We start from the raw sequence: 57671 nt of genomic DNA, 5'->3' as shown, positions 1-57671 counted from the left end.
CTTCACCCCCAACCCCCTCAACACCCCCAACGACCCCCGCACCTACCACACCGGCGACCTCGTCACCTGGCGCCCCGACGGCACCCTCGAATTCATCGGCCGCATCGACAACCAGATCAAACTCCGCGGCTACCGCATCGAACTCGGCGAAATCGAAAACGCCCTCCACACCCACCCCCACATCCACACCACCACCATCACCCTCCGCGAAGACACCCCCGGCAACAAACAACTCACCGCATACATCGTCACGAACGAGCCGGTCGACAACGACGCCCTGCGCGCACACCTCCGGCAGCAGCTCCCGGACTACATGGTCCCGGCGACCTACGTGACGCTTGATCAGCTGCCGCTCACCCCCAACGGCAAGGTCGACACCAAGGCCCTCCCCGCCCCGGGCCCCGAGCGCCCCGACCTCGCCAACGCCTACACGGCCCCCCGCACCGACACCGAGCACACCCTGGCGGTCATCTGGGCGGACATCCTCGGCATCGAGACCGTCGGTGTCCACGACAACTTCTTCGCGCTCGGCGGGCAGTCGATCAGCGCGGTGCGGATGGTGTCGCGGATCCGGGAGGCCGGGCTGCCCATCGCCCTCCAGCAGATCATGCGGCACCCGACGGTGGCCGGTCTGGCCGCCGTGCTGGACGCACCGGAGGTGCGGGCCGAGACCGAGGCCGGCGGCCTGATCGTCCTGCTCTCGTCCGAGGACGACCCCGCTCTGCCCCGGCTGTTCTGCGTACATCCCGGAGGCGGCAGTACCCATCCGTACCGGGCGCTCGCACAGCGCCTGGCCGGGGCGTTCACCGTGTACGGGGTCCAGGCGCCGGGGCTGAACGCGGGCGAGTCGCCGCTCGTCGGCTTCGAGGCCATCGCGGACCGGTACTGGCGGGAGATCCGCCGGGTGCAGCCGGAAGGCCCGTGCACGATCCTCGGCTGGTCGACCGGCGCGGTGATCGCGCACGCGATGGGGGTGCGTGACCCGCGGGCGGTGGCCGCCCTGCTGCTGCTGGAGCCGGCGGTCACCGGCGACGACCAGCAGGACCGGTTCCAGCGGCACGCCGAGGTGTACCGCCGGGTGAACGACCTGTGGCAGCTGGGTCAGGACCAGACCGGATCCCAACGTGCAGCCACAGAGCGGGAGATGAAGCGCCTGGCTCCGGAGATGAACATCGAGGAGTCGGCGATCACGCTCGACGAATGGCTGCCCTACGCGGTCCTGGAGGCCGAGGTGCGCTCGCTCGCCGCCTACCGGCCCGAAGGCTCGGCGGCTCCCGCGACGCTGTTCGTCAGCGACACCGTGCGCCATGGCAGCGGCGACGAGGTGCCGCAGGCCCGGTACGTCGCCCACTGGAAGGGGCTCTATCCACTGGGCCTGGACATCCGCCCGATGCCGGGTCGCCACATGGAGATGGTCAAAGGTGAGGAGCAGTTGTCCGTGGTGGCCTCGGCGGTACGGGAGGCCGTGACGCACGGCGCCGGCCGCCAGGCCGGGGTGCTGTTGCCGGCCTGACAGGTACCAGCACGGCAAGGAGCCGCCCTCCGCTCACGCGGAGGGCGGCTCTTTGCTGCCAGGGCCCAAAGGCCGGTAGGGGATGCGCCCGCGGTCCCGCTACTCCGGCCAGACGCGCACCGTCCTCGGCACCAGCCGGAGGTACACGAAGGGTTCGTCCTCGCGGCGCCGGTCCCATCCGAGTGCGGAGGTGCATGCCTCTGCCGCGTCCCCGGGTACGTCCTGGCCGGCGAAGCACTCGGCATCTACCCGTACGGGTGCCGACCCCATTCGGCGGGAGTGGGAGCACGTATCGGGCCGAGGCCCTACGCCCCGCGTTCGACAGCGTCGGCCGCGGGCCGCACGGCCCACCTCCCGCCCGTACACGCCGGAACGCCCCGGTCCCGGGTTCCCTCCGCGTGCAGCGGAGGGAACCCGGGACCGGGGCGAAGACGTCGATGCGCGGCGGTCAGTTCACCAGCGGGTCAACTCGGGGAAGAAGCTGGGGACTTCGGTGGCGCGGCCGGTGTCCAGGGCGGTCCGGTAGATGTGGCAGCCGACCGCCAGGTCCAGGACCCCGAGGCCGAACGGCGAGAAGACGGTGGGGCGGTCGCGGTCGAGGGTGACCGTGCCGCGCAGGACGTCGGCGAGGGTGCCGTCGATGAAGTCGCGGGTGCCGTACTCCGTCTCGGTGAGGTGGGGTGAGGTCTGGGCTTTGAGGCAGTGGTCGATGTCGTCCACGATGTTGTGGCACTTGACCATGACCGTGGGGTGGATGTCGCGCAGGGACAGGTTCAGGATGAGCTGGTCCGGCAGCAGGGTCTGACCGTCCGCCAGCCAGGGTGCCGGCGCGGTGGTGGCGAGGACCACCAGGTCGGCGGTGGCGAGGGCCGCGTCGACCTCGGACACGGCTCTGGCCTGCCACCCGTGGGTGTCGGCCGCGTAGGTGGCGAACTTCTCGGCGTACGTGTCCACATGGTCGTGGACGAGGCACTCGCGGACGTTGAGCCCACGGGCGGCCAGGAAGTCGGAGACCGTACGGCCGATGATGCCGGCGCCGACGAAGAGCACCGTGCGGGGCGCCTCGTCGGGGGCAAGCGTCTCCACGGCGAGCGCGGCGGAGGCGGCTGTTCGGGCGGCGCTGATGCGGGACGCTTCCAGGCAGGCGAACGGGTAGCCGGTCTCCGCGTCGTTGAGGAGCAGGACCGCGGAGGCGCGGGGAAGGTTCTGCCGCACGTTCTCCGGGTAGCTGGCGATCCACTTCAGGCCGGACACGGGTGCCTCGCCGCCGAGGTGGGCGGGGAGGGCGATGATGCGGGCGCCGGGGTTGTCGGGGAAGCGCAGGAAGTAGCTGTCGGGGTTCACGGTGGCGCCGCGGCTGTGCTGGAGGTAGGTGTCCCGCACGATCTCCAGGATCTCCGACGGCGCGGAGGCGATGACGTCCTGGGCGACGGTGCCGTCGATCACATGAAAAGTCGACATCGGTGGGTTGCCTTTCGCGGGGCGGGAGGAGTGCGGGACGGTGATCAGGCGAGGACACCGAGGTGTTGGCCCACCCAGGCGTCGTTGTAGACCGTGCCGAGGTAGCGTTCGCCCAGGTCGGGTGAGATCGCGGCGATGCGGGAGCCGGCGGGGAACGCGTCGGCGTACTGGCGGATCGCGGCCAGGACGGATCCGGTGGAACCGCCGACCAGGAGCCCGTGGGTGCGGGCGAGCAGCCGGCACTCGTGGACCGCGTCCTCCTCCGCAACGAGCACGACCTCGTCGGCGAGGCCGGGTTCGAGCAGTTCCGGGACGCGGCTGGCGCCGAGGCCAGGGATGCGGCGCGGTCCGGGCGGGGTCCCGAAGATGATGGAGCCGAGGGCGTCGACGGCGACGATCCGGGTGTCCGGCGAGTACTCGCGCAGATAGCGGGAGCAGCCGACGAACGTGCCGGTGGAGCCCGCGCCGACGAACAGGTAGTCGATGTGCTGGAGCTCCTTGAGCAGAGTGCGCGCGGTCTGCTCGTAGTGGGCGCGGGGGTTGGCCGGGTTGGCGTACTGGTTGAGCCACACCATGGAGGGGTCGGCCTCGACGCGCCGCCGGATGTGGGCGATGCGGGACTGGAGGAAGCCGCCGTTGGCGTCGACGGTGTCCACGACGACGACCTCGGCGCCGAGGGCGCGCATGTGGTCGATGCTGGTGGCGTTGGTGTTGAGGTCGACCACACAGGTGAAGGGGTATCCCTTGGTGGCGCAGATGGAGCTGAGGGCGATGCCGAGGTTTCCGGAGGACGACTCGATGACGCGGGCACCGGGGGTGAGGACCTCGCGGTGCTCGGCGTCCTCGACCAGGCTGAGGGCCGTCTTGAGCTTGACCGAGCCGGCCGGGTTGAGACCCTCGATCTTGAGGAAGACGTCGGCGCCGGGTACCACGCGGGCCAGACGGACGAAGAGGTCGTCGGTGACCAGCTCGTAGGTGTGCTCGTAGATCATGACTCGGGCCTCCACAGGTCCTCGGGCCCGGTCTCCTCGGCCGCGTATCTGCCGAGCGAGCTGACGGCCATGCGCATCTCCAGGGCCATGGCGTCCACGAGGCGTTCGAGTCCGTGGTCCGGATCCTCGTCGGCGGCGACCAGGGCGGCGCGGCCGAGGCCGACGGCGCGGACGCCGAGAGCGAGCAGTTTGACGGCGCGGATGCCGTCCCAGACGCGTCCGCTGGCGAGCAGGGTGTGGTCGGCGGGGTCCACCCGGCGCAGGCACTCGGCGAGCGGGAGTCCGACGTGGCCGAGGAAGCCGGTGGGGGCCCAGCCGGTTCCGCCCTCGGCTCCGTCGACGGTGACGGCGTGGGCGCCCGCCTCCCAGGCGATGGCGGCGGCACGGCCGACGTCCCGGCCGGGGAAGAGCTTCACCCAGCAGCGGGCGCGCGGGTAGTTGTTGCGCATGAGCTGGATCTGCCGACGGAAGATCTCGTCGGTGAAGGTGCCGGGGCTGGAGCAGCGCAGGACCGCTCCCCCGTCGGGGTCGAGGCGCTCGACGGCGTACTGCCCGTCGAGGTCGGCGGCGACCGCCTCGCTGATCATGGTGAGGCCACCGAGGCCGGGCTTGGCGCCCTGGCCGACCTTCATCTCGAAGCCGAGGCGGCCGGTGGTGAGGAGTCCGGAGACGGCGGGGTCGCTGTAGACCTGGTTCCACACCTCGGAGTCGGCGTCCTCGGTGCTCTGCTGGACGCAGACGCCGCCGACGCCGTCGGGGAGTTCCTCGCAGTAGGCGAGGATGCGTTCCAGCAGGCCCTTGCGGTGGTCGTCGCCGCTGCTGCGGAAGCCGTTCATCGGGGCGACGTTCTCGCCGATGACCATGGGGATGCCGAGGCGTCCGGCCTGGCGGCTGAGGGCGAGACTGGTGCCGGCGACGCGGGTGGAGCCGAGGGCCGACACGTACACGGGCACGGGGGCGTCGAAGCCGCCGAGGGCGGTGGTGAGGGAGACGTCGGAGTAGAGGGGTTCGCGGCCGAGGTCGATGAGTTTGGCGAGGCGGCCGGGCATGAAGACGGGCGGGGCCAGGCGCAGTGCGTCGATCTCGTCGCCCGGCTCGCGGATTCCGCCGAAGACTGCGGTGCCGTAGCTGTCGGCCGGCGGGAAGACGGCGGCGGCTCCGTCACGGGCACGGGCGCGGATGGCGTCCTCGGGCAGACCTGGTGCGGTCAGGTACGTCACGGGGACACGACCCCCGCGAGCTTCGGGAAGGCCGTGGCCTGCCAGACGGAGTCGAGGCCGGCGACCCAGCGGGTGAGGCGTTCCAGGCCGATGCCGAAGCCGGCGCTGCGGGGGATGCCGTGGCGGGCGACGTCGAGGTACCAGGCGTACTTGGAGGGGTTCTCGCCGGTCTCCCGCATCCGGGTGACCAGGGTGGCGTACTCGTTCTCGCGCTCGCTGCCGCTGCACAGTTCACCGCAGGACTCGGGAGCGATCAGGTCGAAGTTGAGCAGGGTGCCGGGCTCGGCGGGGCTCTCCTTGTCGTAGAAGCCGCGGGAGCCCTTGGGGTAGCCGACGATGAAGAACGGGGCGTCGGCCTGGCGGGAGATCCGCTCCTCCGCCTCCCACTCGATCTCCGTGCCGGCGGCCTGCGGGTAGCCGTCGCTGCGCAGGCGCTCGACGACCTCGCCGTGCGGGACGCGGGCGAACGGCTCGGCGACGAAACGGCGCAGGGTGTCGGGGTCCCGGCCGAGGACGGCGAGTTCGGCGCCGCATTCGTCGGCGACGGTGGTGACGGCGTGGCGGACGAGCCCTTCGGCGATGTCCATGGCGTCGTCGCGGGTGGCACCGGCGTACTCGACGTCGATCTGCCGGAACTCGGAGAGGTGGCGGTGGGTCGAGCTGGTTTCCACCGGCTCCAGACGGACGTTGGGCGCAACAAGGAAGATGCGGTCGTAGGCCAGCAGGGACGCCTGCTTGTAGAGGATGGCGCTGGTCATCAGCTTGTAGCGGTGGCCGTAGTAGTCGACGTCCACCTGCTTGGCGCCGCGCGAGCCGGGGTCGGTGACCGGGCCGATGATCGGGTGGGCCATTTCCACCGCGTCGTCGGCACGGAGGTAGGCCCGGGCGCCCGCGACCAGGGCCTGCTGAACGCGCAGGGCCGCCCTGGTGCGCGGGTCGCGCAGGTGTTCCAGCGGCGAGGGCAGGGCGGGAGCGGCGGCGAACGCCAGGGGGTGATCGATCTGGAGTGTCATGTCGGTCCTTGTCCGGTCGACGTACGGTTCACCGGCCCGAGAGGGGCTTCGGAAGGGGAGGATGACGAGCGGTCAGCTCGCTCGGGCGAGCGAGTCGGCGGCCCCGTCGTAGCGGGCCTTGACGTGCTGGAGCGCGCGCATCAGCCCCGACGAGGTCAGGCGTCGGGAGCGGTGCACAGTGGCGGTGGGGCCGAGCGGCAGCGATCCGGGGTCGGACCACTCCAGCCGGCCCTGCTCGCTGATGACGCTGCGGGTGCGGCCCGCGTTGTCGGGGTGCAGGCAGAAGGGGACGTCGAGGTAGCCGCGGGCGAAGGCCCGGATGAGGGCCTGCCCGAGATCGTCGTGCAGGCCGAGGACGGCCTCCACGAGGGCGCGGGCCTCCTCCTCGATGCCGGTGGACGGCGGCGGAGCGGTGCGCCGCGCGGAGTGTGCGGCGCTTGTCGCCGTCTCCAGCGCCGTGACGTTCTCGGCGATCGACGGAATGCGGGCGGCCTCGGCGGCCGTCTTGACGATGAGGCGCGCGGCTCCGGTCCGCACCGCGAGCCGGGCGGCGTCCGCGACGAGGGCCAGCGCGCCGGGTCTGGTCTCCGGATACACGCCCATGTAGGCGTAGACGACCACGTGCCAGGAGGTGTCCGGGAGGTGTTCGGCGGCCAGGGCGCGCAGAGCGTGGACGGCTTCCTCGTCCTGCCTCGCGCTGGTCTGCTGGGCGTAGCTCAGGGAGATGCTGCGCAGGCCGTGCTGCCGGAAGAACATCCCTTCCAGTACGGAGAGGGCGATGAGCAGCGACGGTGGGCAGAGCTGGCCCAGCATGCAGCCGCCGAAGCTCTCCAGGTGCGGTTCGACACCGGACGCCCGGAGCGCGGCAAGCGTGCGACACGCGTCCCGCCATGCCTGCACGGAGGTGGCGAGCGGGGTGCGGCCATAGGGCAGGCAGTAGGAGACGGGGCCGCCCTCGGTGGCGTCGAGTCCGGCGTCGATCAGTGCCTCGACGATGCGGCCGGGCCGCGCGGAGCCGTGCCGGACCTGGACGGGGAAGTCCTCGCCGCGGACGCCGTCGAGCAGCCCGGTGGTGGTGGCGACGGGCATGCTCACGAGCGGGTAGCCGTTGAGCGGGTGGCCCTGGGCAGCGGCGCGGGCGGCGGCCGCGTAGTCACCGACGCGGGTGAAGCTGTCGAGGGTGAGGGTGCCGACGGTGGTGGCGGCGGCTTCACGTGTCGCAAGCAGGCCGGCGCGCATCCTGACAGGGTCCGCGAACCCCATTCGGGGCTGGACGACGAGCGTGCCGGAGCGTGCGGCGGCGTCCATGAAGCGGTGGAAGGCGCCACCGGGTGCGGGGCCGGCGAGCGGCCTCGCACCGACGGGGGCGGGATCAGCGGGCGGCATTGGCGTAGACCCTTCCGTGCGCGCGCTGCGACAGGGAGTCGAGCAGGGCGAGCAGCCGCGGTACGGCCTTCGGCCCGGTCAGGACGGCGTCGAAGCCGGCCTCGGTGAGCGCGGGATGGGCATCGGGGACGACGGACCCCTGGGTGTCGAGCTTGCCGCCGATGACGAGCGGCACTCGGGCCAGGGCGGGCTCGGCGCGTACCGCGCGGGCCAGGGCCGGGGCCTCCTCGGCGCCGTGGCCGTTGACGGTGCTCACGACGATGAGGCCGGGGGGCCGCGCTGCGGACTCGGTGACCAGGGTGTCGACCGGGACGCAGGCACCGAGGTTGGTGACCTCCCATCCCTGTTCCTCCAGGATGAGTTGGAGGAACAGCAGGTTCCAGGTGTGCGAGTCCGAGGGGATGGTGCTCAGGACCGCGTGGGGCGGGCTCTCCGAAGGCTGGTGACGCACGTACACGACCGGCTTTCCTCTCGACACCATAGGGGGCCGCGATCGTTGCGATCGGGCCGGTCATCCGGGCATGCCCCGACCTGATCGATCCCTCGAAGTCCCTGCCGCCTCAAGGGCGTTCGGCGGCACTTCGGTGAGTCGGCTCCAGACGTCCGAGCTGTCGGCGGGTGACGTCGTCCATCGTGGCCAGCGGTGTTCCTGCGCGGCACTGGGCACTTGTGGCCAGCCGCCGGGGCGTCACTTGTGCCCACTGGGGGCGCCCGTGCCCGCCTCCTAACGTGCTCACCGCGGACGTCTCTCCGGCGCCGGTGGCCGCGGTGCCGCCTCTGAAGGGCCGGCCGCTTGTACCGCACGAATCGCTTGTACCGCTTGTACCGCTGACAACGTGCTGACGATGGGGAGTGAACGGTGGCTGATCACCAGGTGGAAGAGTGGCGTCACGCGCTGGCAGGCCTGGAGCCGCTGGAGCTGCCGGCGGACCGGCGTCCGGCGAACGACGGGACCGGAGCCTCGGAGCGGGTCCTCTTCGACGTGCCCGCCGTGACCGCGCAGGCGCTGTCCACGTTGGCGCACGAGCGGGGGACGGAGCTTTCGGCGGTCCTTCTGACGGTGTTCCAGGCACTGCTCGCACGGCACACCGGCCGGGGCGATGTCCCCGTGGTGGTGCGGGGCGAGGACGGACAGGCGCGGGCGGTACGGGGTCCCGACGGCGACCCGCTGTTCGAGGACGCGCTGGCCGGAGTCGCGCGGGCCGTGGGAGCGCGCCGTGGACTGCCGTACGCGGAGCTCGCCGAGGCGGCCGACGGTGCGCTGGACAGTGCTCCGTGGTTCGCGTGGCGCACGGCGGGCGACGCGCCGGCCGTGCTCGCTCCGGAGGCGCAGGTCACCCTGGAGCTCGCCGCCGACGGCGACGTGCTGCGGGGTGTTCTGGGCTACCGTACGGACCTGTTCGATCGGGCCACGGCAGTGCGTCTGGCAGAGCACTGCGGCGTCCTCGCCCGGTCCGCCGCCGAGGCACCGGGGACGCGGCTGGCCGCGCTGGAGATGCTGACGGCGGCGGAGCGGACGCGGATCCTCACCGAATGGAACGGGCCCCGGTCCGCGTTCCCGGACACGTCGACCGTTCACCGCCTTGTCGAGGAGCGGGCCACCCGGCAGCCGGACGCGGTCGCTCTGGAGCACGGCGGAAAGCTGCTGACCTACCGTGCGCTGGACGAGCGGGCGAACCGGCTCGCGCGCCACCTTCGCGAGCGGGGCGTCGGACCGGGCGCACTGGTCGCGGTGTGCCTGGACCACGGCCCGGACCTGGTGTGCGCTCTACTCGGGGTGCTCAAGTCCGGTGCCGCATACGTGCCGTTGGACCCGTCGTATCCGGCCGAGCGGCTGCGCTACATGGTCGGCGACAGTGCGGCGCCCGTAGTGATCACTCAGTCCGAACACGCCTGCCTGTTCGCGCCGGGATCCGAACTGCTGCTCACCGACCGCAGTTGGCCGGACGGCGACGGCTCGGCCCCGGCGGTCGAGGCGAGCCCCGACGACCTGGCCTATGTCATCTACACCTCGGGCTCCACGGGCCGTCCCAAGGGCGTCCGTGTGGCGCACCGGGGTGTCGTCAACTACCTGCACTGGTGCGACCGCAACTACCCGGCCGCGCCCGGCGCCGAGATCGGCTCGCTGCTGTGCTCGTCGGCGGCGTTCGACCTGACGGTCACCGCGTTGTTCCTGCCACTGGTGCAGGGGCTTCGCCTGGTCATACCGAACCCCGGTCCTGGGCAGACGGTGTTCGACGCGGCCGTGGATCTCGTGGCGGCCGGTGCGCGGGTCAGTTTCCTCAAGGCGACCCCCTCGCATCTGGAGCTGCTGACTGCCCGGCTGGAGCGGGACGGTCTGCGGCACGCCGTCGCGACGGTGGTGGCGGGGGGCGAGGACCTCACGCCGACGCTGACGCACCGGGTGCTGGCGAGCGGCGCGGACGACACGGCCGTCGTCAACGAGTACGGGCCGACCGAGGCGACCGTGGGCAACGTGGTGAGCCGGACGGTTTCGGTGGACCCGGCGGCGGACCACGTGCCGATGGGCCGCGCGATCGACAACACCGAGGTGTTCGTGGTCGGCGCACACGGCGAGATCCAGCCGGTCGGCGTGCCGGGTGAGTTGCTGATCGGCGGCGTGAACGTGGCCCTCGGCTACCTGGGGCGGCCCGAACTGACGGCGGAGCGATTCGTACCCCACCCGTTCTCGACGGATCCGGACGCTCGGGTGTACCGCACCGGGGACGTGGTGAAGTGGCTGCCGGACGGGCAGCTGGTCTACCTCGGCCGGATCGACGACCAGGTCAAGCTTCGCGGCCACCGGGTGGAACTGGGCGAGATCGAGAACGCCCTGCTGGCCCGGCCGGGGGTGGCGGCGGCGACCGTCGTGGTCCGCGAGGACGTCCCGGGCGACAAGCGCCTGGTGGCGTACCTGGTGCCGGCGGGCGAGGCCGGTCCGGCGGCGCCCGATCTGCGCCGGGCCCTGTCGCGGGATCTGCCCGAGCACATGGTGCCTGCCCGGTACGTGACGCTGGAGCGGCTTCCTCTGACACCGAACGGCAAGGTGGACCGCAAGGCGCTGCCGACGCCCGAGAGCCACCGTCCGGATCTGGCCGTGGCGTACCGGGCGCCCAGCACACCGACGCAGGTGGCGGTCGCCGGCATCTGGGCCGCGTTGCTGGGCGTGGATCCGGTCGGCGTCGACGACAACTTCTTCGAGCTGGGCGGGCACTCGCTGCTGGCCGCCCAGGTCGCGTCCCGGCTGCGCCGGGACCTGGGCGTACACGTGTCCCACCGCACCCTGTTCGAGGCGCCGACCCCGGCGACGCTGGCGGCCGCCCTCGACGCGCTCGATCCCGGCACGGTGACGGCGGTGCCGCGCCCGGACCGGCCCGCGGGGCCGCTGCCGCTGTCGTTCGCCCAGCAACGGCTCTGGTTCCTGGACCAGTTGGAGCCCGGACGAGCCGAGTACGTCGTCCCGGCCGGACTGCGGGTCACGGGGCCCTTCGCACCGGACGCGTTCGGAGCCGCGCTGACGGCGCTGGTGGCCCGGCACGAGATCCTGCGGACCCGATTCGTGGCGGACGGTACGGGCCGTCCGGTCCAGATCGTCGAGGCGCCGCGGGAGGTGGCCGTGGAGGTGCACGACGCGAGGGACCTCGGTGACGACGCGGCGCTCGGCATCCTGCGCGAGGCAGCGGGGCTGCCGTTCGACCTGGCGGCGGGACCGCTGTTGCGGGCGCTGGCGGTGCGTGTCGCAGAGGAGGAGTGGCTCCTGCTGGTCGCGCTGCACCACATCCTCTCCGACGGCTGGTCGGAAGGCATCCTGGCGCGGGAACTGCGGGAGTTGTACGGGGCGGCGGTCACGGGCCGTGACGCCGGTCTCGTCCCGCTGGAACTCCAGTACGCGGACTTCGCGGCCTGGCAGCGCGCGACCTTGGAAGGCTCCGAGCTGGACGGACAAGCGGAGTACTGGCGCGAGCGACTCGCCGGCCTCCAGCCGCTGGAGCTGCCGACCGACCGGCGCCGCCCGGCCGAGCGGTCGGGTCGCGGTGACGCGGTCGCCTTCAGCGTCCCCGCCGACGTGGTCGACGGCGCCCGGCGGATGGCAGCGGGGCAGGGCGCCAGCCTGTTCATGTCGCTGCTCGCGGTGTTCCAGCTGCTCATGGCGAAGTACAGCGGGCAGGAGGACATCGCGGTCGGCAGTCCGATCGCCGGCCGCAACCGGTCGGAGACCGAGGATCTGATCGGCTTCTTCGTCAACACCCTCGTGATGCGCACCGACCTGTCCGGCGATCCGAGCTTCGGTGACCTGCTCGACCGGGTCAGGGACACCGCGCTCGGCGCGTACGACCACCAGGATCTTCCCTTCGAGCGCCTGGTGGAGGAACTGGCGCCGGAGCGGGACCTGTCCCGCACCCCGCTGTTCCAGACCATGTTCGTGCTCCAGAACACACCGGACGGGAACGCGTGGGGTCTGCCGGGTCTCGAGGTCGAGCCGTTCGCGGTGCGGACGGAGGAGGCCAAGTTCGACCTGACACTGTTCCTCACCGAGCGGCCTGACGGTTCGCTCGACGGGAATCTCGTCTTCGCCGCGGATCTGTTCGAACACGCGACGGCGACCCGACTGGCCGGTCACTTCACCACGCTGCTCGAAGCGGTGGTCTCGGACCGGGGTCGGCGGCTGTCGGAGCTGGAGGTGCTGACCGGCGCCGAGCGCGTACGTGTGCTGACCGAGTGGTCCGGCGCGGCGTCCCTCTCCCCGGACGCCGCCACGACGGCGCACCGACTCGTCGAGGAGCGCGTCGCACAACTGCCCGGTACGACAGCGGTGCTGTCGGAGACCGGGGAGCTGACGTACCGGGAGCTGAACGAGCGGGCCAACCGGCTCGCCCGGCACCTGCGCTCGCTCGGCGCCGGGGCCGGCCGGGTGGTCGCCGTGTGCCTGGAGCGCGGGCCCGACCAGATCGCCGCCCTGCTCGCGGCACTGAAGTCGGGGGCCGCGTACCTGCCGCTGGACCCGGATCTTCCGGCCGACCGGCTCGCCTTCATGATCGAGGACTCCGGGGCGGCGCACGTGGTGACCGACGCCGCGCACACGGCCCTGCTGCCCCGCACGCCCCACCGCTTCCTCACCGACCGGGACTGGCCACTGGTCCAGGATCTGGCGGCGCACGACCCGGAGCCCGCCGCCACCCCGCACGACCTGGCCTATCTCATCTACACCAGCGGCTCGACCGGCCGCCCCAAGGGCGTCCAGATCGAGCACCGAAGCCTGGTCAACCTGATCCACTGGACGGTGGAGAGCTTCGGCGCGGCGCCGGGTCGAAGGGTCTCGCACCTAGCCGGTCTCGGCTTCGACGCAGCGGCGTGGGAGCTGTGGCCCGCGCTGGCGGCCGGTGCCACCGTGTGCGTCCCCGACGACACGGTGCGACGCACACCGGAGCTGCTCCAGCGCTGGCTGGCCGGGCGGCGGGTGCACGGCACGTTCCTCTCCACTCCCATGCTGGAGGCGCTGGCCGCGCTGGACTGGTCGGAGCCGACCTCATTGGCCTACGTCCTCACCGGCGGTGACGCGCTGCGCCTGCCGGCCGGGCTGCGGCTGCCGTTCCTCGTCGTCAACAACTACGGGCCGACCGAGTCGACGGTGGTCACGACATCCGCCGAGGTGGAGCCGGGGGTGCCGGTCCCGCCGATCGGCCGGCCGGTACGTAACACCGTCGTCCACGTCGTCGACCGGCACGACCGGCCCGTACCGATCGGCGTCCCGGGCGAACTCCTGGTCGGCGGTGCCGGATTGGCGCGTGGCTACCAGGGACTGCCGGAGCAGACCGCGGAGCGGTTCGTCACCGTGGACATCGACGGCACGCCCCGGCGGGTCTACCGCACCGGCGACCGGGTGCGGTGGCTGCCCGACGGGCGACTGGAGTTCCTGGGGCGGCTCGACGACCAGGTGAAACTGCGCGGTCACCGCATCGAGCCGGGCGAGATCGAGTCGGTGCTGCTGGCGGGGCACGACGTCGCGACCGCGACCGTCGTCCTGCGTGAGGACATCCCGGGTGACAAGCGCCTGGTGGCGTACGTCGTACCGGACGGGCAGACGCCGACCGCCGAGGGACTGCGTGCCCGGCTGCGCCGTGAGCTGCCCGACTACATGGTGCCGTCCGCGTTCATCGTGCTGGCCCGGCTGCCGCTCACCCCGAACGGCAAGGTGGACCGGCGTGCCCTGCCCGCGCCGGAGCCCCGCTCCGCCGAGGGCGGTGTCGCGCCGCGCACACCGGCCGAACGCACGGTGGCGGAGGCCTGGTCGCTGGTGCTGGGGACGGACGTCACCGGTGTCGACGACAACTTCTTCGAGCTGGGCGGTCACTCGCTGCTGGCCACCCAGGTCACCTCGCGGCTGCGGGCCGCACTCGGCGTGGAGGTGCCGGTACGGGCCTTGTTCGCGGCGCCCACGGTCGCCGCGCTGGCGGCCCTCGTGGCCGAGCTCGGCACGGACGGCACGGAGCGGATCACACCCGCCGCGCGGACCGGCGGTCCGCTGCCCCTGAGCTCCGCCCAGCAGAGGCTGTGGTTCCTGGATCAGTTGGAGCCGGGACGCGCTGAATACGTCGTGCCGTTCGCGCTGCACGTCCGTGGCGTACTCGATGTGCCGGCCCTGGACGCCGCGCTCACCTCGATGGTGGCGCGGCACGAGGTCCTGCGGACCCGGTTCGTCCCCGAGGACGGTGAGCCGGGGCAGGTCATCGATCCCGCGGCACCGGTGGGAGCGACCGTCCACGACCTGCGCCACGTCGTCGATCCGGAGGAACGGCTCGCGGCGGCACGGCGGTTCGCGGAGGCCGAGGCGGGTCGCCCGTTCGATCTGGCGACGGGTCCGCTGCTGCGGGCGCATCTGGTGCGGCTCGCGGACAACGAGGCGTTCCTCCTGCTGTCGGTGCACCACATCGCAGCCGACGGATGGTCGGAGGGAATCCTGGCGCGGGAGCTGCGTGAGGGGTACGGGGCGGCGGTGGCCGGGGTGGAGCCGACCGGTCTGCCCGAACTGCCGCTGCAGTACGCGGACTTCTCCGTGTGGCAACGAGAGCGGCTGGCCGGTGACGTGCTGAGGGACCAACTGGCGTACTGGCGGGACCGGCTCACCGGGGTGGAGCCGCTGGAACTGCCGAGCGACCACCGACGCCCTGCGGGACCGCCCGAAGGCGGCTCCACCGTGGCGTTCGAGGTGCCGGCCGAGGTCGCCGCGCGACTGCGCGCGGTGGCGACGGCGAACGGCGCGAGCCTGTACATGGTGCTCCTGGCGGTGTTCCAGGTGCTGCTGGCGAAGTACAGCATGCAGGACGACATCACGGTCGGCAGCCCCATCGCCGGCCGCAACCGCGCCGAGACCGAGGATCTGATCGGTTTCTTCGTCAACACCCTCGTGATGCGCACCGACCTGTCCGGCGACCCCGCCTTCACCGAGCTGATCGACCGGGTCAAGGACACCGCGCTCGGCGCGTACGACCACCAGGATCTTCCTTTCGAGCGCCTGGTGGAGGAACTGGCACCCGACCGCGACCCGTCACGCAACCCGCTGTTCCAGACCATGTTCGCGCTGCAGAACACACCGGACGGCCACACCTGGAGCCTGCCGGGTCTTGAGGTGGAGCCGTTCGCCATGACACTGCCCGACGCCAAGTTCGACCTGAGTCTGATCATGTCCGAGGGCCCGGCCGGCGGTCTGCGCGGGACCTTGGAGTACCGCACCGACCTCTTCCGGCAGGACACCGTCGACCGGCTGGCCGGCCACTTGGGCACACTGCTGGACACAGTCGCCGGCGCTCCCGGATCCCGGCTGTCGCAGCTGTGCATGCTCACCCCGGCCGAGCGGCGGACGACACTCGTCGAGTGGAACGACACCGCCACCGCCTATCCGGACAGGGCCACCCTGCACGGCCTCTTCGAGGAGCGGGCGGCCCGGCAGCCGGACACCGTGGCTGTCGATTCACCGGGGGCCACTCTGACCTACGGCGAGCTGAACGCGCGCGCCAACCGGATCGCCCACCACCTGCGGACCCGGTACGGGGTGCGGCCGGACATGCCGGTGGCGGTGTGCCTGGGCCGTGGCGCCGACCTGGTGGCGGCGGAGCTAGGGGTGCTGAAGGCCGGGGCGGCGTACGTGCCCCTGGACCCGGAGTACCCGGTCGAGCGGCTGGCGTACATGGTGCGCGACACGCGGACCCCGGTCGTGCTCACCCACACCGCACAGGCCGACCGGCTCCCGGCCGGCGTTCCCCTGCTGCTGCTCGACGAGTGCGACGCCGAAGGGGGACCGCTGGCCGGCGAGCCGGTCACCGACCCGGAGCCCGCCGCCGCCGCGCACAACCTGGCCTATCTCATCTACACCAGCGGCTCGACCGGCCGCCCCAAGGGCGTCCAGGTCGAACACCACAGCCTGGTCAACCTGGTCCACTGGACAGCCGGCGCATACGGTCTCGAGCCGGGGCAGCGGATCGCGCTGCTCGCCGGGGTCGGATTCGACGCGGCGGCGTGGGAGCTGTGGCTCGGCCTCACCCGGGGTGCGACCTGCTGCGTCACCAGCGAGCGGGTCCGGCTCACTCCGTATCTGCTGCGGGACTGGCTGTGCGAACAGCGTATCCACGCCACGTTTCTGTCGACACCGATGCTGGAGTCGCTGGCGGCGCTCGACTGGGACCCGGACACCACCCTCGACTACGTACTGACCGGCGGCGACCGGCTGCGGATGCCGCCGCTCGCCCGGTTGCCGTTCCGCGTGGTCAACAACTACGGCCCCACGGAGACCACGGTCATCGCCACCTCCACCGTGTGCGTCCCCGGGGACACCGTTCCGCCGATCGGCCGGCCGATCGGCAACGCCCGGTGCTTCGTGGTGGATCAGCACGGCGCTCCGCAGCCTGTCGGCGTTCCGGGTGAACTCCTGGTCGGTGGCGTCCAGGTGGCGCGCGGCTACCTGGGGCGTCCCGATCTGACCGAGGAACGGTTCGTTCCGTTCGAGGCCGAGGAGGTGGGCGACCGGGTGTACCGCACCGGCGACCTGGTCCGGTGGCAGCCGGACGGACAGCTGGAGTTCCTGCGCAGGATCGACCACCAGGTCAAGATCCGCGGCAACCGCATCGAACTGGGTGAGGTCGAGGCCAACTTGATCACCCACCCCGGTGTCGGCGAGGTCGCCGTGATCGTCCGTGAGGACGTGCCCGGCGACAAGCGGCTGGTGGCCTACCTGGTGGCCGCCGGGCCGGACGCCCCGAGCATCACCGAGCTGCACGCGCATCTCGGACGCCAGCTGCCCGACTACATGATCCCGGCAGGGTTCATGCTGCTGGAGCGGCTGCCCCTGACCGCCAACGGCAAGGTGGACCGGGCTGCACTGCCGGTCCCGGACGGCAGGCGGCCGGACCTCGGGACGTCGTACACGGCGCCGCGCAACACCGTCGAGCGGCACATCACGGCCGTCTGGACGGAGCTCCTGGGCATCGAACGCGTCGGCGTCCACGACAACTTCTTCCAGCTGGGCGGCCATTCGCTGCTCGCCACCCAGGTCGCGTCAAGGCTGCGGAAGGCTCTGCGGGTCGACGTACCGGTACGGGCGGTGTTCGACCACCCGACCCCCGCCGAACTGGCCCAGAACATCGCGGACCTGATGATGGCCGCGATCAACGCACAGTTCGCACCGGCCGGATGACGGAGTACGCCCCCACCGTCGGGACGACGGTGGGGGCGTACGGTCGCGCACGGGACGCGTCAGACCATGTCCTCGACCTGGATGCCGCCCTGGGCGATGGCCAGGGCACCGAGCTGGAAGCGGCTCTGCGCACCGAAGCGATCGGTCAGCTTCTCGGAGAGCCGGCGGACCGTGCGCAGCGAGACGTCCATCCTGCGGGCGGCGGCGGCGTCGGTGAGGCCCTGCGCCCAGAGTCGCAGCACGTGCTGCTCCTGGAGGGAGAGACCGCCACGGGTGCGCGGGCGCGCCTCGGCCAGCGGAAGCGCCTCCTTCCACAGCCGGGTGAAGAGGGCGGCGAACGCCTCGGTGACCGACTCGACGCCGCACACCATGGCGCCGACGACGGACCGGGCAGTGGCGACCGGAACCACGGCGTGGGTGCGGTCGCAGAGGATCATCCACGCGGGCAGCGAAGGCAACGTACGGATGGATCCGATGCTGTCGTCCCTCCCCCGCACACGGTCCATCACCTCGGGATCGTTGCGAACGCTCTCCAGGACGATCGTGCGGGCGGCCACGCCACGCCGGCGCAGGATCTCGTCGACGGGCCGGACGGACTCGGCGACGGAGACGGCGAGCCGCTCCGTGGGACCGACGGTCAGCCACTCCTGCTCGCACCCTTCGGCGAGTTCCGTGACGCGCCGCCAGACGGCGTCCGCGCCGGCCAGCCACTCGGCGCCCGGCATGCCGTCCCGACCGCCGCGGGCGTGCTCGGACAGCAGCCGGGTCACCTCCAGCCGGCTGTCCTCCACCTGGAGTTGGTGGCGGGCGAGTTCGTCCTGCTCCCGGGCGAGCATCGCGGCCAGGCCCACCTCCGGGGCGACCGGCCGCCAGCCGGAGGCGGTGTCCCCCGGGACCACGAGCAGGAGGGCCGACAACCGCTCCAGCCGCTCTCGGACCGTCTCCTCGTCCTCCTTCAGCTGCTCCGCCAACTCGGAGACTCCGGCGCCGGGCAGGTCGACCATGGCGAGATAGACGCTCCGTGCGAGGGGGTCGATACCCAGAGAGGTCCGCATTCCTTCACTCCTGTTGTCTCGGCTGTACGGCACCTGTTGGTCACGAATCGAGTCGGACGACGTTCGACGGGCCACGGCACGGTCCCGTGCCGCTGCCTGGTCATCGACCGGACATCAGTAGACGGGAGGCCCGGGCAGTGGCGGATGCGGGCCGACCACCCAAGTTGTGGCGCATGCTCCGTACGACGCGCGGCTCCCTGTATCACGGCACCCGTCCCGAGCAGGCGGTCACGGCGTCTGCGGGCACCGGCCGCTCACGTGATGCCGCGCGAGGGCGACGGAGTGGGTGAGGAACGCCCGGAGCCACGCCTGCTGCCGTCGACTCGGGCACTGACTCCGTCCGTGCGGGCGGCCCCGCGACGGCGAGGACGTACCGCCGGAACGAGCTGTCACGGTGGGCCTCGCGCGGCACGGTGACATCTGGGACGGGCCGTGACCTGCGGAGTCGACCTCCGATGCCGGGAACACGGGCCGCATGCGCTACGGGCGGCGCGCGACGGTCCCCACCCACCGGTGGGGGCCGTCGCAGAATATGGGGGATGCTCCCCCATGCGGGGGCCGCGCGGTATCTGCGACGTTCTTCCTGTGACCGAATCAGCCGCACCCACGACGCCCCGAAGCGCGCACCTGCCGCTCGCCTGGTGGGCCCCCGCGCTCACCCTCAGCGAGCGCGTCGCCGCGCCCGGACGTCCCGCGGCGTCAGCCACGACCGCCACGTCCGGCCGCGCCCCGTGGGCCGCCGGGGACACGGCGGGCTTCGCGGCTCGGCTGGCCCACCTGGGTCTCGACGAACTCGCCGTGTGGGCGCTCGTCGCCGAGGCACCGGAACACCTGGCGGACCGCGCCGGCACTCCGCGCTGGGCCGGTTACGTCGAAGCGGCCCTGGACCGCGCCGACACCGCCGCACGGCCGGTGCCCGGCGACAACACCACCGGGCCCGAGGTGTTCACACCGGTCGTGGCACCGCTGGTGGTGCCCGCCGCGGCCGCCCTCGACCGGCAGTTGGCGCCGCTTCCCGAGGTGGAACGGACCATGCTGCGCGCCTCGTTCGAGCAGTGGCTGCTGAGCCGGATGGCCCGGCAGGCGGCTCGCACACTCGTACGCGAACTGGACGGCGTCCGGCGCGCCGGACGGCTCCCCGGGGCCACACCTCGCGATCGCTTCGCCTCCTTCCTCGCCGCCACCGGCAGCGCGGACGGCCTGCGGGCACTGTTCACCGCCTATCCGGTGCTGGCCCGGATGCTGGGCCAGACGGCACTGGACGCGGCCGACGCCGTCGCCGAACTGGGCCTGCGGCTGCACACCGACCGGGAAGAACTGGTGGCCGTCCTGCTCGACGGCCGCGACCCCGGCCCGCTCACCCGCGTCGACCTGGGCCGGGGCGACGCCCATCGCGGTGGGCGCTCGGTGGCGGTGCTGGAGTTCGCGGACGGTTCGCGGGCGGTGTACAAGCCGCGCCCCCTGGGGCAGCACGCCCTGCTGGACGATCTGGCCCGCTGGCTCACCGGGCGGGTCGACGGCCTGGAGCTGCGCACCCCGCGCACGGTGCGGCGACAGGAACACGGCTGGCTGGAGTACATCGAGCACCGCTGGTGCGGTTCGGTGTCCGAGGCGGACGCCTTCTACCGGCGCCAGGGCGCACTGCTGGCCCTGCTGTACGCGGTGGACGGCGCCGACATGCACTACGAGAACCTCATCGCCGCCTGTGACCAGCCGGTGCTGGTGGACGCCGAGACCCTGCTGCACACCGGGCTTCCGCACGCCGCCACGGCCGGAGCAGACCCGGCCGCCGACGCCCTTCAAGCCTCCGTGCACCGGACGTGCCTGCTGCCCCACCTGCTGATCGGTGAGCACGGCGCGCTGGACATCTCCGCGCTGGGCCGGGCCGAGCAGGGCACGTACCCGAGCGAAGGCCTGTGCTGGAAGGACAGCGGACTGGACACCATGCGGGTCGTGCGAGGCCCGGTGGTCAGTCCGGCCGCGCAGAACCAGCCACTCCCCGTCGGGCACCGCCTCCAGGGCGCCGACCACCGCGCCGCGCTGCTGGACGGCTTCCGCACCACCTACGCCGGGATCCGTACGCACGGCGACGAACTCACCGAGCCGGCAGGTCTGTTGACCCGGCACGCGGAGAGTCCCGCACGGCTGATCGTCCGCTCCACACGGCTGTACTCGACGCTGCTGGAGGAGTCCACGCACCCGGCGCTGCTCGGCGACGCGCTCGCCCGGGACGCCGCGTTCGCGGTGCTGTGGACCGAGTCTGCGCACGACCCGGCACGCGGCCGGCTGGTGGAGCACGAGACCGAGGACCTGTGGCGCGGGGACGTCCCCCTCTTCGTCCACCGGCCGTCCGGAACGGAAGTACGAGCGGCCGGTGGGACCTGGCTGCCGAACCTGTTGCCGTTGGCGAGCCTGAACGCGGTCCGCGCCAAGATCGCCCGGATGGACGAGGTCGACTGCCGGAACCAGGAATGGATCGTCGCAGCCGCCCTGGCGGCACGCGAGGCGGGCTCCCCGCTGGTCCGGCCACGCTCCGAGCTGGTTCCGGCTCCCCTGCCGGCAGTGGTGCCCGAGCCGTCACGGCTGCTCGCCGCGGCCTGCGGAATCGCCGACGAGATCGCCGCCCGCGCCGTGCGGTCCGGCGGTCGGGCCAACTGGCTCGGCCTGGAACGCCTGCCGGGCGGTCACTGGTCGGTCCTCCCGATGGGTGCCGGACTCGGCCAGGGGTACACCGGGGTCGCGCTCTTCCTGGCCCAGGCCGGACTGCTCGCGGGCGCGGACCGCTACACGGCGCTCGCCCACGAGGCGGTACAGCCGCTGCCGACCCTGCTGAAGATGCTGGCCGCCGACCCCGAGCTGTGTGCCACGGTGGGGCCTGGAGCGTACGACGGGATCGGCGGCATCCTGTACGGCCTGATCCGGTTGTCGGCCCTGCTCGACGCCGACCTCGCGAACTCGCTGCCCGACGCGCTCACCGCACTCGAACACTCCGTGGTGACCTGCGTGGACCGCGGGTTCGCGGACGGTGCCGCCGGGGCCCTGGCGGCGGCGGTCGCCGCCCACGAGGCGACGGGCGCCCGCCGGGCCCTGGAACTGGCCGACGCGCTGGCGGACGCCCTGGCGCCCGCGGCCGCGGAGGGCGGTGGCACCGCGGGGTTCGCCGACGGTGCCGCGGGCATCGGCTGGGCGCTGTGGCGCCACGCGGACCACCGCGCGGACGGCAAGGGACGCCGGAAGGCAGCGGCCGGGCTGCTGCGCTCGGCCGACGCCGCGTCCGAAGCTGCCGCGCACGGTCCGTCGTGGACCACCGGCCTGCCCGGCATCGCCGCCGCAGCCGTGCACCTGTCGGGGCACGAGGACGGCCTCGCCGCCCGGCTGTCCGCCCTCGGCGACGGCCCCGATCTGAGCGCCGGCCACGGCGCCTTCGGCGCCCTGGAGGCCCTGTCGGTCCTGGCCGGCCGAGGCGACGCCACGGCGTCCGCCGCCCTCACCCGCACCAGCGGCCGGCTGCTCGCGACCATCGAGGGTCAGCAGCACCGCTGCGCCACCCCTGACCAAGTGCCCTCTCCCGGAATGCTGACGGGCCTCGCCGGCATCGGCTACGGGCTGCTCCGCCTCTGCTCCCCCGACCGTGTCCCGTCCGCGCTCCTGCTGGAGCACTCCTGTCCGCCGACCCCGACCACCGCGCACGCCTGTTGAAGCCGAGCACCCACGGTCGGCCGCACCGCCGCTTCTCCCCGTCTTCTTCTCCTCTCGGTTCTCTCCCCTCGCTCACTCGGCACATTCCCCACAAAGGAGTTCCCTCCATGAACCAGCGGAACCTGCACTCCGACCACGCCGCTTACGTCCCCGCCGAGATTGACGTCCCCACGCCTGCCACCGACGAGCAGGACGCCGCGGGCGGCATCACCCTCTCGGGCCGCAACCGCGCTTGCGCCCGCGCCCGCATCCTGGCCGGGATGGTCCTCACCAGCGGAATCGTCATCACGCTGAGTTCGATCGACACCTCGGTGTCCGCGCCCCACTAGCCGCCCCGGCCGCTCGGCGGGCGGGCAAGCCCGTCGGACGGAACAGCAGGCCGGATAATCTGATTATGCTTGGAGGTCATGCGCCTCCAAGCATCTTCTCTCGTCGGCCGGGATGCCCAACTGAGCCTGCTCGGACGCGCTTTGTCCGACGCTCAGCAGGGGCGCGGCGGTGTGGTGTTCCTGGTGGGCGAAGCCGGGGTCGGCAAGTCCCGGCTGGCGGCCGAGGTTGTGGGCAGCGCGGTCGGGGCCGGGACGGGCGTGCTGCGGGGACGCAGCAGCACCACCGGCCCAGCGGTGCCGTTCCGACCGCTGACCGAGGCGCTGATGTCGCTGTTCCGCACCGGCGAATCGCTGGACGACCTGTCCTTGGGGCCGTACAGACCGGTGCTCGGACGACTGATACCCGACTGGAACACCGGCGCGGGCGACAGCAGTTCCATAGTGATCCTGGGTGAGGCCGTCCTGCGCCTGCTCATGGCAACCGACCACGGCCGGGGCCGGCTCCTGGTGCTGGAGGATCTGCACGACGCCGACCCCGAGACGCTGGGCGTCCTCGAATATCTCGTGGACAATCTGGAGTACAGCCCGGTCCTGCTGCTCGCCACCGTCCGCACGGACTTCAGCGACGCCCTGGACCTCGCTCAGTCGGCCCGCCGGCGCGGCACGGCCTCGGTCCTTGAACTGTCGCCGCTGACCCGCCCCCAGGTCCTCGAGCTGGTGGCGGGCCAGTTGGGCACCTCCCCGGAGGATGTGCCGGCCGCGGTGCTCGAGCGGTTATGGGAGGGCAGCGCGGGCAGCCCTTACCTGGTCGAGGAGTTGCTCCAGTCGATGATCGGCGCGGGCACCCTGGTGCAGGGACCGGACGGCTGGCGAACGGTCGGTGATCCGCGCGGCGACGTCTCCTCCGCTCTCGCCCGGGGAATCCTGCGCCGCATCGACCGGTTGGGCACGGAGGGTCTGACGCTGCTGTCGGCGGCGGCCGTGCTGGGCAGACGGTTCCCGCTGACCGTGCTCCAGCAGATGACGGGAGTCGACGACCGAGCACTGCTCAGCCATCTGCAAGCCGGCGTCGCCGCCTGCCTGATGGTCCCGGACGAGCCCGCCCCGGACTGGTACTCCTTTCGCCATTCACCCACCGTGGAGGCGCTCTTCACTCAGCTGACGCCAAGTCAGCGGGCGGACCTGGCACGCCAGGGCGCGGAGGCGGTGGAGAAACTGCACCCGCAGCTGCCCGGCGAGTGGTGCGCGCTCGCCGCCGGGCTCCGGTCCGAGGCCGGCGAGGACGCGGCAGCCGGAAAACTGTTCGCGGAGGCGGGGCGGCGGGCCCTGGCGGCGGGCGCGCTCGGTTCGGCGGTGACCCTGCTCAGCCGGGCCGAAACCCTGCTGGCGCGGGCCGGTGACCCGCAGGAGAGAGCGAGTGCGCTGGAGCCACTGCTGCCCGCGCTGGCCGAGTCCGGCGACTTCGACCGGGCCTTCGACCTGGTCGAGCATCTGCACGCCCTGGACAGCGCCGGGCTGGGCGCGTCACGTCTGGCGATCCTGCACACTCGACTGGCCAAGGTGGCTCACACTGCGGGACGTTGGAGCGACGGCAACCAGCAGATCGACCGGGCCCGCGAGGTGCTGGGAGCATGCCCGGACGGCGCGGCGACGGCGTCCGTCGACGTCACCGCCGCCTATCTCGCGCTGGACACCCCTGGTACCGACCGCACCCAGAAGGCGGAGAGACTCGCGCGCTCGGCGGCCGACGCGGCCGAGCGCTACGCGCTGCCCGCGGTGGCCTGCCAGGCGTGGGAGCTGCTGGCGACCGTGGCCCGTGAGCGGGACCCGCAGGAGTCCCGGACCATGCTCCAAAAAGCCCTGTCCACGGCCGAACGGCACCAGCTCCCGCTGCGGCGGATGTACGCGGCGACCCGTATCGGCGGCAACGACTGGCTGGCGGAAGGCGACACCACCGGACTGCTGTCCGCCCGGGAGGAGGCGCTGCGGTTGGGCTCGATCAACATCGTGCACACCGTGGACGGCATTCTCGTCCTGGACGGGGTGATGCGGGGCGCGCGCGAGGCGACGCGGGAGGCCGCCGTCGAGTGCCTGGCGATCGTCCGCAGGCTCAGACTCGCCCCGGCCGTCCGGTATCTCCTGATGTCACTGGCTTCGCTGGAGGCGCACTGTGGCGACAGGCGGGCGATGGAGGCCGCCCTCGACTCGTTCACGGAATGGGAGGGGGCGGGCTCGCAGGAGGAGCCGCTCACGCTGGGCATGGCCCGCGCCTTCTGCGCCCTGATGGAGGAGGACCGGGACCTGGCTCGGGAGGAGCTGGGGGCGGTGTCGGCGCTGGAGCTCCACAATCCCAGCACCTACCACCTCAGCGGCACGCACGGAGTGGGGGTGCTGCTGGACGTGCTGGCCGGTGACGCGGACCGCGCCCGGCACGAGGCGATGGCTGCCACGGCGGTCGGACAGATGCGGTGGAACCGCCAGTTCGTCACGCTCGCTGATGCCGTCCTGCTCGGTCGGGAGGGGCAGGGCGAGCGGGCGGCCGAGCGCATCGATACGGCGCTGCGCGACGCCGCCGTGTATCCGGCCGCCTTGCACCTGGGTCTGCGGCTGGTCGCGGACGCGGCGCACGAGGACGGCTGGGGCGAGCCGGTCGCCTGGCTCAGGCGGGCCGAACACCACTTCCACGAGCAGGGGGTGCCTGCCGTCACGAACGCCTGCCGGGCCGCCCTGCGGCGGATCGGTGCCCCCGTGCATCAGCACCGCAGCGGCACGGACGGCATCCCCGAACAGCTGCGGGCCCTCGGCGTCACCGTGCGCGAGTACGAGGCGTTCCGGCTCCTCGCCGACCGGCTGAGCAACAAGGACATCGCCGACCGGCTGTTCATCTCGCCCCGCACGGTCGAGAAACACATCGCCAGCCTGATGAACAAGACGGGCGCGGCCAACCGCGCGGACCTGTGCACGCGGTCGACCCAACTGCCGAAGTAGTCACGCGGGCTCCGCAGGACGGCGGTCGCGTCGCGCGGTGGGCCTCAAGAGCATGCGTCACGAGGGTGGTTGGCGTTGCTGGGGACGGAGCGCCGGCGTCGCCTGGTGCAGGGTCGCGGACATCGGTGCCGACCGACTCCACGATGCCCGCCGCCTCGTGTCCGAGAAGGAACGGGAAGTCGTCGTTGATGCCGCCTTCTCGGTAGTGCAGGTCGGTGTGGCAGACGCCGCAGGCCTGCACTTTTACCACCGCCTCGCCCGGCCCTGGATCGGGCACGACGATCGTCTCGACGCGCACCGGCCCGCCTTTGGCGCGGGCGACGACGCCGCGTACGTGCTGAGGCATGGATGGATCCTCTCGACTGTCTGTATGGGAAGTGAGGCTCGGGTTTCCGACGGACGGTGGTCAGCTCGCGGGGCGCACGCGTACGGGGAGCGCTGCGAAGGAGCGCAGGGTGTTGTTGAGATGCCGGCGCGGTTCGCCTGCGAGCTCGATGCGTTCCACCCGTCGGGCCAGGGCGGTGAGGAGTGCTTCGGCTTCCAGGCGGGCCACGTGCTGGCCTACGCATTGGTGGATGCCCATGCCGAAGCCGACGTGTCCGGATGGATCGCGGGTGAGGTCGTAGCGGTCCGGGTCGTTCCAGCGGGCCGGGTCGCGGTTCGCCGCGCCGAGGAACATGAGGATCTTGGATCCTTCGGGGATGAGGGATCCTGCGATCGCGACGTCGGTCGTGGCGGTGCGGAAGAAGGTCTGGACGGGTGACTGCCAGCGCACTGCCTCATCGAATGCCACGCGGGCCAGGTCGGGGCGTTCGCGGAGCCGCTGCCATTCGCCGGGGTGGCCGGCGAGGGCGTAGAGGGTGGCGGCCAGGCCATGCACTGTGGTGTCGACGCCGGCGGTGATAAGGGAGCGTACGACCAGCGGTGCCTGCTCGTGGGTGAGGTCGCCGCGGTCGGCAGCGGCCCAGATACGGGCGCCGAATCCGTCATCGGTGAGGGCTTGGCGGGCGCACTGGGCGTTCACCCAGGCGGACAGGTCGGCGGCCCTGGCAGCGTCTGCCTGCACGAGGGTGTTGACGGGGCCGAAGGCATTGAAAGCCATGTTGCCGTAGGGCAGGAGGTTGTCGCGGCCGTCGGGTCCCAGTCCCACCGCGTCCGGGAAGACGCGCAGCGGGAATGCTTTGGCCAGGGCTTCGAACGCGTCGAAGTCGGTTCCCTGGGTGGCCAGGACGGTGTCGACCAGGTCGTCGGCTATCGGCTGCCATGCCGCACGCAGTCGGCGCAGTGCTGGTGGGGCGAGTATCTCGCGCAGGACGCGGCGCGGTGCGTCGTGGTGCGGCGGGTCGGCCTCCAGCAGCAGGCTCGGAGGCCGCCAGGGCTTCGAATGGCGGAAGTTGGCCAGTCCCACGCCGGCGGCGGACTGGAATGTCTGCCAGTCGACGAGGGCCGCGTGCACGTCGCGGTATCGGGCGAGCGCGTAGACGTCGTAGCGGGACAGCCGCACGACGGGACCTGCTTCCCGAAGGGCGTGGTGCAGGGGTTCGGGCGTCGTGAGGTGTTCGGTGGCGAACGGGTCGGCGTCGCTCGTGGGCGGTTCGACGGCAACGGCGGGTGCTTCGGACATGGCGGCTCCAGCGAAGTGCGGCTCGGGAAGGGGCGGGTCTTGGCTCAGAGATCCAGGACCAGGCGGGCCGAACGGGAACGTGAAACGCAGGGCAGCATGCAGTCGTTGGCGGCGCGTTCGTGTTCGGCCAGCACCGAGTCCCGGTGGTCCGGGGTACCTTCCACGACCGGGGTGAGGCATGTGCCGCAGGTGCCGTGCTCACAGGAGGACAGTACGTCGGCACCTGCCTGCCGAACGGCTTGAAGGACGGTGACGTCGGGGGTGATGGTCACTGTCCGCCCGCTGCGGCACAGTTCCACCTCGAAGGGTCCGCGGTGCACCGGCTCTGTCAGGGCCTTGGCTGTGAATCGCTCGGTCCGCAGGCTGTACGGCGGCCACTGGGAAGATGCTGCCTCGACAGCGGCGAGCAAAGGACCCGGTCCGCAGCAGTACACCTTGGTTCCCGCGTCTGGTTCGCTCAGCCAGACCTCCAGGTCGAGCAGGCCGACCTCGTCCTGGGGGCTGATGTGTACGCGATCACCGTAGGAGGCTGGGAGTTCCTCGAGGAAGGCCATGGAGACCCGGCTGCGGCCTCCGTACAGCAGCTGCCAGTCGGCTCCGGTCACGTCGGCTTGATGCATCATCGGCAGCAGCGGGGTGATGCCGATGCCGCCCGCGATGAACAGGTACCGCTCGGCAGGCGCCAGGGGGAAGTGGTTGCGCGGACCTCCGACCTCCACGAGGTTCCCGGGCATGAGCTGATCATGGACGTAGGCGGAGCCGCCCCTGCCAGGGGCTTCGCGAAGGACAGCGATGCGGTAGGTGTACGGGTCCCATCGGTCGCCGCACAGGGAGTACTGGCGAGTCACTCCGCTCGGCAGGATGAGGTCGATGTGCGAGCCGGGCGTCCAGTCCGGCAGCCGTGTGCCGTCGGGATGCGCGAGGGTGAGTGACACGACGCCGTCGGCGACAGGGTCCTTGTCCTGCACCTGCAACGTCACGGTGGAGAGGTTCTGCTGCAGCGGAGCGGTGGGCAGCAGGTTGTGTACGACCACGTTGTCGCCTCCCGTCTGTGGAATGCAGGAAGCATGCGCGCGGGCACCGTCGGACCGCGACGGCATTCTCATTCAGCGAGAGACCGACTTCGCGGAGATGTCATGTGGCTGTCGCATCGCCGTCACATGCCTATGGAGTGTCCTGTGTCCCGCGTCCGGCCAGCGCGCGGGAGATGCCCCGGGCGGCGGTCCGTACGACGGGGACCACGGCCTGGGCGCCGGCCTCATTGGGCACGATGACCGACAGCGCCGCGATCACCGTGCCGTCCGCACCGCGGACGGGCGCGGCTACGCCCAGGGCCTCCGCGTGGACGTAGCCGGGGCAGTACGCATAACCCTGCTGCCGGATCTCGGCCAAGGTCGCGCGCAGTTGTGCCGGTGTGGCCGGTGTGGCCGGCGTGTACGCGGTCAGCGGGCTGTCCAGGATCCTTTGCTTGAGGTCACTGGGGCCGTGGGCGAGGAGCACCAGACCGCTGGAGGAGGCGTACAGAGGAAGCCGCCCTGCGATCCGGGTGTAGTTGATCACCGCCTGTGGTGCCGAGAGCCGTTCGAGGAAGAGCACGTCGTCGCCGTCGAGGACGCCGATCTGCACGTGGTGGCCCACGACGTCGTGGACGCCTTCCATGAACGGCATTGCGTGATCACGCAGGGAGAGAGTGGGGGAAGCACGCGTTACCAGCTCCCACAGCCGCACGCCGATACGTACTTTGCGGTCGGAGTCCCGGCTCAGGAAACCGTGCGCCACGAGCTCGGCCACGAGGCGAGAGACCGTGGCCACGTGCAGGCCGGTTCGACGGGCGATCTCGGAGACCGTCAGCGCCGGCTCGTCCTGGCTGAACGCTTCGAGAATGCGAGCTGCCCTGGACAGCACCGACTCCTGATGAGGTGTGTGCATGGCGAACCGTTCTGCTGGTCTCCCAGCCGGGGGCGGTGTCCGTCTCCGCGTCTACTCGTACGCACTGTCCATGGCAGCCAGTGCGTGAGCGATGTCCGTGGTGCCTGCGAAGAGGGCACGCACCTGCTCGAAGTGCGTCTGCTGCACCTCTGAGTTGGGCCATCGCTGATCCATGAACGGTACCGTCGTTCCGTCCTTCTGCCGCCGTGCCACCTCCGCGACGGCGGGATCGGCGGAGAAGGAGTTGCTGGGCAGAGCGGGCAGCGTTGCTCCGGACCGGTTGTACAGGTTCTGGCCCCGTTCTGATCCCAGGAAGTCCACGAACGCCAATGCCGCTTTGTGGTGGGGGGCCTTGGCGTTGAGCCCGTAGGCGGCGGAGACGGCGCCGGGAATCCGGGTTTCGTTCGGCTGATCCGTGGCCGGCAGGGCCGTCATCCGGAAGTGCATTCCTGGGGCCGCGGAACGCAGAGCGGCGAGAGTGCCGGCGACCTGGACCACTCCCACTGCTCGCCCGTCGGCCACTTGGTCGAGGGCGTCCTCGTAACTGGTTTTGAGCGGAGCAGTGCTGAAGCAGCCACGATCGCGCATCTCCAGGTACTTGGCCATGGCTTGGCGCCATCCCGACCGGGCGAAGCTCTCCTTGCCGGACTCCATCTGCGTGTCGAAGCCGGGGTCGCGGGCGTACACCGTGGTGGCGACCAGTGCGTAGTCGACGAGCTGGGTGACCCACGGGGTCTGGTTGCCCAGTGCGAAGAGCACCTTCCCGTGCCGGCGGGCGGTGTCGCACAGGGCGAGAAGGGTGCTGTAGGTGGTGGGCCGGGTTCCGTCGATGGCCTTGAGCGTTTCCGCCGAGTAGATCGCGCCGACAGCACTGAAGGTGACAGGTACCAGGTACGTACCGACGCCGCCGTCGGTGACCGGCCGCATGCTGTCCGGTATCCGGCCGGCGAAGAAGCGCAGGCTGAGTGCTTCCAGGAAGTCGTCCTCTTTCAAGGCCAGGACGGAGGCAGGGTTGCCGCTGCCGGGCCAGACGGTGAAGACGTCCGGCGCCTTGCCTGCCCGAAGCTGCTGCGGAAGCTCCTTCTGCAGGGTGTTGGTGTCGGCGTAGCTGACGTTGACGTGGATGCCGGGACGGGCTCGGTGGAAGGCCGCGACGACGGCCTGCATCGAAGCCTTGTCGGTGATGTTGGCCCTGACGGACACCTCGGTGTCCGACGTGTCACTGCCGGCTCCGATGACGGAGCAGCTGGTCAGAAGCGTCATGCTCAACGCAAGGGATGCGGCGAAGCGAAGGGGTCTCGGTCTGCGGGACACTGGCGGGCTCCATGCGGTGGTGGAGGCGGAGGTTCGACGAGCCGGACGGGAATGGCTGAGGCGCGTCACGCCGTGGCGAGGAGGCGGACGGCGTGACGTGCCGGCCGGGATTGCGGTCAGCTGATGGGAACGGCTCGCTGCGCGGTCAGGTCACGGGAACTGTGCGCTGTGGCAAAGGTGTACCTGCCGGGGACAAGTGCCCAGGCACCTGCCTTCCAGATGGTGAGGTTGTCCACGGGAACGGTGACCGTGAGCCGCTGGGAGCCCGCGGGGGCCAGGGTGAGTTTGCGGAACGCGACGAGCCGCTGCGGCTCGGCGGCGGCGGCGCTCGGCAGTGCGGCGTAGAACTGCACGAGTTCCGTGCCCTTGCGTGAGCTGGTGTTGGTGACGGTCACGCCCACCGTCACTGTCTCGGCTCTCTTGTCGTATGTGGCTTCGAGGGAGCCGTGGGCGAAGGTGGCGTACGACAGGCCGTGGCCGAAGGGGAAGCGCGGCTGCTGCCCCTTGCTGTCGTAGTAGCGGTAGCCGATGGAGATGCCCTCGTCGTAGGAGACGGCTCCGTTGCTGCCGGGGTAGGTCGCGGGTGTGGTGCCCGGCCCCTGGGTGGCGTCGGCGGGGAAGGTGACGGGCAGGCGGCCGGAAGGGTCGCTGTCTCCGAAGAGGACAGCGACCAGCGCCGTGCCCATGCCGCGACCCCCGTACCAGGCTTGGAGCACGGCCTCGACGTCGCCGAGCCAGGGCATCGTTACGGGACCGTCGGTGTTGAGGACGACGGTGGTGCGCGGGTTGACCGCTGCCACGGCGGCGATGAGCTGTTCCTGATCACCAGGCAGACCGAGTGCCAGGTGATCCATGTCCTCGCCGGCGACCCGGTTGACGAAGACGATGGCGGCGTCCGCGGCGCGCGCCGCGTCGACAGCGGCGGGGATCAGGGATTCGGGCTGCCATCCGAGGGTGAGCCCGCAGGTGCCGGGGTCGGTGGTCGCGTTGGTGTAGGTCACCTCGATGGTGACGGCCTTTCCGGCGGTCAGCGCGGTGGCGCCCTGGAGGGGGTAGTCGTAGGGGCCGAGGAAGAAGCGGCGGCTGTGCCGGGTGCCGGTGGCGACCGTGGTGCCGTTGACCTTCAAGGTGGCGGTTCCGGCGGTGAGCAGGGAGAACCGGTGCAGGCCCGTGGTCGTCGGCACCAGGGTGCCGGTCCATTTCGCCGACCACACGTCGGGCAGGTTGTCCACGGGAGCAGCGGTGAAGTCGACGGTGGCGTCGGTGCGGGTGGTGAGCGGGGTGCCGGAGGCCTCTGCCCCTGAGTAGTAGGTGGCGGACAGGCCGGGGGTCCCGGCGCCGCTGCGCAGCACGGTGGAGGGAACCGCGGTCAGGGGAAGATCTCCCTTGGTGCCCTGTGCGTGCGTGACCGTGACGCCGCTGCCGGCGCGGGCGCGGATGGCGTTCAGGGGCGTCGTCCATGTACCCGGGTCGACGTAGGTGGAGCCGCCCACGCCGGTGAGGACGTCGGTGCCGGCCGGGCCGATGACGGCCAGGGATTTCAGGGTGGCCGGGAGAGGGAGTGCTGCGGAGCGGTTGGCCAGAAGCACCAGGGAGGCGACGGCGGTCTCATGGGCGAGGTCCTGGTGGGCCTGGGTGCTGACGTCGGCCGCCGGAGTGGGTACAGGATGGTCGAAGAGACCGTTCGCGTACATCGTGACGAGGATGCGTCGGGCTGCGTCGTCGAGCCGGGTGCTCGGTATCGCACCGCCCGTGAGTGCTCCGGCGGGGATCTTGACTGCGTAGGGTCCGAGCCCGGCGAGGTCCATGCCGGCTCGCGCGGCGGCGACCTGGTCGTCACCCGCCCAGAAGTCCGGCACGGTGTAGCCCTGCAGTCCGATGGCCTTCTTCAAGTCGTCGAAGAGAGCCGAACTCTGTGTCGCGAAGGTTCCGTTGATCTTCGGGTAGGCCATCATGACCGAAGTGGTCGGGGCGGCGGTGACCACGCGGCGGAACGGTGCTTCGTGGAGTTCGTGCAGCGCACGGTCGGAGACCTTGGTGTCTGTGGAGAAGCGGTTGGTCTCCTGCGTGTAGGCGGCGAAGTGCTTGACCGTGGCTGCGACGTTCTGGCTCTGTATGCCGGTGGTGAGAGCCGCGCCCAACTGGCCGGCGAGCAACGGGTCCTCGCCCATGCCTTCGGACTGTCGGCCGGAGTGCCAGGTCCGGGTGAGATCGATGGTGGGGCCGAGGAGGTTGTTGTAACCCTTGGCACGGCCCTCCGCGCCGATCGCGCGGCCGATACGTGCCGCCAGGTTCTCGTCGAACGTCGCCGCCTGCGCGACCGGAACCGGGAATGCGGTCACGCCTTGCTCGCCGCGCAGACCGGCCGAGGCGTCCACCATGGTCAGAGCCGGTATACCCAGGTGAGCGACGGTCGCGAAGTCGCACCGGACGAGCGCTTCCTTCTCAGCCGCTGTCATACGGCCGAGCATCGCGTCCGCCTGATCCTGCGGTGCCTCGGACCGTGCGGCGGCTGCCGCTTCGGTCATCAGGGGAGCCATGCTCAGGCTCATTGCGGTGAGGGTGGCGGCAGACAGAAATGATCTTCTTTTCACGGCGGCTCTCCGAAAGGGGGGCGGATCTACGCTTATGGAAAAAGGGGCCGGCCGAGGGGTCAGGTTCACGGCCGGCCCCAACTCGGGGAGGGAAACGGATCCCTGCGGTGTTCCCGGACTCACCTGCTTGCCTACCGAGTCCCGCGGCAGCAGAAGCAGTGAGGGAATGGAGATTTCCATGCGGCGTACGCTTGTTGAACGGAAAAACTAGAGGACCCGCCCAGCAGGGTCAACCCTTTCGGCAGCCGTGCAACAAAATGCCGTTGACCAGCCAGTTTGATACTCACATTGAAAAGTGTGCGTGAAATTTCAATTGAAACCAGCAGGCAGCGTGACTGACTATAAACCGTATCGATAGGCGTCATCGACAGGCCGAATGGCAAAGCCGCAGAGGATGCCGAAAACAAACAGTCCGGCGCCGTGATCAGCGCCGGACTGTTTGGAATCGGTGAATGTTTCTCAGGCTGATTTCTCCAGGAGTTCCCAGGAGTCGAGCTCATGCTCCCCCGGCTCCACATGGACCGGCGGACACCCTGGGAGCCGCACGACGCCGGAGCAGCCGTCGGGCACGACGACATGGATGCGCATCCGGCCGTCGGCGGTTGTCTCCCACGACGACTCGGCTGCGCCGTAGGGCGTTTCGTGGCGTGTCCGTGCCCAGGTGATGCCGCCGCCGGGCCGGGGCTGGAAGACAAGCTGCCGATAGCCGGGCATGGACTCGGCCATGCCTCCGACGACGCGGTGCAGCCAGTCGGCGACGGCTCCGAGAGCGTAGTGGTTGAAGGAGGTCATACCGCCGGGATTGAGGGTGCCGTCGGGGCGAAGGCTGTCCCACCGCTCCCAGATGGTGGTTGCCCCTTGCGTGACCGGATAGAGCCAGGAAGGACATTCGGTCTGGGTCAGCAGGCGGTAGGCGACGTCCAGGTGGCCGGTGTCGGTGAGGGCGTCACAGATCACCGGAGTCCCGACGAATCCTGTGGCGATACGGGCTTCGTCGGCGAGGACCAATTCGGCCAACCGGTCGCCGGCTGCGCGTCGTTGCGGCTCGGTGAGGAGGTCGAAGGCGATACCGAGTGCGTAGGCGGTGGGGCTGTCGCTGGTCATGCGACCGACGGGCAGTACGTACCGGCGGCGGAAGGCGGCCGCCACCTCTGCGGCCAGTGCGGCGTACTGCGCGGCGTCCTGTTCCATGCCCAGTTCGGCCGCGGCCAGGGACAGGTGACGGGCGGAATACGCGAAGTAGCCCGTGGCCACCAGGTAACGGTCGGTGCAGCCGGCAGCCGGGTCATCCGGCGGGGCGGCGGGGTCGAGCCAGTCACCCAGCTGGAATCCGGTGTCCCAGAGGCGATCGGGGCCGGCGAGCCGTTCGACGAGGTCCACCCACGCCTTGGCCATGGCGTAGTTGCGGCGCAGGATCTGCAGGTCGCCGAAGCGCCGGTACAGGGTCCAGGGGGTGAGCGTGGCGACGTCTCCCCAGGCGGCACCGGGCTGGATCGGCGTCCACATCGGTTTGCCGGGGATGACGGGCACGTACCAGGGGATGGTGCCGTCGGGAAGCTGCTCGAGCCCGACATCGGTGAGCCAGGAGTCCAGCATGCCGGCGCAGTCGTAGAGGAAGCTCGCGGTCGGGGCGAAGACCTGAAGGTCGCCCGTCCAGCCGAGGCGTTCGTCGCGCTGGGGACAGTCGGTGGGGATGTCGACGAAGTTGCCGCGCATGCTCCATACGACATTTTCGTGGAGCCGGTTGATCAGCGGGTCGCTGCACTCGAACCAGCCCGTACGTCGCATGTCTGTGTGATAGACACGGGCCGTCACCGACTCCTGCGTCAACTCCCCTGGCCAGCCGCTGATTTCGGCGTAGCGGAAGCCGTGCAGGGTGAACCGGGGCTCCCACGTGTACGGACCACGTCCGGACAGAATCATGGTGTCGGTGGAGTACGCCTCGCGCAGGGGTTGGGTGGCCAGTTCTCCGTCCTGGAGCACTTCGGCGTGTCGGACGGTGATGGTGGTGTCGACGGGGCCGTCTGCGGTGAGGCGGAGCCGGCCGACGAGGTTCTGGCCGAAGTCGAGGAGGTGACGGCCGTCGGCCGTTCGCGTGATGGCGACAGGGGCCATCTCCTGGGTGCAGCGCACGGGCGGGCCTTGGGGGGCGACGAGTGTGCGCGGGTTCCGGTTGCCGAGCCGAACGGGGGTCCATTCTGTGTGCTGCTCAGGCGTGCGGGTCGCCCAATAGGGGTCGTCGAGTCGGGCGTCGAAGTGCTCGCCTTCGTAGAGGCCACTACTGGCGATGGGCCCCGTGGCCGCCGTCCAGGTGGCGTCCGTGGCGATGACCGCGGTGGTGCCGTCGTCGTAGGTCACTTCCAGCTGGGCGATGAGGGCTTGGTCGGTGCCGTAGATGTTGCGGGTGCCGCCGTCGAATCCGTACTTGCCGCGGTACCAGCCGTCGCCGAGCCAGGCACCGATGACGTTGGTGCCTGTGGCGAGGTGGGCGGTGACGTCATGGGTGCGGTAGCGCAGGCGGTGGGGGTAGACCGTCCAGCCCGGGGCGAGGATCTCGCTGCCCACGCGGAGTCCGTTGATCTCCACCTCGTACAGGCCGTGAGCGGTGACGTAGAGGCGGGCTCGGGTGATCGGGCGATCCAGGTCGAAGTCTTTGCGTACCCGGGCCGGTTGGCGTTCGGCGGCCGGATCCTCGGTCCATCCGCCGCCGACCGGTATCGCACTCCAGTCCGCCGGGTCGAGCAGCCCGGCTTCCACCACGCTGGGCTCGCTCCATGCGGAAGGAGCCGCGGCTCCGGCTGTCCAGACCCGGACTCGGACGGTCACGCTCTCGCGTGAGGCCAGCGGTTCACCGGGCCAGGGCACCAGTAGCTGGTCGCTTCCTTCGATCCGGCCGGTGCTGTGCTCACGGCCGGAACGTTCGAGCCGGACCTCGTAGGCCTGCTGGCTGCCGGTACCGGGGGGAAGCTTCCAGGTCAGCCGTGGGGTGGCCGTACCGATACCGAGGCCGTCCGGGAGGTGTTCGAAGGAGACCGGGGCGGGTTGGGGGGTCGACAAGGGGAACCTTTCTTCACGTGCGGGAGCGGTTGGGCTTCGGAGGTTCAGCCCTTGAGTGCTCCGGAAGTGAGGCCCTTCATGACCTTCTGGTTGAGGAAGAGGTAGATCAGGAGGGTGCCGAAGACGTTGAGGCAGATGGCGGCGAACAGGGGGCCGTACTGGGTGGCGCCGAAGTCGCCGGTGAAGTTGAGCAGGCCGACCTGGACGGTGCGCAGGTCCTGGCTGTTGGTGAAGGTGAGGGCGATCAGCAGGTCGTTCCAGATGAAGAAGAACTCGACCAGGCCGACGGTCAGGAGTGCGTTGCGGACCATCGGGATGCTGATGGTCCAGAAGGAGCGCAGGATCCCGGCGCCGTCGATCGTGGCGGCCTCGAAGAGTTCACGGGGGACGGACTTGTAGTAGGTGGCCATCATGAAGACGGTCAGCGGCAGGCCTGTGCCGGTGTAGGTGAGGATCAGCGGCCACAGCGTGCCGGACAGACCGGTCTGGAAGTACACCGTGAACAGGGGAAGCAGGATCATCTGCGGCGGCACCATCATGCCGGCCAGAAAGACCAGCAAGGTCAGGTTGCGGCCCTTCCACACCATGACCTGGAGCGCGAAACCGGCTGCCGCTCCCAGCAGCAGGATCAGGGCAAGCGCCGGGACGACGGCGAGCAGGCTGTTGCGGACGTACAAGCCGATGTGGCCGGTGGTCCACGCTTCGGTGTAGTTGCCCCACTCCCACGTGGTGGGCAGGCTCCAGGTCGAGTGGTTGAGGTAGTCGCTGTTGGACTTCAGTGAGGTCAGGAACATCCAGACGAGCGGGTAGATCTCGACGACCAGCAGCAGGGTGACGACGATCTTCACCCACACCTTGCTGACCCGGACGCGCCGCCGGGAACGGGACCGTCCGGAAGCAGCGGACGGTCCGCGGCTCGCCTGATGGGCGGTGGCCTTCACAGGGGTGTCGATGGCCATGGTTGTCAGCCTTCCGTGAGGTCGCGCCGTGAGACGCGGAAGACGACCAGGCTCACCAGCAGGCACACCACGGTGAGCAGCACGGCGATGGTGCTGCCGTAGCCGTAGTCGCCGTAGGTGAACGACGTCTGGAACATGTACAGGGTCAGTGGTGTGGTGTCGTTGCCCGGGCCGCCGTTGGTGAGCGCGACGATGGAGTCGAAGGCCTTCAGCGTGCCGTTGATACTGAAGATCAGAGAGGACATGAGCACGGGCAGGGACAGCGGCAGCACGATGTGGCGCACCAGTCGCAGGCCTGTCGCTCCGTCGAGGCGCGCGGACTCCAGGACTTCCTCAGGGATGTCGACGAGACCGGCGAAGAGCAGGACGGCGTAGAAGCCCATGGAGCGCCAGATGTCCATGACGACGAGGACCCAGAAGGCGCTCGAAGAGCTGCCGAAGAAGTCGATGGAGTCGATGCCCACCGCGTTCAGCAGTGAGTTGACGGGGCCGGTCTGCGGGGCGACCTGGAAGAACTTCTGGAAGAGCAGGCCGACGGCGACCGTGGGCAGTACTACGGGGAAGAACACGAGGGTTCGCACGAGCGCGGAGGCGCGCTTGAGGAAGAAGACGTAGAGCAGGGCCAGGAGGTAGCCCGCGACCACCTGGCCGGCGGTGACGACGACGGCGTACTTGAGGGTGAACCACAGGGCGTGGCGGACGGCCGGATCATCGAGAAGGCGGGAGAAGTTGGCGACGCCGTTGCCGGTGAAGCCGTCGATGGAGTTGCCCTTGGTGAAGGAGTAGCCGAGCGACCACACCATCGGGACGAGCATGATCAGGGAATAGACGACGAGTGCGGGACCGAGCAGGATCGCGATGGCCCTGCGGTCACCGAGTACGCGGTGCATGAGTGGTATCCACTTCGATGACGATGAGGAGTTGTGCCGAGCAGGCGCCGGGGCGGCGCGCGGAAGGCGCGTGCGGCGTCAGGCACGCCACCCCGGTCGGCTCACTGAGCGGACAGCGCGTCCTGGACGGTCTGCATGAACTGCTCGGGGCTCACGCTTCCGCTGACCAGGCCCGCGGCGTTGGTCTGGCTGATCGTGGTGGCCTTGGTGCCGAACAGGGCCTCGAACCACAGGACGTTCTGCTTGGAGGCACTGATGGTGTCGCGCACCTGGGTAGTGACCTCGTTGGCGTCGGTGACCGGGGTGTTGACCTTGAAACCGGAGATCGAGCCGTGGTCCTTGAGCGCCTTGCTGCCGTAGTTCTTGGCGATGCAGGAGACCCAGGCACCGGTGTTCTTGTCGAAGGACTTGGCGCCCAGGGTGATGCCGAGGCCGACGTTGGACGGGTACTGGTCGATGGAGCCCTTGCCGCCGGAGACGGCCGGGAAGGGCATGAAGCCGACGTTGTCCGCGCCGATCTTGTCCTGCTTGGCGTCCGAGATGTTCGCCAGTGCCCAGCTGCCCATGTAGAGCATGGCGGCCTTGCCGGTGAGGAACTGGTTCATGGCGGTGTCGTAGTCGATGGAGCCGACGCCCTTGCCGAAGTAGCCCTTCTTGCCGAGGGCGGCGATCTCGGTGGCGGCCTTGACGTACTGCGGGTCGGTCAGCTTCGCCTTGCCGTCGGCGACGTCCTTGAGCGCGTCCGGGCCGAGGCTGCGGTAGAGGTAGCCGCTGAGGAGACGGGTGAGCGGCCAGCCCTGCTGACCGGAGGCGGAGAAGGGCTGGATGCCCTTGGCCTGGAGCTTGGCCGCTGAAGCGACCAGCTCGTCCCAAGTGCCGGGGACCTTCAGGCCGTTGGCCTCGAAGATCTTCTTGTTGTAGAAGACTCCCTCGATGTTGTACTCGTACGGCAGTACCTCCAGCTTGCCGCCGTACAGTGCCTTGATCGTCGACACGGCGGCCGGCTCCAACTGGTCGTCGACTCCCAGCTCCTTCAGCTTGGCTTCCAGGTCGGCGATCTTCCCCGACTTGGCGAGCTTCTGGGTGAGCGCGGGGGCGTTGCCCGCGGCGAACTGCACCGGCAGGGCGCCCTGCCCGGCGAGCAGTTGCAGCTTCTGGTCGAGGCTCGCCTGGGGAACGGTCTCCACCTTCAGGGGCAGCGCGTCGTTCGCGGACTTGCACGAGCCCTCGGAGAGGCTGGTCAGGGCCGTCTTGACGGTGGTGTTCTCGGTGACGCTGAGGTAGCTGAAGTTCTTCGGCGCCGCCGCGGTACCGCTCCCGCTGCCGCCGCAGGCGGTGGCGAGCAGGGCCATTGAGGCCGCGCCGGCCGTGAACAGACCCAGACGTGTGCGCCGAGCGCGGAACGTGCGAAGGGACACGGGTGACTCCCAGGGGTTGGAGAAGAAGCGAGATGTGAGGCGGAAGACGGAAGGACGGCGCCGAGAGCGACAGGCGGCCGCGCCACGCTGGAGTTCGTAAAACGTTCTCCATGTCGAGTGGGCAACACCCTGCACCCGTCGCCCTACTCCGTCAAGACACGGAGCTGTAACACCAGGGATTTCAACCAGAGACTTGACGCTGGGCGTGTGACATCCTGTAAACCGTTACACCAACGACCACGAGAACCGGAGTGCGGGCGATGGACGGCGCTGCAGAACCCAGGCAGAACAAGCGCGTGACGATCACCGATGTCGCCCGGCACGCAGGCGTGTCCATTGCGGCCGTGTCCAAGGTGCTCAACAACGCCTACGGGGTGAGCCCTGCCATGCACGAGAAGGTGCAGGCCGCGATCACCGCACTCGACTACCGCCCGCACGCCGCCGCCCGTGGCATGCGCGGGCGGACCTACACCATCGGCGTCCTGCTGGACAACGTCCGCAACGCCTTCTTCGCCGACATCCTGGACGGCATCCGGGACGAGCTGCGCAGCTCCGACTACACCGTGCTGATCGGAGCGGCCGGGTTCGACGCGCAGGACCAGGCCCGCACCATCCGTTCCATGGTGGACCGCCAGATGGACGGCCTGGTCCTTATCGCGCCGAGCACGCCCCGCCCGGAGGTCCTCGCCACCGCTGCGTCGACGCCCACGGTCGTGATCGGCCACGACGACGCCGCGGACAGCCACGATTCGGTCGTCGACGCCGACGATGTCGGCGCCGGCCTGGTGGTGGACCACCTGGTCTCCCTCGGCCACCGCGACATCGCCCTTGTCTCGGCGCCTGGAGCCAGGACGGGCCGGTGGAAGAGAGCACCCGAGATCGTGCTCGCCTCCGGCTACATGGAGGCCATGCGACGGCACGGCCTCGCTGACCACGCCCAGGTGCACCATGCCGCGTACTCCGACGAAGGTGGTTTCAAAGCAGGCATGACCCTGTTGACCACGGAACGCGCCCCCACGGCCATCATGACCGGCGCCGACGTCGCAGCCCTGGGCATCTACCGCGCCGCCCACGAACTCGGCCTGCGCATCCCCGACGATCTCTCCCTCGTCGGCTACAACAACACGGCCCTCGCGGCCCTGGCCCCGGTCCAGCTGACCAGCGTCGACCAGGCCGGACACACCATGGGCTCGACAGCCGCGCGCCTTCTCATCGAGAGAGTCGAAGGCCGCCGTGACCGGGCGATCCGCACCACCATGACCCCGCGCCTGGTCGTGCGGAAGAGCACGGCAACGCCAGGAGGCCGGTAGACCGTGGAACGGACGATGCCCACCGTGCCCGTGGTCCGGCGCGAGCCACCGCGCCACCACACAGCAGCCGCCCGGGAAGCCAGAGCCCGGCGCAGAGTGGGCATCAAGGACGTCGCGCGGGAAGCCGGCGTCTCGCTCGGCACGGTGTCCAACGTCCTCAACCGCCCCGACATCGTCGCCGCGCCGACCCGGCAGCGGGTCCTGGACGTCATCGACGCCCTGGGATACGTACGTTCGGACGGCGCGCGCCAGTTGCGCGGCTTCGCTTCCCGGCTCGTGGCCGTCTTGGTCCTCGACCTGGCCAATCCCTTCTTCACCGCGCTGGCCGCCGGCGTGGAACAGGCCGCGCTCGAGGCCGACCTCGGGGTCATGGTGTGCACGGCCGGCCGAGGACCGGCCGACGAGGCCCGCCACCTTTCGCTGATCACCTCGCACCAGGTCCGCGGCGCCGTCCTGGCCTCGGGAGACGGCACGGGGCGCAGGGTGGCGGGCTTCCGCCGCAACGGGGTGCCGTTCGTCATCGCGGACCAGAACGCCCCTCAGCCGGGGGCCTGTTCGGTCGGCATCGACGACGTCGCGGGAGGACAGGCCGCCGTGCGCCACCTGATCCAGCAGGGACACCGGTCGATCGGCTACGTCAGCGGACCCGACTGTCTCCAGCAGGTTCGGGACCGGCGCCGGGGAGCGGCCATCGCGGTCAACCTGGCCGGACTTCCGGCGGAGTCGCTTCGGGACCTGCCGTGCCCGGCGCTCACCGTGGGCGCCGGCAGGGACGCCGGGCACAGGATCCTCGGCCTCAGAAAGCGCCCCACCGCCGTCTTCTGCGCGAACGACCTGCTTGCACTCGGCGTGATGCAGGCGCTGTACGAGGCCGGTCTGCGGGTGCCGGAAGACATCGGAGTGGTGGGATACGACGACATCGAATTCGCCGCGTCCGCCGTCGTTCCGCTCACTTCGGTACGACGCCCCGCTCTCACATTGGGCCGCGAGGCAGGCCGGCTGCTCCTCGAAGACACGGCCGAAGCCGCCACGCACGAACACACCCACGTGGTGCTGCAGCCGGAACTGGTCGTGCGCCGGTCGACCATGCGGACGCCGGCGCGGTGACCCAAGTGAGTCAGATGCTCTCGGGAACATGCTGGGGCAGCGTCTTCGGTGATCGGCGGGTCAGGGGAAGCAGCGCGGCCGAGACCAGCATCGTGAGCAGGCCGAACAGCACGACGGCCGAGGCCAGCGTGCCCAGCATGCCCTTGGCGGCCAGCAGGGCGAGCGGGCAGGCGAATTCACCCAGGAAGAAGGCCGCCGTCCACAGCCCGGTGCCACGCCCGCGGTCGGCGAAATCGAGCCGGGACAGCGCCAGCGTCAGCAGGGAGGGAAGAAGCAGCCCCGTACCGACGCAGTTGACGACGGCGCCGACGATGACAAGGGCGACGTGGTCCGTCGCCCCCATCAGCAGAAAGCCCACGGCGCACAGGAGGAAGAGGGCCGGCATTCGGCGGCGTGGCCGATCGGTGAGCCTGGTGAAGAGTACAGAGCCCAGGACGGTGGCCGCGCTGGCCAGCGCCGTGACCGCACCCACCACTCCGGTGGACCGCACGCCCAGGTCGTCCATGAGATACGCCATCTCCACGGGCACGGTGTAGAAGACCATCGCGCCGAAGACGGTCAGCAGACAGATCCCCGCCATGCGCCGCAGCGGGAAGGGGTGTTGGCCGGCTGTTGCCGGCTCAGCCGTCGGATTCGGAGTGGGCAGCACCCTGGCCATGGCCGGAGCGAGCAGCAGGCCGACGGCGTACAGCCAGAAGGGCGCCCTCCAGCCGATCGAACCGAGGGCCCCGCCAAGGACGAAGAAGAGTGTGGCGGACGCCGATGCGCACATGGTCTGCAGGGCGAGGTACCGGTCACGGGTCCGTCCGCTGTAGTAGTCGCCGATCAGCGTGGTGCAGCACGTCATGATGGCCGCTTCGGCGACGCCCACCAGGACACGGCTGAGCAGGATGCCTACGAGCGAGCCCAGCCACAGTGGGGCGGTGCCGAACAACGCGTACAGCACGGTGGCTACGACCAGCAGGCGCTTGCGGCCGAGCCGGTCGACGAGGACACCGGCGAACGGGGCGAGCACGGCCAGGGAGAGGGCCGGGACGGTGAGCACGAGCGGGACGAGAGCGGCGCTGCCCGGGACGTGCTGGAATTCGTCCTGCATGCGTGGCAGGACCGGAGCGATGAGGACAGCTCCCAGGATCGGCAGGCAGCTGCCGGCCATCAGCAGCACGGCGGGCAGCCTGCCCCAGACGGCCGGGTCCCCCGTATGTTCGTGGGCGGGCAGGGCGGCGGAAGCGGGCATGGCGGCACTCCGTGGGACGTGAGGAAGGGAGGAGCGCCGTGTAGCGGACCGGGCCGAATCGGCTGTGCAGGCGGCCCCCGCAGTCGGCTCACGGGCGCGGTGGTGTCCCACGACTATGCGTTCCGGGTCTCGGCCTGCCCACCCCTCACGTCATCCAAGTTGCCGATGCCTTCGATCCATCGTGTGGATAGTGATGTCGTTGGCTGTGTCGGGCTTCAGCGACTTCCCGCCCGGTGGCCGCTACAGCCGGCTCGCCGCTCAGCCCCGGGGGCCCAGACGGGCTCCGACGCGCGCGGCGGTCTCACGCAGCCAGATGTGTGCCGCGTCATGCGTGTGCACCGGGTGCCACCACAGTGCCTCTCTCAGCGGTACGGCTTCATAGGGTGGCTCCACCACCTTGACGGCGGCGATGGGTTCCATCAACTGGGCCATACGCGCCTGGACCAGCGCGATGCGCCGGGTGCCTGCGACCAGCAGCGGCAGCGACTGGAAGCTGTCGACGGAGACTTCGACCCGCGGTTCGATCCCCAGCATGCCGAGCTGGCGTACCGCTGGGGCGTCGTACGTTCGCTGGTACGTCACCCAGGGAAGCCGGGCAAGGTCCTTGCGGGTGAGCCGGTCGTCGACGCTCGGGTGGTCCCGCGCGACGAGAAAGACCCAGCGGTCGTCATAGAGGTCGGTGGCGGGGAAGTCGCTGATGACGCCGTGCGGCATGAACAGACCGTCGCTGGCGCTCAGCAGGGTGGCGGTGTCGTCCACCACGGTCGTCGGGGTCTGGGAGAAGCGCAGCCGAATCCCGGGAGCCTCCTCATGGATCACGCGAGCCAGCTCGGTGCCGAAGATCGCCACGGCGTAGTCGGACGCCATCAGCTTGAATTCCCGGTTCTCCTTGGCCGGGTCGAAGTAGGCCTGGCTGGCGAAGAGGCGTTCCAGCACGTCATAGGCGGTCGAGGTCCGGTCCAGAAGGACCTGCCCCAGCGCGGTCAGCTCGTAGTGGCCGCCGACGCGGGCGAGCAGGTCGTCGTCGAAGTGCCGGCGCAGCCGGGAGAGGGCAGCGCTCATCGCCGGCTGGCTGAGGCCGACACGCTGCCCGGCACGGGTGACGTTGCGCTCCTCCAGCAGGGCGCGCAGAGCGACGACGAGGTTGAGATCCAAGCGGGCCAGGTTCATGAAAGTCCCTCTACAGAGCGATGCCGACCCGGAGCAATCCATGACATGGATGCAGGTCATCCACAGAATCGATTTCCCTGATCAGTGGTGCGGGGTCCAGATTAGTCCCACCGCAATCAGGAGGACATGTCCGTGAAACCTGAATCCGCGTCCGCACTCTTCGCCGGACCTTTCGCCCTCGCGACTCTCTCGGCCCCCGACGGGCCCCGCTTCCCCGCTCTCGTCATGCCGGACGGCAACGCTCTCGACCTTCGGGCCGCACTGGGTGACGAACAGCTGACCGTGCTGAGCCTGCTGGATCGCTGGGACAAGGCCCTGCCACAGCTGCGTGCCCTGGCCGCCGACACCGGCGTCAGCCGCACGCCGATCACGGACTATCACGTCCATGCCCCGGTCGAACCGCGCCAGGTCTTCCAGTCGGGTGCGAACTACCGGCAGCACGTGATCGACCTGCACGTCGCCCACCGTGCCCCCGGCGATGACCGGTCCGAGGCCGAACGGCGAGCGGAAGCGGCCGAGATCATGGACCGGCGGGCTACCGAGGACCTGCCGTATGTGTTCATCGGCCTGCCCAGTGCGATCACGGGTCCCTACGACGACGTCGTGCTGCCCGCCTGGGCCGAGAAGCCGGACTGGGAGCTGGAACTGGCGGTCGTGATCGGCCGCCCCGCGTACCAGGTGTCCGTCGCGGAGGCATCCGCGCACATCGCGGGCTACACGATCGCCAACGATCTGACCGACCGGTCGACCGTCTTCCGCAGGGACATGCCGCAGATCGGCACCGACTGGCTGCGCAGCAAGAACGCGCCCGGCTTCACGCCGCTCGGCCCGTGGATCGTGCCCGCCGAGTCCATCGCCGACCCTGACGACCTGCGTGTGACGCTGAAGCTCAACGGCGAAACCATGCAGGACGAGTCCACCAAGGACATGATCTTCAAGGTCGCGCGGATGGTGTCGTACGCCTCGCAGACGGCGCATCTCCTCCCGGGTGATCTTGTGCTCACGGGCAGCCCGGCCGGCAACGGCATGCACTGGGGCCGCCTTCTGCACGACGGTGATGTGATGGAGGGCTCGGTCACCGGGCTCGGCGTCCAGAGCACCCGATGTGTGGCGGAGGCGAAGGCATGACGGCCGTCGATCCCCGTGATCCGGAAGGCGCGATCGCGCTGGCGGCCAAGACGTACTCCAACTGGGGCCGCTGGGGCGAGGACGACCGGCTCGGCACACTGAACTTCCTGGACGAGGGGAAGCGCCGCGAAGGTGCCGGTCTCGTCCGGCGCGGGGCCAGCTTCTCCCTGTCGCAGTCCTTCGACATGAACGGCCCGCAGAAGGGCTGGCGGCGGCGCACCAACCCGGTGCACACCATGCTGGACACCGGCACCGACGCCGCGCTCGGCCACCAGGGCTTCCCGCACGGCATCGGCGGCGCCGACGACGTGATCGCCATGCCGCTCCAGTGCTCCACGCAATGGGACGGGCTCGGGCACATCTTCGATCACGGCAAGGCATGGAACGGTCGCGCGGCCGAGAAGGTCGTCACCTCCGACGGTGACCTGGTCACCGGCATCGAGCACATGGCTCCCCATGTCGCCGGACGCGGCGTGCTCCTGGACGTGGGACGGGTCGTGGGCACCGCCGGCGAGCTGCCCGACGGATTCGCCATCACCGAGGAGCACCTGGCCGGCACCGCGGAAGCGCAGGGCGTGAGCGTGGGACGCGGTGACATCGTGCTGATACGTACCGGTCAGCTGACCCGCGTACGCCGAGACGGGTGGGGCGACTACGCCGGCGGACCCGCGCCGGGGCTTTCCTTCACCACGGCCGGCTGGCTCCACGGCACCGAGATCGCGGCGATCGCCACGGACACCTGGGGCTTCGAGGTCCGTCCCAACGAGTTCGAGAACGCCTTCCAGCCCCTGCACCAGGTCGCGATACCCAATATCGGCCTCCTCATCGGTGAGATGTGGGACCTGGAAGCCCTGGCCGAGGACTGCGCGGCGGACGGGGTGTACGAGTTCCTGCTCGCCGCCGCGCCCCTGCGCATCACCGGCGCTGTCGGTTCCCCCGTCAACCCGATCGCGATCAAGTGACGCGCTCAGCAAGGGAGTCCTCCATGAGCACAGCCCGCACGGTCCTGGTGATCGGTGGTGGCGCTGCCGGAAACGCCATGACCATTCTGCTGCGCCGGGCCGGTCTGACCGTCGACCTGATCGAGGCGAGGGACGACTGGAACGCCACCGCCGGTTCAGGCATCACCCTGCAGGGCAACGCCTTGCGTGTGCTGCGCGAACTGGGCGTGTGGGAGGAGGTCAGTGCGTCCGGTTTCGGTTTCGGATCCGTCGGCATCACCGCTCCCGACGGAACGGTCCTGCATGTCGCACGCGACATTCGAACCGGCGGCGACGACCTGCCCGCCACCGTCGGCATGCAGCGCCCCCGGCTGCAGCGCATCCTGATCGACGCCGTCCGTGCCAGCGGCGCATCGGTGCGCCTCGGCACCCGGGTCGAGCAGTTGGAGCAGGACGGCACAGGGGTGAACGCGCGCTTCACCGACGGCAGCGAGGGCCGCTACGACCTGGTGATCGCCGCCGACGGACTGGGTTCCACCACCCGCGCGGCCATCGGGATCACCGCCAAGCCGGAACCCACCGGCATGGCCATCTGGCGCGTCGCCGTCCCCCGGCCGGCCGGCGTCACCCGCACGGATCTCGCCTACGGCGGTCCGGCCTACATCGCCGGTTACTGTCCGACGAGCGACACCACGATCTACGCCTACGTGGTCGAGGCCAATCGCGACCGGGCGTCGATCCCGCCGGAGTCCTACGCCGACGAGATGCGCGGCCTCGCCGCCGCCTACGGGGGATTCTGGCCGGAGATCACCGAGCACATCACCGATCCGGCGAAGGTCAACTACACCTGGTTCGACCGGATGCTGGTCGAGGGCTCCTGGCACCGGGGCCGTGTGGTCCTGGTCGGTGACGCCGCCCACTGCTGTCCGCCCACTCTCGCGCAGGGCGCCGCCCTGTCCCTGGAAGACGCGTGGGTGCTCTCGCGTCTGCTGACCAGCGCCGAAGTCTGGGACGACGCGCTCTTCCAGGCGTACTACGACCGGCGTATCACCCGCGTCCGTCCGGTGGTCGAGGCGTCCGTGCAGATCGGGCAGTGGCAGCTCGACGGCGTACGCGACGCGGACGTACCCGGTCTGATGGGCCGCACGATGACGATGCTCAGGGAGCTGCCGTGACCTCACCGACCGTCGACGTCCACGCTCACGTGCTGCTGCCCGAAGTCGAGTCCCTCGTCGACGGCCTGCCCGGACTGGCGATGGCGAGAGCGCTGGATGCCCGGCGCAACGGCCCCGCGGCCCTCGCGGTCAGCGGCCCCATGGTGCGCGAGCGCATCCCGCAGCTCACCGACCCGGCCGCACGGCTGGCCGCGATGGACGCACAGGGCGTGGACGTCCAGCTCGTCAGCCCCTCACCCTCGCACTACCACTACTGGACGGACGAGGAGACAGCCGAGAAGCTGTACCGGTTGGCCAACGAGGCAACAGCCAGGCACTGTTCAGCCGCTCCGCACAGGCTGCGCGGCCTCGGGTTGGTACCGCTCCAGCACCCGGACCACACAGTGGGGGCGCTCGATCACGCGCTGGAGCAGGGCCTGGCCGGGGTGGAGATCTCGAGCCACGCTCCGGGCCTGGAACTGTCCGACCCGGCCTACGAGCCGTTCTGGTCGCGAGCGGAGGAGACCGGCGCCGTCATCTTCCTGCACCCCTTCGGATGCACGCTGGACGAGCGCCTGGACCAGTGGTACCTGTCCAACACCGTGGGCCAGCCCACGGAGAACGCCGTGGCACTGTCGCACCTGATCTTCTCGGGAGTGCTCGACCGTCACCCGGGGCTGAAGGTGATCGCCGCCCACGGCGGTGGCTACCTGCCGACTCACATCGGCCGCTCCGACCACGCCTGGTCCGCCCGCACCGACGCGGCCGCCGGCTGCGCTCATCCGCCCAGCAGCTATCTGAAGCGCCTGTACTTCGACTCCCTCGTCCACGACCCGTCCGTCCTGCGGGAGCTGATCCGGGTCGCCGGGCCCGACCGTGTCCTGCTCGGCTCCGACTTCCCCTTCGACATGGGCACGAAGGACCCCGTGGGCGCTCTGCGCGCCGCACGTGTCTCCGAGGCCGACTTCGAGGCCATCCGGGGCGGTACCGCCTCCGCCCTGCTCAACCTGACCCTGTCCTGAGGAGGAACCCTCATGAGCGCACGCCTGCTCACCCATCTGCGGCACGTCGACCTGGCCGTGCCCGACTACGACAAGCAGCTCGACTTCTACGCGGGTGTCTGGGGTCTGACCAAGGTCGCCGAGGACTCCGGGATCTCCTTCCTCGCTGCCGAGGGCTCCCCCGAGCAGTACGTCATCAGGCTGCGCAAGGCCGAGGAGAAGCGCCTCGACCTCGTCTCCTACGGTGCCGCTTCGCCGGCTGACGTGGACACTCTCGCCGAACAACTCCTCTCCGGTGGCGTGCGGTTGATCACGCAACCGGGCAAGGTGGACACACCCGGCGGCGGTTACGGCTTCCGCTTCTTCGACGTGGACGGCCGGACCATCGAGGTCTCTGCCGACGTGGCGGTACGGCAGCACCGCAAGATCGAGGAGAAGGAGTCGATCCCGGTCAAGCTGTCCCACGTCGTGCTCAACTCCCCGGATCTGGACCGGACGAAGGAGTGGTACGAGCAGCACCTCGGCTTCCGGCTCTCCGACACCCTGAGCTCGCCGCACATGGGCGAGGTCATGCACTTCATGCGGATCTCCAACCAGCACCACTCGATGGCACTGGCGAAGGGACCGCACGCCTCCCTGCACCACGTGTCGTTCGAAATGCGCGGCATCGACGAGTACATGCGTGGCTCCGGCCGTGTGATCCGGGCCGGCTTCAAGAAGATCTGGGGCCCCGGCCGCCACATGGCCGGCGACAACACCTTCACGTACTTCCTCGACCCGCACGGCAACACCGTCGAGTACACGACCGAGCTGGAATGCCTGGACGAGGACACCTGGCACCCGCACGTCTACGACTTCTCCCAGCCCGAGGTCACCGACCAGTGGGGCACCGCCAACCCGATGAACGAGCTCGTCGCCAAGGAGTCCTTCAACGACCCCGACCGCGGCTGCTTCGTCGCCCCGCCGGTCTGATCCCTCTCCGAACTCCCGGGGCGCGGCAGCCTGTCACCTGCCCTGACACACGGCGCCGCGCCTCGGGCCCAGCCCCAGCCAGGAGCTGCTCATGCGCTTCGCCACCTACGAACACCAGCATCAACCCCGCGTCGCCGTGGTCGACGCCGATGGCGTGCTGTATCCCGTGCCCGGCCTCCGCTCGTTGACCGAGGTCATCAGCGCCGGGGACGGTCTCCCCACACTCCTCGATCTCGGTGCCGCCACCCTCGACGTCCCGGCCGGACCGCACGTCTCCCAGGTACGCCTGCTGCCGCCGCTTCGGCCCACCTCCGTGCGGGACTTCGTCACGTTCGAGGAGCATGTCGAAGGCGTACGCCGCTCGGTGGAGGGAACAGGCGGCGTGCCCGAACAGTGGTACACCGCGCCCACCTTCTACTTCACCAACCCGCACGCGATCTACGCGTCCGGCGACGACATTCCGGTGCCGCCGGGCTCCGCCGTCCTGGACTTCGAGCTGGAGGTTGCCGCGGTCATCGGCCGCGAAGGCCGCGACCTCACTCCCGACCAGGCACGCGAGCACATCATCGGCTACACGGTCTTCAACGACTGGTCCGCACGGGACCTTCAGTCCGCCGAGATGAAGGTGGGTCTCGGCCCGTGCAAGGGAAAGGACACCGCCACCACCCTCGGCCCGTACCTGGTCACCGCCGACGAGCTCGAGCGGCATCGGGACGACGACGGCTTCCTGAGGCTGGCCCTCACTGCTGAAGTCAACGGCAAGGTCGTCGGCAGGGATCTGCTGTCCAACATGAGCTGGACGTTCGAGGAAATGGTCGCGTACGCCTCCCGCGGCACCCGGGTCGTCCCGGGCGACGTGCTCGGCTCCGGCACCTGCGGAAACGGCGGCTGCCTCGCCGAACTGTGGGGCGTACGCGGAGAACAGACCCCGCCGCCGCTCAAGCCCGGCGACACCGTCACGCTCACGGTCGAGGGCATCGGCACCGTGTCCAACACCGTCGCCCCCGGCCCTGAACTCATCGCCCTTCCCTTCGGCCGGCGCCGCTCCCGGGAGAGGCCGTGAGCGACCTGCACCCCAAAAGGCTGCTCGGCAAGGTCGTCGTGGTCACCGGAGCGGCCCGGGGCCAAGGGGCCGCCGAGGCCGAGGCACTGGTGCGGGAGGGAGCGCGCGTCATCGCCACCGACGTCGCATCCGCCGAGGATTGTCGTCGCCTCGACGTCACCAGTGAGAAGGACTGGGCGGAACTGGCGGCCGAGCTCAAGGAGGCGTACGGGCAGGTCCACGGTCTGGTGAACAACGCCGGCATCACCTGGCGGGCCCGCGTCGGCGACGTGCGCCCCGAAGACCTGGCACGTGTCCACACGGTCAACGTGGGCGGCCCGCTGCTCGGCATTCAGCACCTCGCCCCGCTCATGCCGCCCGGCTCATCGATCGTGAACGTCGGATCCTCGGCGGCCCTCACCGCTCACTATCCGGTCGCCTACACGACCAGCAAATGGGCCCTGCGCGGCCTGTCGAAGACTGCGGCCACGGAACTCGGCCCACGCGGCATCCGCGTCAACACGATCCACCCCGGCTACATCGAGACCGAGATGACCGCCTCCGCCGCACCGGCATTCCGTGAAGCCAACATCCGCGAGACCCCGCTCGGGCGCACGGGCACCGCGGCCGAGGTGGCCCCGCTGGTCGTCTTCCTCCTGTCGAACGAATCCTCCTTCATCACCGGCGCGGAGATCGCCGTCGACGGCGGCCTGACCGCGCACGGCGGCGTGAAGTCCGTGTCGGACGCCCTCCTTGGGGAGGCCGGCGCGTGAGGCGACTCGACGGCAAGGTGGCCTTGATCTCCGGGACCGCCAGCGGTCAGGGCCGGGCCGCAGCACTGCGTTTCGCGGCCGAGGGCGCGCTCGTCGTGGGAGGCGACCTGCTGCACGAGCAGGCACTCGAGACACAGCAGCTCATCGCCCGCGAAGGCGGAACCGCCCTGACCCCCGGCCCCCTGAACATCACCGACGAGCAGTCCGTCTCCTCCTGGGTCCACGAAGCCGTGGACGCCTTCGGCGGCATCGACATCATCTACGCCGGAGCCGATCGCTTCGGACCGGTCAACAGTCAGCCCTGCAAAGACTTCGCCTTCACCATGCGGGCTGAGCTGGACCCGGTATGGCTGACCGTCCGATCCGCCTGGCCGCACCTGCAGCGCAGCCGCGGCTGCATTCTCACCATCGGCTCCACCGCAGGACTCACCGGCTCGCTCACCAACCGGACAACCGCGCACTCCGCCTCCCGGGGCGCCGTCATCGCACTGACCCGCCGACTCGCCGCTGAAGGCGCCCCGTACGGTATCCGCGCGAACTGTGTCAGCCCTGGCGCAATCGGCACTGCCGGTTCCCGGACCACTCTCCTCTGCGAAGACCACCCGATGCGCGCCATCGCCCGCCGTATCCCGCTCGGCCGCGCTGGACGCCCCGACGACGTCGTCGACGCCGCCGTCTTCCTCGCCTCTGACGAAGCCGCCCACATCACGGGAGCCAACCTCGTCCTCGACGGCGGCTGGTCCGCCGTCCTGCCCGGCGCGAGCCCTGAAAGGACTCCCTCAGCATGAACAAGGTCCGAGCGAGCGCCACTGAAGCGGTCGCCGACATACCCGACGGCGCCTCGCTGGCCGTCGGCGGCTTCGGACTCAGTGGCGTACCCGAAGCCCTCATCCGCGCCCTGCACGCGCACGGCACGAGCGGTCTGAAGGTCATCTCCAACAACTGCGGCGTCGACGACCGCGGCCTCGGCGTTCTCCTCGCCGCGAGCCGCATCAGCCGAGTCACCGGTTCCTATGTGGGTGAGAACAAAGAGTTCGCCCGGCAATACCTGTCCGGAGAACTCGAGGTCGAACTGGTGCCCCAGGGCACTCTGGCCGAGCGCCTGCGGGCCGGCGGCGCCGGTATTCCGGCCTTCTACACCCCAGCAGGTGTCGGTACGCAGGTCGCCCAGGGCGGACTGCCCTGGCGGTATGGGCCCGATGGCTCGGTCGCCGTGGCCTCCCCGCCCAAGGAGACCCGCGACTTCGGGGGCCGCACACACGTCCTGGAACACGGCATCATCACCGACTTCGCCCTCGTACGGGCCTGGCGCGGCGACCGCCACGGCAACCTCGTCTTCCGGAAAGCCGCAGCCAACTTCAACCCGCTGGCCGCGATGGCCGGCCGCATCACGATCGCCGAGGTCGAGGAACTCGCCGAGCCGGGCGAGCTGCGCCCCGACGAAATCCACCTGCCCGGCATCTACGTCCAGCGGATCGTGGCGCTCACTGCCGAGGAAGCCGCCGACAAGAAGATCGAGAAGAGGACGGTACGTTCCTGATGGCCTGGACCCGCGACCAGATGGCCGCCCGCGCCGCCGCCGAACTCACCGACGGCTCCTACGTCAACCTGGGCATCGGCCTGCCGACACTGATCCCCGGTCAGCTGCCGACCGGCGTGCACGTGGTCCTGCACTCCGAGAACGGCATCCTCGGTACGGGCCCCTACCCCACGGAAACGGAGGTCGATCCCGACCTCATCAACGCGGGCAAGGAGACCGTCACCGTCCTGCCCGGCGCAAGCTTCTTCGACTCCGCCCTCTCCTTCGGCATGATCCGAGGCGGACACATCGACACAGCCGTACTGGGTGCCATGCAGATCTCGGCGCGGGGCGACCTCGCCAACTGGATGATCCCCGGCAAGATGGTCAAGGGCATGGGCGGAGCCATGGACCTCGTCCACGGCGCCCGCCGGGTCATCGTCCTCATGGAACACACCGCCAAGGACGGCAGTCCCAAGATCCTCAAAGAATGCACCCTCCCGCTCACAGGAGAACAGTGCGTGCACCGCGTCATCACCGACCTCGGTGTCCTCGACATCACCCCAGACGGCCTCGCCCTCGTCGAAACCGCCCCCGGCGTCACGATCGAGGACATCACTGCCCGCACGAATGCTCCCCTCCGCGTGGACAGCACCACCGCTGTCTGCTGACCCGCGCCGCGTCGTCTCCATCGTCTCCTGGCTCATGGACGACGTCACGCCGTGAAATCACGGCGTTGCCAAAGTCCCCCACTCCTTCGTTCCTCCCGCCCGCCTTCCTGGTAGCGAGGGCCGACCCGGCGAAAGACCGGTCGGCCGGGCCCGGCTCGGCTCAGTCCCTGGTTGCGGTGGCGATGAGGGCCTGAAGCTGTTCGGCGGCCTGATCGAGGGGCTGAGTGCTGCGCTTGGCGCGGCACATCGCCACCGTCCCCTCGACGGCGGCGACGATGAGCGTGGCGAGCTGCGCAGCCCGCTCGGCCCCGGCGCCGTGCTCCCGCAGCGATGCGGCCAGCAAGCTCTCCCACTGCTCGAACACCTCAGCGGCGGCCACCAGGGCGGGCGGCACCTCGTCGGCCGGGGGCTCCTCGATGGCTACGGCCAGAACGGGGCAGCCGGCATGGAAGTCGCTCTCGACGACGATCCTCCGCCACAGGTCCAGAAACGCCCGCAGCCCCGCCGCCGGCCCGGGTTCCAGCTCCTTGCGCAGCCTCCGCGCGACCCACTCGCCCGTGAAGCGGACCGCCTCGGCGGCCAGTTGCTGCTTGCCCTCGGGGAAGTAGTGGTACGTCGAGCCGAGCGGCGCCTCGGCGTGCTTGGCCATCTCCCGGATGCTCGTCGCACTCAGGCCGCGCCGACTGATCATGTCCGCGGCACCGGCCACGATCCGCTCACGGGACGGCGTACCGCCTTTGGCCATCTCGCACTCCCCTCTCGCTATAACGATCGTCATAGTCTACCGTGACCCAGGTCTATAACGATCGTCATAGGAGCTGCCATGCCCATGATCCGGTTGACCGTGCCTGCCGGAGCCCTCACCAAAGAGGGCCGCACCACCGTTCAGCGCGACCTTGCGGCCGTGCTGCTGCGCTGGGAGGGCGCGCCCGACACCGCCTTCTTCCGCGCCCAGGCGTGGAGCTACCTCGTCGAGCTGCCCGAACGCGCCCAAGGGACCGCCGAGGACGACGCTCCCCGCTTCCTGGTGGAGGTGACGGTGCCGCAGGGGGCGTTGTCCGAGCGGCGCAAGGCCGGCCTGGTCCAGGACGCAACGAAGACCGTTCTGTCAGCCGCCGGCCTCTCCCCCGACGACGCGCTGCGAGTGTGGGTGCTCGTGCATGAGCAGCAGGACGGAACCTGGGGCGCGGGCGGCTCCGTCATCCGCTACGCCGACTTGGTCGCTCTGGCGCGGCAGAACAAGGAGCAGGCGGATGCGTGAGCTGACATACGTCGCCCGCCGCACGGTCGAATGGCGCGAGGCCCCGGACCCCGAGCTCCAGTCCGACCAGGAGGCGATCGTCGCGCCGATCGCCGCGACCTCCTGCGACGTGGACTCGGCAATCTTGGCCGGGCACGGCTTCATCGATCCGCCGTTCGCCCTCGGCCACGAGTGCATCGCCCGCGTCACCGACATCGGCGACGCGGTAACCACCGTGGCCCCCGGCGACCTCGTCGTCGTGCCCTGGTCCATCAGCTGCGGCACCTGCGACCACTGCCGCAACGGACTCACCGCCCACTGCACCTCGGTTCCGCACATGGCCATGTACGGCGCGCCGATCGGCGGCAGCTGGGGCGGCCTCTTCTCCGACCTGGTCCGCGTCCCGTACGCGGACGCCATGCTGGTGCCCCTGCCCGCCGGTCTCGACCCGGTCGCGATGGCCTCGGCGAGCGACAACTGGTCGCTGTCCTGGCGCCTGGTCGCGCCCCACCTCAAGGCCCGCCCCGGCGCCCGGGTCCTGGTCGTCGCCCGTGGGAGCATCGGCCTGTACGTCTGCGACATCGCCCGCGCCCTCGGCGCCTCCGACGTTCTCTACGTCGACCCCGACGCGGAGCACCGCAAGCTCGCCGAGGGCTTCGGCGCCCGCACCGCCGAATCGATCGAAGCAATCCGCCACGGCTTCGACCTCGCCGTCGAGGCAACCGGGCGCGTCGACCAGCTCACCCTCGCCGTGAAGTCACTCGCGCCCGAAGGCATCTGCGAATCGGCCGGCAACCACTTCCGCCCCGGCGAACTGCCACTCCTCGACATGTACCTCACCGGCGTCACCCTGCGCATCGCCCGCGACAACGTTCGCGCCCACATCCCCGACGCCCTCGACCTCGCCGCCTCCGGCACCGTCGACCCCGCTCGAGTCGTCTCCCACGTCCTCGACTGGGAACAACTCCCCGACGCCCTGCCCGAGAAGCACCTCAAGCCCGTCTTCGTCCGCCGCTTGGCTTCGTCGACTTCAAGCGACAGCGTTTGTCGATGACTTCCAGCGGCGGTTGGTGATCGACGGCTGAGGAGATGTCGACGAGTTTTGACGGCACTGTCGACGGTCGTGGCTGTCCGACCCCTGGGAACCTGGGGACGGGAGCATGGGATGCTTGATCATGCCTGTGACTAATCCGTGGCTGGCCGGCCCGTCACCGAAGAAGCGGCTCGATCGCAAGCGTCTGGAAGAGCGCATACTCAACCTGCTGTCGTCGCAGAACATGTGCGTGATCGCGACGGCAGGATCGGAAGGGCCGCTCGCGACGCCGGTGCGGTACTTCCACCTCGACTTCGCGGTGATGTTCTCCACGGCCGCTGGTTCGCCGAAGATGAGGAATCTTGCCGCGGATCCCCGGGTGTCGGTAGGGATATTCGCTCCGCTGGTCGGGCAGGCCAGCAGCCGAGGTGCCCAGCTCTTCGGTCAGGCTCGCGTACTGTCCGAGGCCGACGCGGACTTCGAGCACTACTGGCCAGCTTTCCGCTGGCAGTCCGACCATGTCGAGCGGTCGCGCTCTCTCGACGAACCGCCGTCTGGTCCGCTCGTCGTGATCGAGGCCGAGCGGATCGTCTATACCGAGCACTGGCTGCGGCGCGAGGGGTTCGCGCCGCGTCAGTTCTGGACCCGGGCGGACACGTAGCCGGGATCCTTCGACATGCCGCCGCGGTGGTCACGCCGCATCGCCGCGTACAGCTCGACCTTCGACATCCGCGGCATGACCAGGACCTTTCACCACGAGTATCCCGATGCTGCTCTGGCAAGAACCCCAGCACCTCCCAAACTCGTCAACATCACCCATCCGGGGAACGGGGCGCCTCCCAAACCCATCGACAAGCGACTTCACCACTGGGTTCTGGCACACATTCCGTGAGGACGATCAATGGCCCTGGGACTCGTCACCATCCGCAGGACATGCCGTTCAATCGGGTCTGCTGCACCGCCGGTTCCTGATCTGGTCGCGAGCCGGCGTCTGGGGACGGCTGCACCAGAAAGTGCTCGAGATGCTCGTCGGCCAGGGGCTGGTCGACCTGTCCCGGGCGGTACTGGACTCCGCTCATGTCCACTCTAAAAAAGGGGCGAACTTGCAGGCCCGTCTCCCGTGGACCGGGGCAAGCCGGGTTCCAAGACGCATGCCCTGTCCGACGCGAACGGACTGCCTCTACGCGTCGGCCTCTCCGCAGGGAACACTCACGACAGCCTCGGACTGAAGCCGATGGTCGCCCATTTCCACGTAGGACACGGATCCCACAGCGAGCATTCCAAGCCCGAGCGACTCCACGCCGACAAGGCCTACGACCTCCCTGACCTGAGGAGATGGCTACACAGCCGGCACGTTGGCGTCCGCATCGCGCGCAAGGGAATCGACTCAAGCGAGCGCCTGGGCCGCCGGCGGTGGGTCATCGAGCGCACGATCTCCTGGTTCACCGGATACCGCCGCCTGTCCCCTCGTTACGAGCACCATCCCCGCAGCTACCCGGCCTTCCTTGGTCTCGCCGCCGCCATCTGCTGCTACAAGCGCTTCCTCAAACTGACCATGTAGGACACGGTGTTACAGATACGAACGCCGCCTCGAACCAGAGCCGAGCAGTCTGCTAGAGATGACCGGGTCGTGTCCCGCATCGTGGTGTGGGCGATCCAGCGTTGCGGATTCCGGTACGAGGCCGCTGACGATCTCCGCAGACGCGGCGGTCCACGAGGCGCCCTGCTGAGGCACCCGTCCGCGGCGGAGCCACTGTCCCCGTACCTGCGGATTCCGCTGCTTTGATCACTCGGCGGGACGCCATCATGACCGACCGCGAAGCCCTAAGCACGGAACTGAACCCGCTCCACATCGACGTCTCCAAACACTTGGTGGAGCACCACCACCGACTGCTGCGCGAGATCGGCGCGACTCACTTGCAGATCAAGGTGGGCATCGAGACCCGACCGGCGAGGCCTGGAACGCACCGGAGAGCTCAATTGATCATGGTGCCAACTATCCTCGGTATGTGACAACTAACGTCTGTGGTCACATCGCGCTAGCGCCGCACCCGGGGCATCCCCAGGCCGATCCACGAGATGATCTCCCGCTGGATCTCGTTGTTGCCGCCGCCGAAGGTGAAGATCACGGCCGATCGGTAGCCGCGTTCTAGTTCGCCGTGCAGGACGGCGCCGGCGGAGCCCTCCTTGAGGACACCGGGGGCGGCGACGATCTCCATCAGCCAGGCGTACGCGTCCCGGCGC

41 protein-coding genes and 2 pseudogenes (2 of these 43 only partly in view) are annotated in these 57671 nt (G+C 70.1%); 22 read left to right on the top strand and 21 right to left on the bottom strand.

Annotation, left to right across the window (positions count from 1 at the left end; all coding sequences use genetic code 11):
- Positions 1-1513 carry the end of an amino acid adenylation domain-containing protein gene (locus OG780_RS37575; RefSeq protein WP_328455805.1) on the top strand. 2480 nt of this gene lie to the left of the window's left edge, so 1513 of the gene's 3993 nt are visible here — the last part of the coding sequence; its start codon lies beyond the left edge, outside the window; its stop codon occupies positions 1511-1513.
- A gap of 453 nt (positions 1514-1966) precedes the next feature.
- Here OG780_RS37575 and sbnB read toward each other — a convergent pair whose 3' ends face one another.
- From sbnB to OG780_RS37545, 6 genes are all read right to left on the bottom strand, one after another.
- Positions 1967-2974, bottom strand: coding sequence for a 2,3-diaminopropionate biosynthesis protein SbnB (sbnB, locus tag OG780_RS37570; RefSeq protein ID WP_328455803.1), 1008 nt, complete (start codon positions 2972-2974; stop codon positions 1967-1969).
- A 44-nt stretch (positions 2975-3018) separates the two neighbouring features.
- Complete coding sequence (gene sbnA, locus OG780_RS37565) at positions 3019-3966, bottom strand: 2,3-diaminopropionate biosynthesis protein SbnA (protein WP_328455801.1); 948 nt, start codon at positions 3964-3966, stop codon at positions 3019-3021.
- Positions 3963-5186: a glutamate synthase-related protein gene (locus tag OG780_RS37560; protein WP_328455799.1), complete on the bottom strand. Its 1224-nt coding sequence runs from the start codon at positions 5184-5186 to the stop codon at positions 3963-3965. The genes sbnA and OG780_RS37560 overlap by 4 nt, the downstream gene beginning before the upstream one ends.
- Positions 5183-6199, bottom strand: coding sequence for an asparagine synthetase A (locus OG780_RS37555; RefSeq protein ID WP_328455797.1), 1017 nt, complete (start codon positions 6197-6199; stop codon positions 5183-5185). Before OG780_RS37555 ends, OG780_RS37560 begins: the two co-directional genes overlap by 4 nt.
- Positions 6200-6271: 72 nt before the next feature.
- Positions 6272-7585, bottom strand: coding sequence for a methylaspartate mutase (locus tag OG780_RS37550; RefSeq protein ID WP_328455795.1), 1314 nt, complete (start codon positions 7583-7585; stop codon positions 6272-6274).
- Positions 7572-8042, bottom strand: a complete 471-nt coding sequence (locus OG780_RS37545; protein ID WP_328455793.1) for a cobalamin B12-binding domain-containing protein — start codon at positions 8040-8042, stop codon at positions 7572-7574. Before OG780_RS37545 ends, OG780_RS37550 begins: the two co-directional genes overlap by 14 nt.
- Positions 8043-8444: 402 nt before the next feature.
- Between OG780_RS37545 and OG780_RS37540 the strand changes: the two genes are divergently transcribed.
- The gene (locus OG780_RS37540) at positions 8445-17273 is read left to right on the top strand and encodes a non-ribosomal peptide synthetase (RefSeq protein ID WP_328455791.1); all 8829 of its coding nucleotides are present in this window, start codon (positions 8445-8447) and stop codon (positions 17271-17273) included.
- 59 nt (positions 17274-17332) lie between these two features.
- Here OG780_RS37540 and OG780_RS37535 read toward each other — a convergent pair whose 3' ends face one another.
- On the bottom strand, positions 17333-18328 hold the full coding sequence (locus OG780_RS37535) for a helix-turn-helix domain-containing protein (protein ID WP_328455789.1): 996 nt from the start codon (positions 18326-18328) through the stop codon (positions 17333-17335).
- Positions 18329-18913: 585 nt separating this feature from the next.
- Between OG780_RS37535 and OG780_RS37530 the strand changes: the two genes are divergently transcribed.
- From OG780_RS37530 to OG780_RS37520, 3 genes are all read left to right on the top strand, one after another.
- Positions 18914-22027, top strand: a complete 3114-nt coding sequence (locus tag OG780_RS37530) for a type 2 lanthipeptide synthetase LanM family protein (RefSeq protein ID WP_328455787.1) — start codon at positions 18914-18916, stop codon at positions 22025-22027.
- A gap of 107 nt (positions 22028-22134) precedes the next feature.
- Positions 22135-22356 carry a hypothetical protein gene (locus OG780_RS37525; RefSeq protein ID WP_328455785.1) on the top strand — a complete coding sequence of 74 codons (222 nt, stop codon included), beginning with the start codon at positions 22135-22137 and terminating at the stop codon, positions 22354-22356.
- 78 nt (positions 22357-22434) lie between these two features.
- The gene (locus OG780_RS37520) at positions 22435-25344 is read left to right on the top strand and encodes a helix-turn-helix transcriptional regulator (protein WP_328455783.1); all 2910 of its coding nucleotides are present in this window, start codon (positions 22435-22437) and stop codon (positions 25342-25344) included.
- Between the two features lie 97 nt (positions 25345-25441).
- Here the strand turns inward: OG780_RS37520 and OG780_RS44765 are convergent.
- From OG780_RS44765 to OG780_RS37470, 10 genes and pseudogenes are all read right to left on the bottom strand, one after another.
- Positions 25442-25690, bottom strand: a pseudogene (locus tag OG780_RS44765) (alcohol dehydrogenase catalytic domain-containing protein); the annotation flags it as partial.
- Between the two features lie 60 nt (positions 25691-25750).
- Positions 25751-26968, bottom strand: a complete 1218-nt coding sequence (locus OG780_RS37510; protein ID WP_328455779.1) for a cytochrome P450 — start codon at positions 26966-26968, stop codon at positions 25751-25753.
- Between the two features lie 44 nt (positions 26969-27012).
- On the bottom strand, positions 27013-28002 hold the full coding sequence (locus tag OG780_RS37505; RefSeq protein ID WP_443062258.1) for a PDR/VanB family oxidoreductase: 990 nt from the start codon (positions 28000-28002) through the stop codon (positions 27013-27015).
- 130 nt (positions 28003-28132) lie between these two features.
- Positions 28133-28897, bottom strand: coding sequence for an IclR family transcriptional regulator (locus tag OG780_RS37500; protein ID WP_328455777.1), 765 nt, complete (start codon positions 28895-28897; stop codon positions 28133-28135).
- A 51-nt stretch (positions 28898-28948) separates the two neighbouring features.
- Positions 28949-30160 (bottom strand): ABC transporter substrate-binding protein, encoded by a 1212-nt coding sequence (locus OG780_RS37495; protein WP_328455775.1) that lies wholly within the window; start codon positions 30158-30160, stop codon positions 28949-28951.
- A 167-nt stretch (positions 30161-30327) separates the two neighbouring features.
- Positions 30328-32763, bottom strand: coding sequence for a beta-glucosidase (locus OG780_RS37490; protein ID WP_328455773.1), 2436 nt, complete (start codon positions 32761-32763; stop codon positions 30328-30330).
- A gap of 501 nt (positions 32764-33264) precedes the next feature.
- Positions 33265-35862 (bottom strand): family 78 glycoside hydrolase catalytic domain, encoded by a 2598-nt coding sequence (locus tag OG780_RS37485; RefSeq protein WP_328455771.1) that lies wholly within the window; start codon positions 35860-35862, stop codon positions 33265-33267.
- A 44-nt stretch (positions 35863-35906) separates the two neighbouring features.
- A complete protein-coding gene (locus tag OG780_RS37480) occupies positions 35907-36821 on the bottom strand; it encodes a carbohydrate ABC transporter permease (protein WP_328455769.1) in 915 nt (304 codons plus the stop codon).
- Between the two features lie 5 nt (positions 36822-36826).
- Positions 36827-37711: a carbohydrate ABC transporter permease gene (locus OG780_RS37475; protein ID WP_266755484.1), complete on the bottom strand. Its 885-nt coding sequence runs from the start codon at positions 37709-37711 to the stop codon at positions 36827-36829.
- Positions 37712-37812: 101 nt separating this feature from the next.
- Positions 37813-39129 (bottom strand): ABC transporter substrate-binding protein, encoded by a 1317-nt coding sequence (locus OG780_RS37470; protein ID WP_328455765.1) that lies wholly within the window; start codon positions 39127-39129, stop codon positions 37813-37815.
- Positions 39130-39425: 296 nt separating this feature from the next.
- Here OG780_RS37470 and OG780_RS37465 point away from each other — a divergent pair, with 296 nt between their 5' ends.
- Both OG780_RS37465 and OG780_RS37460 read left to right on the top strand, forming a co-directional pair.
- Complete coding sequence (locus tag OG780_RS37465) at positions 39426-40439, top strand: LacI family DNA-binding transcriptional regulator (protein WP_328455763.1); 1014 nt, start codon at positions 39426-39428, stop codon at positions 40437-40439.
- A gap of 15 nt (positions 40440-40454) precedes the next feature.
- Positions 40455-41546 carry a LacI family DNA-binding transcriptional regulator gene (locus tag OG780_RS37460; protein WP_328455761.1) on the top strand — a complete coding sequence of 364 codons (1092 nt, stop codon included), beginning with the start codon at positions 40455-40457 and terminating at the stop codon, positions 41544-41546.
- A gap of 10 nt (positions 41547-41556) precedes the next feature.
- On the opposite strand, the gene OG780_RS37455 is transcribed toward OG780_RS37460, so the two are convergent.
- A complete protein-coding gene (locus tag OG780_RS37455; protein WP_443062257.1) occupies positions 41557-42783 on the bottom strand; it encodes an MFS transporter in 1227 nt (408 codons plus the stop codon).
- 258 nt (positions 42784-43041) lie between these two features.
- Positions 43042-43953, bottom strand: a complete 912-nt coding sequence (locus OG780_RS37450; protein ID WP_328455759.1) for a LysR family transcriptional regulator — start codon at positions 43951-43953, stop codon at positions 43042-43044.
- Between the two features lie 126 nt (positions 43954-44079).
- Here OG780_RS37450 and OG780_RS37445 point away from each other — a divergent pair, with 126 nt between their 5' ends.
- From OG780_RS37445 to OG780_RS37400, 10 genes are all read left to right on the top strand, one after another.
- Positions 44080-45081 (top strand): fumarylacetoacetate hydrolase family protein, encoded by a 1002-nt coding sequence (locus OG780_RS37445; RefSeq protein ID WP_328455756.1) that lies wholly within the window; start codon positions 44080-44082, stop codon positions 45079-45081.
- Positions 45078-46043, top strand: coding sequence for a cyclase family protein (locus OG780_RS37440; RefSeq protein ID WP_328455754.1), 966 nt, complete (start codon positions 45078-45080; stop codon positions 46041-46043). The genes OG780_RS37445 and OG780_RS37440 overlap by 4 nt, the downstream gene beginning before the upstream one ends.
- A 23-nt stretch (positions 46044-46066) precedes the next feature.
- Complete coding sequence (locus OG780_RS37435) at positions 46067-47197, top strand: FAD-dependent oxidoreductase (RefSeq protein WP_328455752.1); 1131 nt, start codon at positions 46067-46069, stop codon at positions 47195-47197.
- On the top strand, positions 47194-48198 hold the full coding sequence (locus OG780_RS37430; RefSeq protein WP_328455750.1) for an amidohydrolase family protein: 1005 nt from the start codon (positions 47194-47196) through the stop codon (positions 48196-48198). The genes OG780_RS37435 and OG780_RS37430 overlap by 4 nt, the downstream gene beginning before the upstream one ends.
- A gap of 12 nt (positions 48199-48210) precedes the next feature.
- Positions 48211-49149: a VOC family protein gene (locus OG780_RS37425; protein WP_328455748.1), complete on the top strand. Its 939-nt coding sequence runs from the start codon at positions 48211-48213 to the stop codon at positions 49147-49149.
- Positions 49150-49240: 91 nt separating this feature from the next.
- On the top strand, positions 49241-50212 hold the full coding sequence (locus tag OG780_RS37420; RefSeq protein ID WP_328455746.1) for a fumarylacetoacetate hydrolase family protein: 972 nt from the start codon (positions 49241-49243) through the stop codon (positions 50210-50212).
- On the top strand, positions 50209-50964 hold the full coding sequence (locus OG780_RS37415) for an SDR family NAD(P)-dependent oxidoreductase (RefSeq protein WP_328455744.1): 756 nt from the start codon (positions 50209-50211) through the stop codon (positions 50962-50964). The genes OG780_RS37420 and OG780_RS37415 overlap by 4 nt, the downstream gene beginning before the upstream one ends.
- Entirely contained in the window at positions 50961-51752 is a 792-nt protein-coding gene (locus OG780_RS37410; protein ID WP_328455742.1) for an SDR family NAD(P)-dependent oxidoreductase, read from the top strand. The genes OG780_RS37415 and OG780_RS37410 overlap by 4 nt, the downstream gene beginning before the upstream one ends.
- On the top strand, positions 51749-52504 hold the full coding sequence (locus OG780_RS37405; protein WP_328455740.1) for a CoA transferase subunit A: 756 nt from the start codon (positions 51749-51751) through the stop codon (positions 52502-52504). The genes OG780_RS37410 and OG780_RS37405 overlap by 4 nt, the downstream gene beginning before the upstream one ends.
- Positions 52504-53154, top strand: coding sequence for a CoA transferase subunit B (locus OG780_RS37400; RefSeq protein WP_328455738.1), 651 nt, complete (start codon positions 52504-52506; stop codon positions 53152-53154). The genes OG780_RS37405 and OG780_RS37400 overlap by 1 nt, the downstream gene beginning before the upstream one ends.
- A gap of 160 nt (positions 53155-53314) precedes the next feature.
- Here the strand turns inward: OG780_RS37400 and OG780_RS37395 are convergent, their stop codons facing one another.
- Positions 53315-53899 carry a TetR/AcrR family transcriptional regulator gene (locus OG780_RS37395; RefSeq protein ID WP_328455736.1) on the bottom strand — a complete coding sequence of 195 codons (585 nt, stop codon included), beginning with the start codon at positions 53897-53899 and terminating at the stop codon, positions 53315-53317.
- A 78-nt stretch (positions 53900-53977) separates the two neighbouring features.
- Here OG780_RS37395 and OG780_RS37390 point away from each other — a divergent pair, with 78 nt between their 5' ends.
- From OG780_RS37390 to OG780_RS37370, 5 genes and pseudogenes are all read left to right on the top strand, one after another.
- Positions 53978-54415 carry a tautomerase family protein gene (locus OG780_RS37390; protein WP_328455734.1) on the top strand — a complete coding sequence of 146 codons (438 nt, stop codon included), beginning with the start codon at positions 53978-53980 and terminating at the stop codon, positions 54413-54415.
- Positions 54408-55448: a zinc-dependent alcohol dehydrogenase gene (locus OG780_RS37385; RefSeq protein ID WP_328455732.1), complete on the top strand. Its 1041-nt coding sequence runs from the start codon at positions 54408-54410 to the stop codon at positions 55446-55448. Before OG780_RS37390 ends, OG780_RS37385 begins: the two co-directional genes overlap by 8 nt.
- A 121-nt stretch (positions 55449-55569) precedes the next feature.
- Positions 55570-56088, top strand: coding sequence for a pyridoxamine 5'-phosphate oxidase family protein (locus OG780_RS37380; protein WP_328458662.1), 519 nt, complete (start codon positions 55570-55572; stop codon positions 56086-56088).
- A gap of 292 nt (positions 56089-56380) precedes the next feature.
- A pseudogene (locus tag OG780_RS37375) lies at positions 56381-56988 on the top strand (IS5 family transposase); the annotation flags it as partial.
- Between the two features lie 245 nt (positions 56989-57233).
- Positions 57234-57440, top strand: coding sequence for a hypothetical protein (locus OG780_RS37370; protein WP_328455731.1), 207 nt, complete (start codon positions 57234-57236; stop codon positions 57438-57440).
- A gap of 26 nt (positions 57441-57466) precedes the next feature.
- Here OG780_RS37370 and OG780_RS37365 read toward each other — a convergent pair whose 3' ends face one another.
- Positions 57467-57671, bottom strand: partial view of an acyl-CoA dehydrogenase family protein gene (locus OG780_RS37365; RefSeq protein ID WP_328455729.1) — the 3' end only. The gene runs 986 nt beyond the window's last position; 205 of the gene's 1191 nt are visible here — the last part of the coding sequence; its start codon lies off the right edge, out of view; it ends in the stop codon at positions 57467-57469.

The sequence above is a fragment of the Streptomyces sp. NBC_00386 genome (assembly GCF_036063235.1).
Taxonomy (GTDB): domain Bacteria; phylum Actinomycetota; class Actinomycetes; order Streptomycetales; family Streptomycetaceae; genus Streptomyces.
This window is presented reverse-complemented; position numbering and strand designations above follow the sequence as displayed.

Coding starts and splice junctions, on each gene's coding strand:
- OG780_RS37495 (WP_328455775.1), bottom strand. CDS start 30,160: ATGACGCTTCTGACCAGCTGCTCCGTCATCGGAGCCGGCAGTGACACG.
- OG780_RS37370 (WP_328455731.1), top strand. CDS start 57,234: ATGACCGACCGCGAAGCCCTAAGCACGGAACTGAACCCGCTCCACATC.
- OG780_RS37455 (WP_443062257.1), bottom strand. CDS start 42,783: ATGCCCGCTTCCGCCGCCCTGCCCGCCCACGAACATACGGGGGACCCG.
- OG780_RS37405 (WP_328455740.1), top strand. CDS start 51,749: ATGAACAAGGTCCGAGCGAGCGCCACTGAAGCGGTCGCCGACATACCC.
- sbnA (WP_328455801.1), bottom strand. CDS start 3,966: ATGATCTACGAGCACACCTACGAGCTGGTCACCGACGACCTCTTCGTC.
- OG780_RS37380 (WP_328458662.1), top strand. CDS start 55,570: ATGCCTGTGACTAATCCGTGGCTGGCCGGCCCGTCACCGAAGAAGCGG.
- OG780_RS37480 (WP_328455769.1), bottom strand. CDS start 36,821: ATGGCCATCGACACCCCTGTGAAGGCCACCGCCCATCAGGCGAGCCGC.
- sbnB (WP_328455803.1), bottom strand. CDS start 2,974: ATGTCGACTTTTCATGTGATCGACGGCACCGTCGCCCAGGACGTCATC.
- OG780_RS37535 (WP_328455789.1), bottom strand. CDS start 18,328: ATGCGGACCTCTCTGGGTATCGACCCCCTCGCACGGAGCGTCTATCTC.
- OG780_RS37435 (WP_328455752.1), top strand. CDS start 46,067: ATGAGCACAGCCCGCACGGTCCTGGTGATCGGTGGTGGCGCTGCCGGA.
- OG780_RS37445 (WP_328455756.1), top strand. CDS start 44,080: ATGTCCGTGAAACCTGAATCCGCGTCCGCACTCTTCGCCGGACCTTTC.
- OG780_RS37395 (WP_328455736.1), bottom strand. CDS start 53,899: ATGGCCAAAGGCGGTACGCCGTCCCGTGAGCGGATCGTGGCCGGTGCC.
- OG780_RS37475 (WP_266755484.1), bottom strand. CDS start 37,711: ATGCACCGCGTACTCGGTGACCGCAGGGCCATCGCGATCCTGCTCGGT.
- OG780_RS37490 (WP_328455773.1), bottom strand. CDS start 32,763: ATGAGCCTGAGCATGGCTCCCCTGATGACCGAAGCGGCAGCCGCCGCA.
- OG780_RS37500 (WP_328455777.1), bottom strand. CDS start 28,897: ATGCACACACCTCATCAGGAGTCGGTGCTGTCCAGGGCAGCTCGCATT.
- OG780_RS37440 (WP_328455754.1), top strand. CDS start 45,078: ATGACGGCCGTCGATCCCCGTGATCCGGAAGGCGCGATCGCGCTGGCG.
- OG780_RS37420 (WP_328455746.1), top strand. CDS start 49,241: ATGCGCTTCGCCACCTACGAACACCAGCATCAACCCCGCGTCGCCGTG.
- OG780_RS37550 (WP_328455795.1), bottom strand. CDS start 7,585: ATGCCGCCCGCTGATCCCGCCCCCGTCGGTGCGAGGCCGCTCGCCGGC.
- OG780_RS37510 (WP_328455779.1), bottom strand. CDS start 26,968: ATGTCCGAAGCACCCGCCGTTGCCGTCGAACCGCCCACGAGCGACGCC.
- OG780_RS37400 (WP_328455738.1), top strand. CDS start 52,504: ATGGCCTGGACCCGCGACCAGATGGCCGCCCGCGCCGCCGCCGAACTC.
- OG780_RS37555 (WP_328455797.1), bottom strand. CDS start 6,199: ATGACACTCCAGATCGATCACCCCCTGGCGTTCGCCGCCGCTCCCGCC.
- OG780_RS37385 (WP_328455732.1), top strand. CDS start 54,408: ATGCGTGAGCTGACATACGTCGCCCGCCGCACGGTCGAATGGCGCGAG.
- OG780_RS37525 (WP_328455785.1), top strand. CDS start 22,135: ATGAACCAGCGGAACCTGCACTCCGACCACGCCGCTTACGTCCCCGCC.
- OG780_RS37425 (WP_328455748.1), top strand. CDS start 48,211: ATGAGCGCACGCCTGCTCACCCATCTGCGGCACGTCGACCTGGCCGTG.
- OG780_RS37450 (WP_328455759.1), bottom strand. CDS start 43,953: ATGAACCTGGCCCGCTTGGATCTCAACCTCGTCGTCGCTCTGCGCGCC.
- OG780_RS37390 (WP_328455734.1), top strand. CDS start 53,978: ATGCCCATGATCCGGTTGACCGTGCCTGCCGGAGCCCTCACCAAAGAG.
- OG780_RS37460 (WP_328455761.1), top strand. CDS start 40,455: ATGCCCACCGTGCCCGTGGTCCGGCGCGAGCCACCGCGCCACCACACA.
- OG780_RS37520 (WP_328455783.1), top strand. CDS start 22,435: ATGCGCCTCCAAGCATCTTCTCTCGTCGGCCGGGATGCCCAACTGAGC.